Genomic DNA, 54,774 nt, shown 5'->3' on the forward strand with positions numbered 1-54,774 from the left:
GGTGCACGAGGGTCGAGACGGTCGTCACGACCACCAGCATCACCCGGGTCAGGGTGTCGACCTTGAAGGCCCAGTCGACCTGGAGGTCGCCGGCCGCGAACCAGGACGCCACCTGCACGCGCTCGGCCGGCCCGCCGTCGATGAACACGCCCCAGGCGATCAGCGCCGTGAAGGCGAGGAAGGACGTGGTGATGTACTCACAGGCGCGCGCCCCGATGTACCGGCCGAACAGGCCGGCGATCAGGAAGCCGATGAGCGGGAAGAAGACGATCGCGTGATACATCGCTCTCTTGCAGTCCGTCCTCCGGGCCGGCCGCGAAGCGGCGGCGTCCGGATGTCACTCGGGGCGCGCGAAGGGGAAGGCCCTAGCCCTTCATCATGCTGACGTCTTCCACCGCGATCGAGCCGCGGTTCCGGAAGAACACCACCAGGATGGCGAGGCCGATCGCCGATTCGGCGGCCGCGACGGTCAGCACGAACAGGGCGAAGACCTGTCCGGTGATGTCGTTCAGCTGCGTCGAGAAGGCGACGAGGTTGATGTTGACCGAGAGCAGGATCAGCTCGACCGACATCAGGATGACGATGATGTTCTTGCGGTTGATGAAGATGCCGAGCACGCCGAGCGTGAACAGGATCGCCGCGACGGTGAGGTAGTGGCTCAGGCCGATCATCGTTCGATTCCTCCGGCTCTCATCAGCGCGCGCATCAGACCTCGACACCCTGGCGCGACGGGACCTTGCGCGTCTCGACCGCCATGGCCTGGGTGCGGGCGTTCTGGACCGCGATGTTCTGGCGCTTGACGCCCGGCCGGTCGCGCAGCGTCAGCACGATGGCGCCGATCATGGCGACCAGCAGGATCAGGCCGGCGAGCTGGAAGAAGTAGGCGTAGTCCGTGTAGATCACGCGGCCGAGCGCCTGGGCGTTGGTCAGGTTCTCGGCCGAGGCGACGTTGCCGAGCGGGGCCTGGACGAGGCCCGGATCGATGCTCCACGAGCCGACGACCAGCAGGATCTCGACCAGGAAGACCGCGCCGATCAGGGCGCCGATCGGGAGATACTGCTGGAAGCCCTGGCGCAGCTCGGCGAAGTCGACGTCGAGCATCATCACCACGAACAGGAACAGCACCGCGACTGCGCCCACGTAGACGACCACGAGGATCATCGCGAGGAACTCGGCGCCCATCAGGACGAACAGCCCGGCGGCGTTCACGAAGGCGAGGATCAGGAACAGCACCGAGGCGACGGGATTGCGCGAGGCGATCACCATGAAGCCCGACGCGACCGTGATGCTCGCGAACAGATAGAAGAAGGCGGCTGCTGCGGTCATGCGCTGATCGGGATCGGCCGCCGGAGCGGCCCCTTCTGCCGTGCGTGGAGACGGTCCGCGGCGGGCGGCCCGTCTATAGAACCCGGTCGACGGGGGCACAACAGCGCCCCCGGCATGGCTCTAGAGCATCGCACCGGAACCGGGAACCGGTGCGGTGCTCGAGAGCCGTGTCTTCGCGGCATCTTCTTCCGGGCGCCGTCGACCGGCGCCCGGGACGATGCCTCAGCGGTACGGCGCGTCCATCGCGATGTTGCGGGCGATCTCGCGCTCCCAGCGGTCACCGTTCAGCAGGAGCTTCTGCTTGTCGTAGAGAAGCTCCTCTCGGGTCTCCACCGAGAACTCGAAGTTCGGCCCCTCCACGATGGCGTCCACCGGGCAGGCCTCCTGGCACATGCCGCAGTAGATGCACTTCACCATGTCGATGTCGTAGCGCGTCGTGCGGCGGGTGCCGTCGTTCCGGCGGGGGCCCGCCTCGATGGTGATCGCCTGCGCCGGGCAGATCGCCTCGCAGAGCTTGCAGGCGATGCACCGCTCCTCGCCGTTCGGGTAGCGGCGCAGCGCGTGCTCGCCCCGGAAGCGCGGACCGCGATGGCCCATCTCGAACGGGTAGTTGATCGTGGCTTTCGGCTTGAAGAAGTAGCGCATGCCGAGGATCATCCCGGACACGAACTCCTTCAGGAGAAGGCTCTTGGCGACCTGATCGAGCTTCATGCCCGGATCTCCGATGCGAAGGGGGGCTCAGGCGCCCGGCGCGAGGCCGGTCAGCTTGAGCACGAAGGCGACGACGACGACCGAGATCAGGGAGATCGGCAGGAAGACCTTCCAGCCGAGGCGCATGAGCTGATCGTAGCGGTAGCGGGGCACGATGGACTTCACCATCGCGAACAGGAAGAACAGGAAGCTCGCCTTCAGGGTGAACCAGATCACGCCCGGCACCCAGGTGAAGGGCGCGAACGGGATCGGGGACAGCCAGCCGCCCAGGAACAGGATGGTCCCCAGCGCGCACATGCTCATGATGGCGACGTACTCGCCGAGCATGAACAGCAGGTACGGCGTCGAGGAGTACTCGACCATGTAGCCGGCCACGAGCTCCGACTCGGCCTCCGGCAGGTCGAAGGGCGGGCGGTTGGTCTCGGCGAGCGCCGAGACGAAGAACACCACGAACATCGGGAACAGCCACAGCCAGTACCAGCCGAACAGGCCGAGGCTGGTGTCCTGCGCCATCACGATCCGCGAGAGGTTGAGCGAGCCGGCGCAGAGCAGCACGCAGATGATCACGAAGCCGAGTGAGACCTCGTAGGAGATCATCTGGGCCGCCGAGCGGAGCGCGCCGAGGAAGGCGTATTTCGAGTTCGACGCCCAGCCGCCCATGATGACGCCGTACACGCCCAGCGACGAGATCGCGAAGATGTAGGTGATGCCGACGTTGATGTCGGCGATCGCCCAGCCGTCCGCGAGCGGGATCACCGCCCAGCTCGACAGGGCGAGCATCGCGAAGACGAGCGGGGCCAGCAGGTAGATCGCCTTGTTGGCGCCCGCCGGGATCACCGGCTCCTTGATCACGAACTTGATCAGGTCGGCGAAGGACTGGAACAGGCCGAACGGCCCGACCACGTTGGGGCCGCGGCGGAGCTGCACCGCCGCCCAGATCTTGCGGTCGGCGAGCAGCGCGTAGGCGATGAAGACGAGCAGTGCCGAGAGCAGCACGAAGCTCTTCAGCACGATCAGGAGCACGGTCCCGAGGATTTCGAGCGGCGTCATCGGTCTTGAGCTCCTACTCGGCCGCCGCGAGGGGCCGCGCCTCGGCGGCGCGCTCCCGGGCGAGGCGCGAGCACTCCGCGAGGATGCGCGAGGCGCGGGCGATCGGGTTGGTGAGGTAGAAGTCGGTCACGGGCGACGCGAAGGCCGGCCCGGTCGCGGTGCCGCCGAGACCGGCGAGCCGGTCGACCGCCTCGGTCACGTTGCCCGGCTCGACCGCGCCGATCGCCGCCAGATGCGGGTGGGCGGCGTAGAGCGCCCGCCGGAGCGCGGTCAGCGAATCGAAGGGCAGGCGCTGGCCCAGCACGTCCGACAGGGCGCGCAGGATCGCCCAGTCCTCGCGGGCGTCGCCAGGCGGGAAGGCGGCGCGGTTGCCCATCTGGACGCGCCCCTCGGTGTTCACCCAGGTCGCCGACTTCTCGCTGTAGGCGGCGCCCGGCAGGATCACGTCGGCGCGGGAGGCGCCGCGGTCGCCGTGGCTGCCCTGGTAGACCACGAAGGCGCCCGGGGCGACGTCGCGCTCGTCGGCGCCGAGGTTGAACAGGACATCGAGCGCGCCCGGCTCTAGCATCTGCGCGAAGGTCAGGCCGCCCTCCCCCGGCACGAAGCCGAGATCGAGCGCGCCGACCCGGGCCGCCGCGGTGTGCAGCACGCCGAAGCCGTTGCCCTCGGCCGAGACCGCGCCGACCTCCTTCGCGAGGGAGGCGGCAGCGGCCAGGATGCCCGGTGCCGCATTGGCGCCGACGATGACGAGCGGCGCCTTCGCCTCCTTGAGGATCTCGAGGAAGCTGTGCTCGCCGCGGGCGAGCGCCGCCAGCGAGTCGGGGCCGGCGCCGATGTAATGGCTCGGATAGGTCAGATCGACCGGCTCGCCGATCACGCCCACCGCCAGCGGCGCCATGCGCCAGCGCTTGCGGATGCGCACGTTCAGCAGCGAGGCCTCGGTGCGCGGGTTGGCGCCGACGATCAGGATCGCGTCCGCCGCCTCGATTCCCGGAATGGTCGGGTTGAAGATGTAGGACGCGCGGCCGAGCGCCGGGTCGAGGCCGGCATCGGTCTGGCGGCAATCGAGGTTCGGCGAGCCGAGGCTCTTGATCAGCTCGCGGAGCGCGAAGATCTCCTCGACACCCGCGAGATCGCCGACGATCGCGCCGACGCGCTTCGGATCCGCGCTCTTCACCTTGGCGGCGATGGCCTGGAACGCCTCACCCCAGGAGGCGGGCCGCAGCCGGCCGTTCTCGCGCAGGTACGGCCGGTCGAGGCGCTGCATCCGCAGCCCATCGATGTGGTAGCGGGTCTTGTCGGAGATCCACTCCTCGTTGATCTCCTCGCTGATCCGCGGCTCGATCTGCATGACCTCGCGGCCGCGTGTGTCGATGCGGATCGACGAGCCGACCGCGTCCATCACGTCGACGGACTCGGTCTTGTTCAGCTCCCACGGCCGGACGTTGTAGCTCTGCGGCCGGTGCACGAGGGCGCCCACCGGGCAGAGGTCGGCGACGTTGCCCTGGAGCTCCGAGGCCATCGACTGCTCGAGGTAGCTGGTGATCTCCATGTCCTCGCCGCGCCCGATCGCGCCGAGGTCGGGCACGCCCGCGACCTCGGCGAGGAAGCGCACGCAGCGGGTGCAATGGATGCAGCGGTTCATCGCGGTCCGCACCAGCGGGCCGATATGCTTCTCCTCGACCGCCCGCTTATTCTCCGTGTACCGGGTCGAATCGACCCCGTAGGCCATCGCTTGGTCCTGCAGGTCACAGTGGCCGCCCTGGTCGCAGATCGGGCAGTCGAGGGGGTGGTTGATGAGGAGGAACTCCATCACCCCCTCGCGGGCCTTCTTGGTGCCCTGTGAGCGGGTCAGCACCTCCGGCGGCTCGCCGTTCGGGCCGGGCCGGCAATCCTTCACCGCGTAGGCGCAGGAAGCCACCGGCTTCGGCGCGCCCTTCAGCTCGACGAGGCACATGCGGCAATTGCCGGCGATCGACAGGCGCTCGTGGAAGCAGAAGCGCGGGATCTCGGCCCCCGCGGCCTCGCAGGCCTGGAGCAGCGTGTAGTCGGCCGGGACATCGACCTCGGTGCCGTCGACGAGGATTTTGGTCATCGGTGCAATCTCAGTGCGGGGCGTCGGCGAGATCGAGGCGTCGCTCGATCCGCTCGACGCGAAGCTCGACCCTGTCGATCCGCCGGTGGACGCCAGCCAGATTCGCTTCGACCGCTGCCATGCGGCCTCTCAGTTCAAGGACATCGTCGCTGGGGCGATCGACCTTCCCGTCGATTCCCCGCAGGGACACGAGCATCAGGTTGTCAGGCTGGCCCGTCATCGGATCACTCCGCGGCCATCGGCACAGGCTCGCTGTGCGGGTTCGCGGTGTAGCGGTCGATGCGCTTCTCGATCTCGGGGCGGAAGTGCCGGATCAGGCCCTGGATCGGCCAGGCCGCCGCGTCGCCGAGCGCGCAGATCGTGTGGCCCTCGATCTGCTTGGTCACCTCGAACAGCATGTCGATCTCGCGCTTCTGGGCGCGGCCCTCGGTCATGCGCTGCATGACCCGCCACATCCAGCCGGTGCCCTCGCGGCAGGGCGTGCACTGGCCGCAGGATTCGTGCTTGTAGAAGTACGAGATCCGGGTGATCGCCGCGACGATGTCGGTGGACTTGTCGAGCACGATCACCGCCGCGGTGCCGAGACCGGAGCCCAGGTTGCGCAGGGTGTCGAAGTCCATCTTGGCGTCGACGATCTGCTCGGCCGGCACCAGCGGCACCGACGAGCCGCCCGGGATCGAGCACAGCAGGTTGTCCCAGCCGCCGCGCATGCCGCCGCAATGGCGGTCGATGAGCTCGCGGAAGGTGATGCCCAGCTCCTCCTCGACGTTGCACGGCTTGTTGACGTGACCCGAGACGCAGAACAGCTTGGTGCCGGTGTTGTTCTTGCCGCCGAGCCCCGCGAACCACGCGCCGCCGCGGCGCAGGATCGTGCCGGCGACCGCGATCGACTCGACGTTGTTCACGGTCGTGGGGCAGCCGTAGAGGCCCATATTGGCCGGGAACGGCGGCTTCAGCCGCGGCATCCCCTTCTTGCCCTCGAGGCTCTCGATGAGGGCCGTCTCCTCGCCGCAGATGTAGGCGCCCGCGCCGTGGTGGACGTAGATGTCGAACGGGTAGTCGTGCACGTTCGACTGGCCGACGAGGCGGGCCGCGTAGGCCTCGTCCACGGCCTTCTGGAGGGCGTGCTTCTCGGCGACGTACTCGCCGCGGATGTAGATGTAGCAGGCATGCGCCGCCATGGCGAAGCAGGCGAGCATGCAGCCCTCGATCAGGAGATGCGGGTCGTGCCGCATGATCTCCCGGTCCTTGCAGGTGCCCGGCTCCGACTCGTCGGCGTTGACGACGAGGTAGTGCGGGCGCCCGTCGGACTTCTTGGGCATGAACGACCACTTGAGGCCGGTGGGGAAGCCCGCGCCGCCGCGGCCGCGCAGGCCCGAGGCCTTCATCTCCTCGATGATCCAGTCGCGGCCCTGCTCCAGCAGGAACTTGGTCCCGTCCCAGGCGCCGCGCTTCCTGGCGGCTTCCAGGCCCGGCGAGTGCAGGCCGTAGAGATTGGTGAAGATGCGATCCTGATCCGACAGCATGTCAGGTCCTCACTGAGCCGGCGCCGACAGGGCCTTGGCCTGCCCCACCCAGTTCTCCCGGTCGATGCGACCCGGGAACGCGAGGTAGGTGCCGACCCAGGCGATCTCGTCGCGGGACCAGGCGGCGATCTGGTCGAAATGGTAGATGCCGAGCCCGTTCAGGCGCTGGCTGTTGCCCGGGCCGATGCCCTTGATGCGCGTCAGCTCGTCCGGCTTCCCGGCGCGGGCGCCCTCCAGAGCCGGCGGGCGCTTGCCCACCGCGTCGGCCTTCTGCTCGGGGCTCGCGTCCTTCGGCAGGGCCGCGAGAGCGCCGGCGATGCGGGCTTCCTCGGTCTCGGCCGCCACCTCGCCCTCGCTGGCGCCGGAGGCTTCCGGCTGCTGCGGGACGGCGTCGCGGTTCGGCACCTCCTGATGGCCCTGCTCGCCGGCGGCGGGCTCGCCCTCGGCGACGCGCTTGGCCGGCGAATCGAGCACGTCCGCGTCGCCCGGACGGGCGGCGCCGTGCTTGGCGGTGGAGCGGCCGCGCTCGGCCGCGTCGGCGCGATCCTCGGGCTTCACCGNGCGTCGCTCACGGGGCGCTCGACCGGGCGGCCGGCGTCGGGCCGGGCCGGCTTCGGGTTCTCGGCGGCCTGCTGCGTGCTGGACGCGGCTTCGCCGGTCTTGGCGGCCGGTTCCTCGCTCTTGCCGGCCTCCTCGAAGCGCTTGCGCCACGCGCCGACCCGCGAGCCGTCGAACAGCGTCGGATCGGTGAGGGTGTTCACGGCGCCCTGGGGCTCGGACGAGACGCGACCGGTCTGCGAGCCGACCTTCACGGGACGGCCGGCGGCGAGGTCGTCCATCAGCTGGCCGAGGGAATCGGGAGTCAGGTCCTCGTAGTAGTCCTGGTTGATCTGCACCATCGGCGCGTTGCAGCAGGCGCCCAGGCACTCGACCTCGAGCCACGAGAAATTGCCGTCGGCCGAGACGTGGCCGGCCGGTCCCAGGCGGGACTGGAGCATCTCCTTGAGCCCCCGCGCGCCGCAGGAATCGCACGGGACCGTGCCGCAGACCTGGATCCAGAAGCGGCCCACGGGCTCGAGGGCGAACATCGTGTAGAAGGTCGCGACCTCCAGCACGCGGATGTTCGGCATGCCGAGCTCGGCCGCCACGGCCTCGATGGCCGCCCGCGGCAGCCAGCCGCCGTTCTGCTCCTGGGCCCGCCACAGGAGCGAGATCACCGCCGAGGCCTGGCGGCCTTCCGGGTACTTGGCGATCTGGGTCTTGGCCCACTCGGCGTTCTCCGGCGAGAACGCGAAGCTCTCGGGCTGCTCCGAGGCGGGGGCGAGTCTGCGGTTTGCCATCGCTTCTGTCTTACCGATCCACTTCGCCGAACACGATGTCGAGCGTGCCGAGCACGCAGGACACGTCGGCTAAGAGGTGCCCGCGGCACATCCAGTCCATCGCCTGCAGGTGCGCGAAGCCCGGCGCGCGGATCTTGCAGCGATACGGCTTGTTGGTCCCGTCGGACACCAGGTACACGCCGAACTCGCCCTTCGGCGCCTCGACCGCGGCGTAGACCTCGCCCTCGGGCACGTGGAAGCCCTCGGTATAGAGCTTGAAGTGGTGGATGAGCGCCTCCATCGAGCGCTTCATCTCCCGGCGCGGCGGCGGCGCGAACTTCCCGTCGACGGAGGCGATCGGCCCCTGGCCGGCGGGCTCGCGCAGCTTGGCGACGCACTGCTTCATGATGCGCACCGACTGGCGCATCTCCTCCATGCGGATCACCTGGCGATCGTACGTGTCGCCGTTCTTCCCCACGGGGATGTCGAACTCCATCTCCTCGTAGCACTCGTAGGGCTGCGCCTTGCGCAGGTCCCACGGGATGCCCGAGCCGCGCACCATCACGCCCGAGAAGCCCCACTCCATCGCCTCGTCGACCGACACGATGCCGATATCGACGTTGCGCTGCTTGAAGATGCGGTTGGCCATGACGAGGTCGTCGAGGTCCTGCACGACCTGCAGGAACGGGTCGCAGAACGCGTCGATGTCGTCGATCAGCTTGAGCGGCAGGTCCTGGTGGACGCCGCCCGGCCGGAAGTAGTTGGCGTGGAGCCGGGCGCCGGAGGCCCGCTCGTAGAAGATCATCAGCTTCTCGCGCTCCTCGAAACCCCAGAGCGGGGGCGTGAGGGCGCCGACGTCCATCGCCTGCGTCGTGACGTTGAGCAGGTGCGACAGCAGCCGGCCGATCTCGCAGAACAGCACGCGGATCAGCTGCGCGCGGCGCGGCACCTCGATCCCGGCGAGCTTCTCGATCGCCAGGCAGAAGGCGTGCTCCTGGTTCATCGGCGACACGTAGTCGAGCCGGTCGAAATAGGGCGTCGCCTGCAGGTAGGTCTTGTACTCGATCAGCTTCTCGGTGCCGCGGTGGAGCAGGCCGATATGCGGGTCGACCCGCTCGACCACCTCGCCGTCGAGTTCCAGCACGAGGCGCAGCACGCCGTGCGCCGCCGGGTGCTGCGGGCCGAAGTTGATCGCGAAGTTGCGGATGTTGTGTTCGGTCACGGACGGTCTCCGCGGCTCATGCCGACGTCTTCTCGTCGCCGGGGAGCACGTAGTCGGTGCCTTCCCACGGGGACAAGAAGTCGAAGTTCCGGAATTCCTGCGTCAGCTGCACCGGCTCGTAGACGACCCGCGCCTGGTCCTGATCGTAGCGGACCTCGACGAAGCCGGTGAGCGGGAAGTCCTTGCGCAGGGGGTGCCCCTCGAAGCCGTAATCGGTGAGCAGGCGGCGCAGGTCGGGATGGCCCGAGAACAGGATCCCGTAGAGGTCGTAGGTCTCACGCTCGTACCAGTTGGCCGCCGGGAAGACCTCGATCACCGAGGGGACCGGCGTCACCTCGTCGGTCTGCACCTTCACCCGGATGCGCAGGTTATGGCGCAGCGAGAGGAGGTGGTAGACCACGTCGAAGCGCTTCTCGCGCTGCGGGTAGTCCACGCCGCAAATGTCGATGAAGTTGCGGAACGCGCAGGCCGGATCGTCGCGCAGGTAGGTGAGCGCGTAGACGATGTCGGAGGCCTGGACCACCAGCGTCAGCTCGCCGAACGCGATGGCGTGGGATACCACCGCCGGGCCGAGGGCGCCGACGACGCGCTCGGCCATGGCCGTGACGGCGTCGTCGCCGTAGACCGGCTGGGTGTGGGGCAGGATCGAGATGCCGTTCGTCATGGCCGCTCCTCAGCGCTCGATCGTGCCGGTCCGGCGGATCTTCTTCTGCAGCAGCAGCACGCCGTAGAGCAGCGCCTCGGCGGTGGGCGGGCAGCCGGGCACGTAGATGTCCACCGGCACCACCCGGTCGCAGCCGCGCACCACCGAGTAGGAGTAGTGGTAGTAGCCGCCGCCGTTGGCGCAGGAGCCCATCGAGATGACGTAGCGGGGCTCCGGCATCTGGTCGTAGACCTTGCGCAGAGCCGGAGCCATCTTGTTGGTCAGCGTGCCGGCGACGATCATCACGTCGGACTGGCGCGGCGAGCCGCGGGGGGCGAAGCCGAATCGCTCGCAATCGTAGCGCGGCATCGACATCTGCATCATCTCGACCGCGCAGCAGGCGAGACCGAAGGTCATCCACATCAGCGAGCCCGTGCGGGCCCAGTTGATCAGCTCGTCCGTGGTGGTGAGCAGGAAGCCCCGGTCGGCCAGCTCGTCGCTGATCGACAGGAAGGTCGGGTCGTCCGCGCCGATCGGGCGGCCGGTGTTGGGATCGATGATCCCCTTCGGCTGGGGCGCGATCGCGGGGGCGCGGTTGGTGTCGGTGATCAGGGCCATCGGCGACTCAGGAATTCAGTGCGGGCGGCGAGCGGCGGGACATCAATCCCATTCGAGGGCGCCCTTGCGCCACTCGTAGACGAAACCGACGGTCAGCACGCCCAGGAAGACGATCATCGACCAGAAGCCGAACCAGCCCAGATCCCCGAAGGTGATCGCCCAGGGGAAGAGGAACGCGACCTCGAGGTCGAAGATGATGAACAGGATGGCGACGAGGTAGAAGCGCACATCGAACTTCATGCGGGCGTCGTCGAACGCGTTGAAACCGCACTCGTAGGCCGAGAGCTTCTCGGGATCGGGGCTCTTGAAGGCCACCAGGAAGGGGACGACCAGCAGCGCCGTGGCGATGAACAGCGCCACGCCGATGAACACGATGAGCGGCAGGTAATCCGCCAACAGTCCGGTCATGCCAGGGCCTCGCGAGACGAGTGAAACCGCGGTGCGACGCCGACCCGGATCCGCCCGTGGAATTGTTCTTATGCCAGGATGCGCGCGGCCGGAGGCTTAGTCGAGCCGCCGTCCCGTGACAATGGCTTGTCGCGTCGCACAAAGCGCGCTGTCAGCCTTCCTGTCCGCCATGTCCGAGATGGGCTTGCGCAGCGCCGGCACAACACGACGGAAGCGCGCAGGCGCCGAGTCGGGGGCTGGTATGCCTGCGCGGGAGGCCCCGGACGGCGCGGATACGAATCCCTGCCGGACACGCTTGACAGGGCCCCGGGCGCCCCATAAACCCCGCCCCGTCGCCGGGCGAAACGCCCCCACCGAAGGCGACCACGCCGTGCGGGCGTAGCTCAGTTGGTTAGAGTGCCGGCCTGTCACGCCGGAGGTCGCGGGTTCGAGCCCCGTCGCCCGCGCCACGTCCCTTTCCGAACAATCGACACTATCGGCCTCGCGAAAGCGTCGACGCTCGTCCTGCGCCTCGGGTGCGCGCGGGTCACGTCACCTTCGGCGGTGCACCCGTCGCGGGTCTGATCGGGCCGCGCCCCGCGGGCCGGACGGCGGCCCGCCCACCCCTGAGGCTGAGGGCGATCCCGAACAGGATGAGGCTGCCGCCGGCCAGGATGTCGGCGCTCAGCGGCTCGCCCAGCACGAGGTGCGTGCTCAGGATGCCGGCCACCGGGACCAGCAGCGCGAACGGCGTCACCGCGGCGGCCGGGTAGCGGGTCAGCAGCCGGCTCCAGAGGCCGAAGGCCAGGAGCTGCGTCGGGTAGGCCTGGAAGGCGATCGAGGCGCTCGTCACCCAGTCGGGATGGGTCAGGGCCCGGACCGCGTCGGAGCCCTCGACGATCAGCGAGAGGGCGAGCAGCGGCGGCGCCGTGGCGAGGCTGCCCCAGACCATCAGCGCGAGCATATCGACCCGGCCGATCCGCTTCGCCACGATGTTGGCGCTGGCCCAGGACAGCGCCGCGCCGACGACCAGCAGCACCGGTCCCGCCGGGGCGCCCCCGGCCCGCCCGAGCGCCACCGCGGCGACGCCGAGGAGCGCGACCGCGCCGCCGATCACCTGGAGCACCCGCGGGCGCTCCTTCAGGACGATCCAGGCGAGCGCCACGGTGAACGGCACCTGCATCTGGATGAGCAGCGACGACAGGCCGGCCGGCATGCCGAGGCGGATCGCCGTGAACAGCAGCCCGAACTGGCCGATCCCGAGCGCCAGCCCGAAGGCCGCCACCAGGGCGGCGGGCGCCCGGGGCGGGCGGATCACCAGGGCGGCCGGCAGGGCCGCGAAGCCGAATCTGAGGGCGCACAGCATCAGCGGCGGCACCGTCACCAGCCCCACCTTGATAGCCACGAAGTTCACACCGAGGAGCGTGACCACGAGGAGCGCGGCCAGCCCGTCACGCAGCGTCATCGGCGCGATCCTAGGCCCCTTGGACCCCGATCACCAAGGGCGCAGGGCGCGCCGGGCCCGGCGGCGCTCGTCGCGCCGGCCGACCAGCAGGTGGATCGCGTCGCCCGTGCCCGTCACGCAGGCATCCGCCACGTCCTGGGGCGTCAGGCCGATATCCTTCAGTTCCCGGTCCGACAGGGTCGACAGGCGCTGGAGCACGCGCCGGTTCATCGCCGCCCGCGACAGGCCCGCGCGCACCTCCGCGCCGACGGCCAGCACGGGCCCCACCGTCCGGGCGAGCCATCCGCTCCGCGGTCTGATCCGCGATTCGATCGGGACTTCGCGGGCGACGGTCTCGGTCAGGCACTGGGTCATGGATCCCCTCCTCCATCGTTCCGGGGTGTCGCGATCCTGGCGATCCGGGGCTGGCGGCGACAGGAACACTTCGGTACGGTTCGGAAGAATTGTCCGGACGAAAGAGCAGTACGGATGGCGGTCGCAGTCAGGAGCCCCGGGACGCGCGTCGAGGCCGTGGTCAGCGAGATCCGGGAACGGATCGCGGCGCGGCGGCTGGTCCCCGGCGTGCGTATCCCCTCGGTGCGGGCCTTCGCGGAGACCATGGGCGTCTCGAAATCCACCGTCGTCGAGGCCTACGAGCGCCTCGCCGCCGAGGGCGCCGTCGTGCCGCGGCCGGGCTCGGGCTTCTACGTCGCCGGCAAGACCCGGCCGCTCTCGCTCCAGGCGATGGGGCCGCGGCTCGACCGGATCGTCGACCCGCTCTGGATCACCCGGCAGGCGCAGCAGGCCGGCGCCGACCAGCTGAAGCCCGGGGCCGGCTGGCTGCCCGATTCCTGGATGCCCCACGAGGCGATCCGCCGGGGCCTGCGCCGGGTGGCCCGCGCCGACCTCGCCGAGATGACCAACTACGACCGGCCGCTCGGCTACGAGCCCCTGCGCCACCAGATCGCCCGCAAGGTCGGCGAGAAGGGCGTCGGCGCCGAGCCCGACCAGATCGTGCTGGTCGAATCGGCCACGCAGGCGCTGGACCTCGTCTGCCGATTCCTGCTCCAGACCGGCGACACCGTGCTGGTCGACGATCCCTGCTACTTCAACTTCCTGGCGCTTCTGCGCGCGCAGCGCGTCGCGGTGGTCGGCGTGCCGATCACGCCGGAGGGGCCGGACCTGCAGGCGCTCGCGACCCTGCTGGAGCAGCACCGGCCGCGCTTCTACCTGACCAACGCCGCCCTCCAGAACCCGACCGGGGCGAGCCTCGCGCCGACCGTGGCGCACCGCCTTCTCAAGCTGTGCGAGGCGCACGACACGCTCATCGTCGAGGACGAGATCTTCGGCGACCTCGAGCCGGAGGCCGCCCCGCGGCTCGCCGGCTTCGACGGGCTGGAGCGGGTGATCCAGATCGGCAGCTTCTCCAAGACCCTGTCGGCGGCCGCGCGCTGCGGCTGGATCGCCCTCCGGGCCGACTGGGTCGAGCCGCTGGTCGACCTCAAGCTCGCCCTCAGCCTCGGCAACGGCCACATCACGGCCGCGCTGGTGCACGCGCTGATCACCGAGGGCGCCTACCGGCGGCACCTCGCCGAGACTCGCCGCCGGCTCGCCGGCGCGATGGTGCAGGCCTCCGCGGAGCTGCGTGCCTGCGGCCTGGAAACCTGGGCGCAGCCCCGGGGCGGCTTCTTCCTGTGGATGCGGCTGCCCGACGGGCGCGACGGGGCCGACGTCGCCCGCCGGGCGCTGGCCCGCGGCATGGTGCTGGCGCCCGGGACCTCGTTCAGCCTCTCGGATGCGTGGAACGGCTACATGCGCTTCAACGTGGCCCACTGCGCCGACCCGCGGATCCGACCGCTCCTGCGGGAGGCGCTGGGCTGAGGGGGCCCGGTCAGGCCGGGAGAACCAGGTCCGCCCGAAGCCCGCCGAGATCCGACCGCCCGAGGCTCAGGCCGCCGCCGTACAGCTCGGCGAGCTCCAGGGTGATCGGCAGCCCGAAGCCGTGGCCCGGCACGCCCTCGTCGAGTCGCCTGCCGCGCGCCATGACGGCGGAGGCCGCCGCCGGGTCGAGGCCGGGCCCGTCATCCTCCACGACCACGGCCACCGCGCCGTCGCGCGCCGTCGCGCAGACGCGCACGCGGCCGCGGCACCAGCGGCAGGCATTGTCCACGAGATTGCCGAGCATCTCGTCGAGATCCTGGCCCTCGCAGGAGACCGACAGGGCCTCGGGGACGTCGAGGTCGATCGCCGCGCCCTTCTCGGCGTGGATCCGGGTCAGCGCCGCGCGCAGGTCCGACAGCCGGGGCGCCAGGGCGAGGCCGGGCGCGGCCGGCCCGGATCGTCGTCCGGTCCCGGATCGGACAGCCGGATGTCCCCGCCGCGGAGGGAGCCGGAGCGGATCGTCTCGCCGCCGCGGCGCACCTCCCAGGCCCAGCCGGGGCCGGGCCGGTCGAAGGGCGGCGCGTCGAGACCCTGCGGGAGGATCCCGGCCTCGAGCCCGGCCCGCAGGGCGACGATCTGCGCGTCGAGCCGGCCGTCGAGCTGCCCGCGCACGAAGCGGTGCAGGATCACCCCGATGGCGAGGCCCGCCACCACCAGGGCCGCCAGCACCATCACCAGGGCCGCCGCGAGCAGCCGCGTGCGGAGCGAGCGCCGCGGCGCCGTCGCCGCCATCAGGCGGGCTCCGCGTGCAGGCGGTAGCCGTGGCCGCGCACGCTCTCGATCCGCGCCGGGGCGATCTTCCGGCGCAGGCGCGTGATGATCACCTCGACGGAGTTCGAATCGACGTCGGCATCCCCCTCGTAGACCCGCTCGATCAGGTGCGGGCGCGGCACCACGGTCTCGCGGTTCAGCATCAGGCAGGACAGGACCCGCCATTCCAGGCCGGTGAGCTTGAGCGGCAGGCCCTCGTGCTCGAAGGCGCCGAGACCCGGATCGAAGCTCAGGGGGCCGCAGGTGATCCGGCTCGCCCCGCCGCCCTGGGACCGGCGCACGAGGGCGCGCAGGCGGATCACCAGCTCCTCCACCCGGACCGGCTTCACGAGATAGTCGTCCGCCCCCGCCTTGAAGGCCGCCACCTTGTCGCTCCAGCCGTCCCGGGCGGTCAGCACCAGCACCGGCAGGGTCCGGCCGGCCCCGCGCCAAGCCCGCAGGACCGAGACCCCGTCGCCCTTCGGCAGGCCGAGATCGAGCACGACGGCGTCGTAGCCCTCGGTCTCGCCGAGATGCTGGGCATCCTCGCCGGTGGCGGCGTGGTCGAGCACGAAATTCTCGGCGCGCAGGACCCTGGCGACCTCCGCCGCGAGGGCCGCGTCGTCCTCCACCAGCAGGATCTTCACCGGTCTCACCTCCCCGTCTGGCCCCGAGGGCCGGCTTCGAACGCCGCCGGATCGATGCTCCTGGCGGCAGGCCGGTTTCACCCGCTGCCGCCAGGACTTAGGGCCGTGGTCTCACCCGGTCCGCCGGGACGGCCGCGGGCCGCCGCGACCTGTCGGCCCGCATCAGCGCCCGCTGCCAAGCCTCTGAGCCCGCACGGGTTCCCCAGCGAGCGCTCTAGGGCGGCGCGTTTAACCGGGCCTGAACCGCGCGGTTCAGACCGGATTGCCGGCGGCTCCCTAGGAAGGGGCATCGGATCGAGCGGATCCGGACCCTTCAGAGGATGCGATCATGAGCGACGACAAGACCATCGACGGGACGGCGCGGGAGGTCCGCGAGCCCGAGGCCGCCGGGCCGGCTTCGAGGGCGGTCCCGCGGCGGACCTGGGTGGTGGGCGCGGTGGCGCTGCCGCTGGCCCTGGGCGCCGTCGGCCTGTCCCTGGCGCAGGGAACGCCGTTCCAGCCGACGCCGGTCGCGCCGGTGGCGATCCAGGCCCTGGCTCCCTCGGGCGCGACCGCCATCAAGGGCGAGGTCGCGGAGATCTTCGGCAACAAGTTCGTGGTGCAGGACAACACCGGGCGGGCCCTCGTGGAGACGGGCCGCGAGGGCGAGGGCGGCGGCCTCGTCGCCAAGGGCGAGACCGTGACGGTGCAGGGCCGCTTCGAGACCGGCTTCCTGCACGCCCGGGTCCTGACCCACGGGGACGGGCGGACGCTGCTGCTCGGGCCGGCCGGCGGCCCCCCGACCGGCAGTCTGGACTGGGCCAAGGACCGGCTCGGTCTCGGGCCGAAGCCCGACATGGCCGCCCTGACCGCCTCGGTCCAGGCGGCGGGCTACGGCGACGTGCGGGTGACGGGCCGCGGGCCGCGCCATCTCGAGGTGGCCGCGAAGGACCGGGACGGTCGCGAGCACCAGCTCCACGTCGGCTTCGACGGCCAGGTGCGGGAGCGCCCGGCGCCGGGGCTGCCGCCGCTCTGAGCCGGGCCCGGGCGGCAGGGCCCGCGTGCAACCCTTCCGCGCCTGCCGCGTCCTCCTGTCTCTCGCCGGACAGGAGGTGCGCGCCGTGGAGCCGATGAAGCCGATGAAACCCATGAAGCCGATGGAGCCCATGGAGCCGATGAAACCGATGAAGGGCGCGGAGCCCTGGTGGCCGAAGGATCTCGGCGAGCCCGCGACCAGCGGCGCGCAGAACGGGATGAAGTACGCGTTCTTCCCGGACAAGCGCCGCCTCCTCGTCGACCGCGACGGGCAGGTCTCGACCTACGACAGCGGCGACCACCGGATCGGCGGCGTCGCGCAGGCGGACGGGGCCGCCAAGACCCTGACCTTCACCGGGCAGGACGGCGAGGTCGACCTGGGCTCCCTCAAGAAGCTCGACTGAGCCCGGCGTGGACAGGCCGGGACGGCGCGCTTAAGCCCGGCCCGACCATGCGAGCCGTCCCGCCAGACCCCGCGATGCCATGCGCGCGCTGATCGACCTCGTCCGCGCCATGCGGCCGGCCGACCGGCGCCGGCTCACCCTGATCGCCCTCGGCCTCGCGGGCGCGGCGCTGCTCGAGGTGGTGGGCGTCGCCTCGGTGATCCCGTTCCTGACGCTGGTCGGGGACCCGTCTGCGGCGACCCGGGTCCCCTACCTGGCCCAGGCCCGGGGCGCCCTCGGCCTGACCGACGAGCGCGGCTTCCTGCTGGTGACCGGCGGCGCGGCGCTCGCGGCGATCCTCGTCACCGCGCTGGTGAATGCCGGTCTGACCTACGCGCAGCTCCGGTTCACCCACTTGGCCGGCTACAGCCTCAGCCGGCGGCTGCTGTTCCGCTACCTCGACCGGGAGCGGCTGTTCTTCGCGAAGGCCAACAGCGCCGAGCTCGCCAAGAACGTGCTGTCCGAGACCGACCGGCTGGTCATCGGCGCGCTGACGCCCGCCACGGTGCTCGCCTCGCGGGCGAGCTCGGCGCTCGCGGTGATCGCCTTCCTGCTGGCCTACGCGCCGCAGCTCGCGCTGATCCTGGGGGGCGGCTTCGGCGGCCTCTATGTCGGGATCTACCTCGTGATGCGCGCCCGGCTGGCGCGGCTGGGCGGCCGCACCGTCGCCGACAACGAGGCCCGCTTCCGGATCGTGCAGGAGACCTTCGGGGCGCTCACCGAGCTGAAGCTCTACGGGCGCGCGGAGGCGTTCGCGGCGCGGTTCGACGCCCCGGCCCGGGCCTATGCCCTCGCCACCGCGGCGAGCCAGCTCACCGGCCAGATGCCGCGCTTCGTGATCGAGGCCCTGGCCTTCGGCGGGGTGATCGTGGTGGTGCTGTTCGCGCTCGCCCGGGGGCTCGACGTCGCCGGCATCCTGCCGCTGCTCGGCCTGTTCGCCTTCGCGGGCTACCGCATGCTGCCAGCCTTCCAGAACATCTTCACCTCGGTGGCGCTGATGCGCTTCACCCTGCCGGCGGTGCGGGCGATCGTCGACGCGCTCGCCGACGAGCGCGAGCCCCGGCCCCGCACCGCGGAACGGCTGCCCTTCGCGCGGGCGATCCGGCTCGAGGGCCTCGGTTTCGACTACGGCACCGGACGCCCGGCCCTCGCGGGGATCGATCTGACGATCCCGGTCAACGCCACGGTCGGGCTCGCCGGGCGCACCGGCTCGGGCAAGTCGACCCTGGCCGGCCTGATCCTCGGCGTCCTGAGCCCGACCGCCGGCCGGATCACCGTGGACGGCCGACCCCTCGACGCCGGCACCCTCCCCGCTTGGCAGAACCGGATCGGCTACGTCCCGCAGGAGGTGTTCCTGGTGGACGGCACCGTGGCGGAGAACATCGCGCTCGGCCTCGACGCGCCGGACCTCGCCGCCGTCGAGCGGGCGGCGCGGCTCGCCGGCGCCCACGACTTCGTCGCCGCCCTGCCGCACGGCTACGCCGAGCGGGTCGGCGAGCGCGGGGCGCGGCTGTCCGGCGGGCAGCGCCAGCGCGTCGGCATCGCCCGGGCGCTCTACCACGACCCGGACGTCATCGTGTTCGACGAGGCGACCTCGGCCCTCGACGACGAGACGCAGGCGGCCGTGATGCGGGCGCTGCGCGCTCTCTCGGGCCGGCGGACGCTGATCCTGATCGCCCACCGCCTCTCGACCCTGGAGGGCGCCGACGCGGTCCACGTCCTGGAGGCAGGCCGGATCGTCGCCTCCGGGCCGCCCGAGGCGGTCCTGCCGGGGCTCGGCACGGCCGCGTGAACAACCCCGCGCGGGGCCTTGCGTCCGGCCCCGCCTCCGTTACCTCGGCTCTCCGAGGCAGACCGGGAGAGCACCGTGACCACGCGCATCGAGCTGACCGCGCCGGACGGCACCACCGCGACGCTCGACACCCACGGGGCCGAGCCGGTCTCCTGGCGGGTCGGCGGGACCGAGTATCTCTGGAGCGGCGACCCCGAGCACTGGAACCGCCACGCGCCCTGGCTCTTCCCGGTGGTCGGCGCCTCGGCGGGCGGGCACGTGACGGTCGGGTCCGAGCGCTACCCGATGGCCCAGCACGGCTTCGCCCGGGACCTGCCCTTCGCGGTGGTCGAGCGGAGCGCCGAAGCGGTGACCCTGCGCCTGACCGACGGGCCCGAGACGCGGGCGCACTACCCGTTCGCGTTCCGGCTCGACGTCGCCGCGCGGGTCCGCCCGGCGGGGCTCGACCTGGACGTGACCGTCGCCAATCCCGGCGCCGTCCCCCTGCCCTACGCCCTCGGCTTCCACCCGGCCTTCCCGTGGCCCTTCGCGGGCGGCGCCCGCGCCCGGGACGGCGGCTACGCGGTGGCCTTCGAGGAGGCGGAGCGGCCCTTCGCGCCCCGGGTCGGCCCGGGCGGCCTGCTGCTGCGCGACGAGCAGCCGATCCCCCTCGCCGGGGACACGCTGCCCCTCGATCCGGCGCTGTTCACCGAAGCCTTCGTGTTCCGGAACGCCCGCAGCCGCTGGATGCGCTTCACCGGCCCCGGCCGGGCGATCTGCATGGAGATGGCGGATTTCCCCCACCTGGCGGTCTGGACCAAGCCGACCGCGCCGTTCCTGTCGCTCGAGTGCTGGACCGGCTACGCCGACTGGGCGGACTTCGCGGGCGACCTCGCGGACCGCGACTCGCAGCGCCGGCTCGCCCCCGGCGCGGCGGCGCGCCACGGCGTCCGCCTGACCCTGGACGCCTAGCCCTTGCGGATCTGGGTGGCGCGGCCCGAGCCGGGGGCGACGCGGACGGGCGCGGCCCTGGCCGACCTCGGCCACGCGCCGCTGGTCGCCCCCGTCCTGGCGGTGCGCCCGACCGCGGCGGCGGCGCCCGTGGGACCCTTCGCCGCGCTGCTGCTGACCAGCGCCAACGCGGTNGGTCGCCGGACCGGCCGCCAAGCCGGTCCCCACCTCGATTCCCACCTCGGCCACGACATCGCCCCCGGCCGTGTCCCCCGCCGCGGCACCGGCTTCGGCCCCCGTCTCGGCCCCCGTCTCGGCCCCCGTCTCGGCCTCGGTCGCGTCCACGGCGTCCGCCCCCACCGCGCCGGTCCCGACCGTCCTTCCGGCGAAGGCGGGCGCCCCGAAGCCGTCCGGCCCGGACCCGGTCTCGGCCGGGATGGCGGCCGCGGCGCTGCCGCCGTCCGGCTCGGGTGAGCGATCGGTCCGCCGGATCGGCTGACCGATCGCGGCGCGCCGGCCATCCGGACGCGGGATGACAGGAGCGCCGCGGGGTCACGGGCACGCCGCGGCGCTCGACTATTTCAAGTTGAATGGGCCGACTCACCGTGTAGCTTGTCGTGAGCTGCCGACCGAGGATCCGATCATCCCCCAGCCCGCTCACAGCCCGCGCGCGCCGTCGATCCGGTCGGACCGGCGCCGCGCCCCGTGCCGCGCGGTGCGCCCGTGACCGCCCTCGACGCGGACGGCAAGCCGCGCCGGCAGGTCGGGGCCCTGCCGTTCCGGCACGGGCGGGACGGCGAGACCAAGATCCTGCTTGTGACTTCGCGGGAGAGCCGCCGCTGGGTCATCCCGAAGGGGTGGCCGATGAAGGGCCGCAAGCCGTTCGAGGCGGCCGCGCGGGAGGCCTACGAGGAGGCCGGCCTGCGCGGTGCGGTCGGCAAGCGCCCGATCGGACTGTACCTGTACCAGAAGCGTCTGCGGAACCTCGACACCGTCCTGTGCCAGGTGAAGGTGTTCCCGCTGGAGGTGCGCAAGCAGCTCAAGCACTTCCCGGAGGTTCGCCAGCGGGAACTCCGCTGGTTCACCCCGTCGGACGCCGCCGAGGCCGTCTCCGAGCCCGGGCTCGCCGCCCTGATCCGGGCCGCATCGCGCACCTAAAACGGCGCGGAAGCGCAACACGGCGTTGCCAACGCGGCGGCGATCCGTTATGGCCCCACTCGGCCGGACGGAGACGCCCCCCGCGGGGGCGCCCCCGGTCACCTGCTGCGGTAGCTCAGTGGTAGAGCACTTCATTGGTAATGAAGAGGTCGAGAGTTCAATCCTCTCTCGCAGCACCAGAAATCTTCCCGATCTCGCAATCAGCCCGGACAATGCTAAGGGTTCCCTAGCGGAGCCTCGCGTGGACTGAGGATCGCGGCGGCTGCCCGGCCGACACCATCCGCTGAAGGGGACGCTCGGACGTGAACTCGACAGCCCTGTTCACCATGCTGGGCCTCGTCATCGGCTGGGCTGTCCTGGCCGGCGCGGCCCTGGTCACCGGACGGCTCGCCACCCTCGCGTTCCTGGTCCTGACGCTGATCGCCCTCTACCTCTACGTGCCGTGGGTGCGGCTGCGGGCGAGCGGGATCGACGGGTCCAGCCGGCCGGTCCGGTTCTGGACCAACGTGGCCATGCTGGCGGTCAGCCTCGCCGCCTGCCTCGCCTTCGGGATGATGCTCGCCCGGCGCACCGGGCTCCTGTAGGCGCCCCGAGCCGCGCGTCCCGCGATCACCGTCACGGCGAGCCGTTTCTCCGGACAGGGCGGACCCCGCGCGGCCGCGCCGTCAGCCCGTTCGCGGAGCGCCCGCTGCCGGGATCCGAGGCGGCGTCCCGGCGATCCGGTCACGCGGCGCCCGCTATGGCCGCGGCGCCCTAACATAAGTCATGTAATTCTGATCGATTAGACCCGATCTAGGGCGGATTTTTCCTGCCAATATCCTGATATGGCGGCATAAAATGAGATCGATCAAATATTGATCGTTATAAAACGCGGAGCAGATCGAACCGTGGTCCCGATGCGGGGTTGGACAGGGTGCGAGGCTCGATGCTCCCGGGGAGTACCGGGCCGACGGCCGATCGTGCGGTGGGCTTGAGCACGCCGTGCCTCTCGCGAGGGACAGACATCATGTACTATCACGACAAGCGGCTTCAGTACCCGGTCAAGGTCGACAGCCCCGACCCGATCTACGCCCGCATGCTCCAGCAGGCGATCGGCGGCATCGAGGGCGAGATCCGGGTCGCCTTCCAGTACTTCTTCCAGGCCTGGGGGAACCGCGCCCCGACCACCAAGTACCGCGACATGCTGCTCAACACGGCCACCGAGGAGATCGGCCACATCGAGATGCTCGCGACCGCGGTGGCGCTGAATCTCGAGAACGCCCCCACCAAGGTCCAGGAAGCCGGCGCGGCCGACGCGATCGTCGGGGCCGTGATGGGCGGCGAGAACCCGCGCCACATCGCCGAGGGCATGCTGCACAAGACGCTGCTCTCCGCCGGCATGGCCGCCTTCCCGGGCAATTCCGACGGCCAGTCCTTCGACATGAGCCACATCTACGCCAGCGGCAACATCGCGGCCGACATGTACTGCAACGTCGCCGCGGAGAGCACCGGGCGGGTGCTGGCGGTGCGGCTCTACAACGCCACCAACGATGCCGGCATGCGCGACATGTGGAGCTTCCTCATCGCCCGCGACACGATGCACCAGCAGCAGTGGCTGGCGGTGATCGAGGAACTCGGCGGCCACGCCGGCACGCTGCCGATCCCGAACTCCTTCCCGCAGGAGAAGGAGAACCAGAAGTTCAACTACAACTTCTTCTCGACGTCGGCGGACGGCTCGCCGCCGCCGGCCGGGCGCTGGACGCAGGGCCCGTCGCTCGACGGCAAGGGCGAGTTCAGCGTCGTCCAGAACCAGCCGATGGGCGAGGAGCCGGTCCTCGGCCCGGCGCGGCCCGACAGCGGCGCCGAGGCCCAGCAGATCGGCTGATCCGCCGGGCGCCCGGCCGGTCCGCCGGCCGGGACGGCTCGATCCGATGGCGCGGCGCTCCGGCGCGCCGCGATCCGCGCGCGGACGGGAACAGGTGGCTCGCAGAACGGTGACACGCGGCACGCTCGTCGACGGTCGTGTCTGCCTCGCCCGGACCGACGCGGAGCGCGCACCGCTGGTCCGGCGTCTGGGGCGGATCGAGGGTCAGGTCCGGGGCCTGCGGGCGATGGTCGAGGCCGACCGGCACTGCCTCGACGAGATCCAGCAGATCCGGGCCGCCACCGCGGCCCTGCGCGAGGTCGGTCTCCTGATCATCGACCAGCACGTCGCCGCGGGGCTCCGCCTCGCGGCGCGCCACCCGGACCGGGATGCGGTCATGGCGGACCTCCTCCGGGTTCTGCGTGCGGCCATGGCGGAGGCCGGATGAGCGCGCGGGTCGCCGGCCCGCGCGCCCGGGCCCGCGCTCAGTGCTTGGTCAGCGTCTCGACGACGGTGCCGGGCCCGATCCGCGCCGAGAAGCGGGCCAGCCGGCTGCGGCTCGGCTCCTCGAGACCGCCGGCATGCGCGAAGGTCGTCAGGGCGATGCCGACGAGGAACCGGGCCTCCTCCAGGGTCACGGCCCGGCCGCTCAGGGTGCTGGCCGCGCCGCGCACGGCGCGGACGGCCTCCTGGAAGGCCGGATCGTCCTCGAGATCCGAGAGCCGGGTCATGGGCGCGATCCGGCGGTCCGGGGCGTCCCGTGCCCGCCCATCCCGGGGTGAGCATTCGCGGGAGCGAGATCTCCCCGTGCGCTGCCGCAGATACCGCCGCGCGGCGAACAGTTTTCCGGTGCGTGTGACCTCATCGAACTCCCTCTATTCCGTCGAAATCTCTGCCGCGATTGTCGCGGATGCCAGCATATATTGATCCGAAGATGTGCCCATCCGCTGATCTATGTTGCGGCGGATGCGGCGTGATCAGGGGTTAATGGCGCCACGCGATCTTTCATACCCTTCAGGTGATCGGCTATCATGCTCGAACTCTCGCTCGACGCTGATACAATCGACGCGCAGGGCCCCCGGCTCCCCGACAGCGTGCAGTATCATCTCGGCCATCTGCTCGCGGCGACCTACGCGCAGGACAATGTCGAGCCGACCATCGCGGATCGCTTCGCCGAACTGCTGAGGCTGCTCGACGGCGCCTTCGGCCGGGCGCAGGACGGCCGCGAGAAGGCGTTCCAGGCCTCGCTCCTCGCCATGGTGCCGAACCTGCAGCGCTTCGCCCGCTCGCTCCTGCGCAACCATGTCGGGGCCGACGACCTCCTGCAGAACACGCTCCTCCGGGCCTGGCGCTCGCGCGCCAGTTTCGCGCCGGGCACGAACCTGGAAGCGTGGCTGTTCACCATCATGCGCAACCAGTTCTACAACGAGCACCGCAAGCGCGGGCGCGAGGTGCAGGACGAGGACGGCGCGCAGGCGGAGCGGATGGTCTCGCTGCCCGAGCAGGGCGGCCATCTCGACCTGAGCGACGTCCAGGCCGCCCTCGACCGCCTGGCGCCGCCGATGCGGCAGGCTCTCGTGCTCGTGGCGATCGAGAACCTCACCTACGAGGAGACCGCCGCCGTCATGCAGTGCCGGATCGGCACGGTGAAGAGCCGGGTCTGGCGAGCCCGGACGCAGCTCGCCGAGATGCTGGGCTACAGCGGTCTCGAGGTCGGCAGCGACGATGTCATGCTGGCCGCCGCGGGACCGAAGGGCCGGAAATCCACCGCCGTCGCGTGACGGCGGCTGGCGGACGGGCTCGCTAGGGACCCGCCTCTGCGCGTAGGGTCGGTCCCCGATCCCGGGCTCGAGGAGCCGCCGTTCCCCATGTCGCCGCGCGCCGTCATCTCCGCTGCCGTCCTGTTCGGTCTGACCCTGTCGCCCGGTGCGGCCGGGGCGCGGACCGCCCCCGGACCCGCCGCGCGGGCCTGGCTCTCGGATCTGGTCACGCGGATCGACGCCGCGGACCGCGCCGGGACGCGGCCGGGTCCCGACCGGGGCCGCGGGACCGTCGTGGTCCACGTACAGATCGCCGCGGACGGCGCGGTTCAGGGCGCGGAGATCGAGGAGAGTTCGGGCTCGCCGAGACTCGATCAGCGCGCGCTCCGCGCCGTGCAGGGGATCGGCCCGACGCCCGCTCCGCCCGCCGCTCTCCTGGGTCTGGACGGGATCGTCGATCTCAGCATCCCGGTCGCGCTCGGCCGCTGACATCGGCCGGCCCGGTCCCCGGTGTGGCGCCGGCGCCCCCCCGGCATCGCCGCCGGTCCGGTCAGCGGCTCGTGCCGGTATCGGCGCTGAGATAGGCCCCGACGAGATAGCCGGCCTGAAGGGCGGAGAGATAGGCGAAGAGCAGCAGCACCGTCTCGGCGTCGAGCTGCGCCCACACGAAGATCCACAGGGCCAGCCACGCGAGGGTGACCAGCATCGAACTGGCCATCAGAACTGATGCCCGATACCGCCAGCCCTCCCATATGCCCACCGCGAAAAGCAGGGCCGCAACCAGCAACGGGCCGTCTCCTTCCGCGCGAAAGATAAACTTTTACGCGTTAAACCTCTGGCAGTTCATGGATTTTCGACTGCGTCCCCGACATTCGGGAGGGAGTTTTAATTTTACATTAACTCGACCGGTCCGCCCGGGGCGTTCGTCGGCGCTCGGTCCGACGGTGGCCTGTATCGGGCCCGCGACCGGCTCCGCGCCGGTCGGCGGGGAGGCGGGCACGCAGGATGCGGGCCGGTCGGACGCGAACCGAGCCGTGCACGCGGCAGCCCACCGTCATTGACGAGATCGATAATGCAAATCGATCGTATCTGTTTGGATCATGTTGCTGTGCAACGTAAATGACCTCTCGAAGCCGGGCACGACCCGGACCACGAGAGGACTTCAGATCATGACCGTTCGTACCATCGTTCTCGCCGCCCTCGCCGCCGTTCCGATGATCGGCACCGCCCGGGCCGACGAGACCATCGCGCTGACCCCGCCGCTCTACCGCGAGCAGGCTCGCCCCACGGCCGCCGTGCGGCCGGCCTCCGAGCTGGCCACGACGCCGCGCCTCGTCCCGGCGAGCCCGGCGTCGCGGCGGGTCGTCGCCACCGCGGTCTCGGCCCGCTGAGGCGGGACGTGGCCGCGATCCGGCGCCACCGGGCGAACCGGTGGCGCCGGCCGCGGCGCCACCGGCGAACCGGTGGCGCCGGCCGCGGCGCCGGTCCGGCACGCAGCGCCCGCCGGCCCGTCAGGCCGGGCAGGGTTTACCCCCGGGCAGAACCACCTCGCTCTGCCCGTTGTAGATCTCGCCGCCGCGCACCGGCCAGATCTTCTTGTAGCGGAAGGTCCACCGGGCCAGGTTCGAGAGGACCGGGAAGATCGGGTGGTAGATCATCGTGACTTCCGACACGACGAAGCGGTCGCCGTTCCGGGTCATCCCGGCGGGCGGTTCGCCGAGCGAGGAGCCCGCCGTGCGGGCCTGTCCGTTGGACTCGGCACTCGAGCAGACCTTGGTGGTCGCCGCGCTGCCGTCGCTGTAGGTGCCCGCCGCCGTCAGCACGATGCTCGCCCGGCTCACGTCGTAGGGGTTGGAGATCGCGCTCGTCGCGGCGAAGACCGGCTTGAGGTCGGCGTAGCTGCCGCGTGAGATCAGGTCGGCCATCGTGGCCGCCGCGTTGTCGAGCCGCTTCCCGATCATGTAGGCGCGGGGCAGCTCGATCGACCCCATCAGGATCAGCAGCAGGATCGGTGCGATCACGCTGAATTCGATCGCGCTCGCGCCCTCCCGGTTCCGGAACAGGCGGATCAGGCAGGCGCGCAGGCGGCCGCTCAGCACGGCTTGGGCTCGTAATCCTCGGCCCTGAAAATCTCGGTCGTGACCAGCAACTGCGTCTTGTCGGACATGATCCGACCGGTGAAATCCAGCATCTGGAACAGCCGCATCACCGGCACGGCGACCCGGACCGTGACGGTGTCGCCGCCCTGCGGGCACTCGAACCGCTGGCCGAAGCCCTGCGTCCAGGTCTTCGTGGTCTTGTCGAACGGCTCCGCCGGCTGCGAGGTCGAGAACGAGGGTGTCCGGGAGACGTCGAGGCGCAGATCCGCGCAGGGGAACAGCGCCGAGGGGCCGGTGCAGACGATCTTGCGGAGGCGCGCGCCCGGATCGCTGCCGTCTGAGCCGTCCTGGAAGGCGCCGGTGCGCAGCTGCCGGACGCTCCGATCGACCGCGATGTCCAGGGTCTGCTGCTCGATGGCGATGACGCCGGACTCCGCCACGACGCCCAGGAGCGCCAGGAACGGTGCCGCCAGGAGCGCGAACTCCACCGCGGAGGCTCCGGCCCGGTGGCCGGCGAACCGTCGGACGCGTCCGGCCGTGCCGGCGCGGTCCTCGGTTCCACCCGGGCGGCGGACGGTCGCGACGCGCCGAAAGATGCCCATCATGCCGAACGAACTCTGCAGGTCCGTGCCTGCCACTGTCCGGCCGTAGAGGCGCGGACGAAAATAACCCTCTGATGAGGCCGTTTAAAAACGGTTCAAAGCTGAGTGGAAATTGCGTCTTCAGCAAGATTTTGCGGCCGCCGCGCGTGATCCGGGTGTGAATTCACCCTCAGGTTGTGTATTGTTGCGTTCATTCGTCGCGTGGCCGACCTGGCGATCAGTCGTGCGGGCGGTGGCGGCCATTGGGCGGCGGCGTGTCGATGTTGTTCACAGCTAAACGTGGCTCTCACGCGCGGCGATAGCTTCGCGCAGCTCCGGGGCGACGGATTTTTAGGAGCTGGGCCTTACGCCGAAGGATCGGTGGTCGGTGCCGCCGCAGCCGCCGATCCGGTCCCGCCCTGGGAGACGCGCCCATTTCCCCCTTCTGGAGAGTGCTCCGCGCCGGCTCGCGGGCCCTGACGGACCGGTCCGGCTCGGTCGCGCTGACCTTCGGGCTGAGCGCCGTGGTGCTGCTCGGCCTGACCGGCGGGGGCATCGATTACGCCCGGCTCGCTGCCCGGCGCAGCCAGCTCCAGAACGCGGCCGATGCCGGCGTCCTCGCGGCCGGCAACTACCTCAAGCTCGCCGTCTCGACCTCGGCGGCGGCCAAGAGCATCGTGGTCGACACGGTTCAGGCCCAGGCGGCCCCGCGCCCCGAGAGCCCCTACGCCCTCCGGGTCGACGTGGCGGACGACAAGACCAGCGTCGCCGCGACGGTCGACGAGACCGTCAAGCTCGCCTTCGGCGGCTTCGTCGGCGTGCCGACGGTCAAGGTTTCGGTCCGCTCGACGGTCCGCGTGGTCGGCAAGATGCGCCTGTGCCTGCTGACGCTGGACCCGCTCGCCGCCGGCGCGTTCGAACTGGAGAAGAGCGCCGAGGTGACCGCCCAGGACTGCTCGCTCTACAGCAACTCGCAGAGTCCGCGCGGCATGGTCGGCAAGGACAGTGCCTATGCCCGGGCGCAGACGATCTGCACCGCGGGCGGCTTCGACGGCGCCCGCGCGAATTTCGCGCCGCCGCCGCAGACGAGCTGCCCGCCGATCCAGGACCCCCTGAAAGACCGGGCGCCGCCACCGGTCGGCGCGTGCACCGCGATCCCGTCCTCGGCCAACAGCAAGCGCGTCACCTCCGGCAACATCGTCGACCAGAGCGCCACCCTCGATCCGGGCACCTATTGCGGCGGCCTCTACATCACCAAGAACGCCTCGGTGACGCTGCGCGCCGGCATCTACGTGATGAAGGACGGCCCGCTCATCGTCGACAAGAATGCCGCCATGACCGGGACCGACGTCGCCTTCTACTTCACCGGCAACAAGGGCGGTCTCCTCTTCGACAAGAAGACCACAATCAGCCTGTCGGCGCCGACCACCGGCCCCATGGCCGGCCTGCTGATGATGGAGGAGCGCACGGTCAGCGATCCCGTCGACCCCGCGGCGATCCTCGCCGGCCTGGAACAGACCGTCACGTCGCTGCTGCCGGCGCCGGCGCCACCGTCGCCGACCCCGCCGCCGCTGGCCGCGACCAAGCCGATGCGGACCTACCGCATCATCAGCGACAACGCGCGGACCATGCTGGGGACGCTCTACCTGCCGGCCGGCCGCGTGGTGATCGATGCCGACAAGCCCGTCGCCGACCAGTCGGCCTACACGGTGATCGTGGCCCAGCAGGTCAACCTGTACCAGGGTCCGAATCTCTATCTGAACGCGAATTACGACGGGACCAGCGTGCCGGTGCCGAAGGGGGTCGGACCCCTCTCGGGCAAGCTGCTGCTGTCGCAATAGGGAGGACGCGATGCGCATCCTGCATCGACGGCTCGTCGCCTGGGAGTGACACGGTGCTCGCGCTGATCCTCGACGATTCCGAGATGAACAACCTGCTGATCATGCAGGCGCTCAAGCCCGTGGCCGACTGCGAGCCGGTCGCCTTCACGTGCCCCGTGACGGCGCTCGACTTCCTGCGGGCGCATGTCGACCGGATCGGGGTCGTCGTCACCGACTACGACATGCCCGGCCTCACGGGCCTCGAGGTCATCGCGGCGGCGCGGGCGGTCCCGGGCTTCGCGCACGTGCCGATCGTGATGGTGACGAGCCTCGACCAGCGCAGCCTGCGCCACGAGGCCCTGCGCGCCGGCGCCACCGACTTCCTCGGCAAGCCCTGCGATCCCGTGGAGATCCAGGCGCGCATCACCAACCTGATGAAGATCAGCGCGGCCCACCGGCAGGAGCAGGACCGGGCCGCGTGGCTCGCCCGCGAGGTCGCGGCGGCGGTCGCCGTCATCGAGGCGCGGGAGCGCGAGATCATCGCCCTCCTGATGCGCGCCGCCGAGCACCGCGACACCGATACCGGCGACCACATCGCCCGGGTCGCCGGCTACGTGGGCGTCATCGCCCGGAACCTCGGCTTCGGTCCGGAGGAGATCCGGATCCTGAAGCTCGCCTCCACGATGCACGACGTCGGCAAGATCGGCGTACCCGACGCGATCCTGCTCAAGCCGGGACCGCTCTCCGCCGAGGAGCGCGCCGAGATGGAGAAGCACGCCGAGCGCGGCCGGCGGATCCTGGAGGGCAGCACCTCCGACGTCGTGCGGCTGGCCGCCGAGATCGCCGAGAGTCACCACGAGCGCTGGGACGGCACCGGCTACCCGAAGGGCCTGCGCGGCGAGGCGATCCCGCTCTCGGGCCGCATCGTGGCGGTGGCGGACGTGTTCGACGCCCTGGTGACCGAGCGGCCCTACAAGGCGGCCTGGCCCCTCGAGCGGGCGCGCGCCTTCGTGGCGGACCAGGCCGGGCGCCATTTCGACCCGCGCTGCGTCGAGGCGTTCCTCGCGGGCTGGGACGCGGTGACGCGGACCTGCCTGCGCGCCGCCGCCTGAACCCGTCCCGATTCCCGTTCCCGTCCGTCCCCGCGATCGGGCCCGACCGGGCCAGCCGAAGGAGCAGAGCGTGCATCTCGCGTGGCTGAGGCCGAGGCGCTCCCTGGCGGGCCGGCTGGCTCTGGCGGTGACCGGCGCCGTCACGGCGGCGCTCGTCCTGGCGGCGGCCCTGTCGGTCTGGCGCGAGGTCGCCCGCTACGCCGCCGACAAGCAGGCGGCGCTGGAGGCCGTCGCCCAGGTCTTCGCGCATGGCGGCGCCCGGGCCACCGCGGCGGGCGACGCCGACGGGGCGGACGCGTCGCTGCGGGCGATCGGCAAGGTGCCGTCCATCGTCTACGGGGCGATCGAGCGGCCGGACGGGTCCGTCCTCGCCGAGCAGGGGATCGGCCTGCGCCTGACCCGGGACGCCGCCCAGGACGGCGCGGACCTGTCGCTCCTGCACCTGCTCGCCACCCGCAGCCTCCAGGCGACCGCGCCGATCGTGGAGAACGGGGTCCCGGTCGGTCGGGTCGTACTGATCGGCGAGACCGACGACATCCTCGGCCATCTCTGGGCCGCCGCGCAGAACGCCGCGCTGGCGGCGCTGCTCGCCGTCGCGATCGGCGTCGGCGTGTCGCTCTACCTGCAGCGCAGCGTCACGCGCCCGCTCGCCGCCCTCGCCCGCACCATGGAGGCGGCCCGCCTGCGCCACGACTACGCCCAGCGCGCGCCCGTGAGCGGCGACGACGAGGTCGGCGCGCTGGCGCGGACCTTCAACGACCTGCTCTCCGCGGTGAACGAGCGCGATCACCGCCTCGCCGCCCACAGCGCCCACCTCGAGGCGGAGGTCGGCGCCCGGACGGCCGATCTGAGCGCGGCCAAGCAGGCCGCCGACGCTGCCAACGCCGCCAAGTCGGCCTTCCTCGCCACGATGAGCCACGAGATCCGGACGCCGATGAACGGCGTCCTGGTCATGGCCGAGCTGCTGGCCGGGTCCGAGCTGCCGGCGCGCCAGCGCCGCTACGCGGAGGTCATCGCCCGGTCCGGCCGGTCGCTGCTGGCGATCATCAACGACATCCTCGACTTCGCAAAGGTCGAGGCCGGCAAGCTCGAGCTCGAGCGCGTGCCCGTGAGCCCCGCCGAACTCGCCGACACCGCGGTGACGCTCTTCGCCGAGCAGGCCCGGACCGCCGGGCTCGACCTCGCGGCCGAGGTCGGGCCGGAGGTGCCGCAGGCGATCCTCGGCGACCCGGTCCGCCTCGGGCAGGTGGTGAGCAACTTCGTGTCGAACGCGCTGAAGTTCACCGAGGCCGGCCACGTCGCCGTCCGGATGGCGGTCGAGGCCGCCGACGGGTGCCTCGTCATCGCCGTATCCGACACCGGGATCGGCATCCCGCAGGACAAGCTGGCCACGATCTTCTCGGCCTTCTCGCAGGCGGACCAGTCGACGACCCGGCGCTTCGGCGGCACCGGCCTCGGGCTCTCGATCGCCCAGCAGATCGTCGCCGCGATGGGCGGCACCGTGGCGGTGACGAGCCGCCTCGGCGCGGGCTCGACCTTCACGGCGCGCATCCCCGTCACGGTCGCCGAGCCGGCCCGACCGGTGCGCCGCCGCGACGCGGTGCCGGCCGCGATCGTGCTGGACACGGCCTCTNCCCGCCCCCGACGACCTCCTCGACGCCGAGGTCCTGGACGGGCTGCTCGGCCTCGGGGACGGCGCCTTCCTCGACCGCGTCCTCGAGCTGTACCGGGCCCAGGGACCGGTGGCGCTCGCCCAGCTCAGGGCGGCCCTCGCCGCCTCCGATCAGCCGGCCATCGCCCGGGCCGCCCACGGCCTCAAGTCGATGAGCGCGAATGTCGGCGCGCGCGCCCTCGTGGCGCGGCTGCGCGTCATCGAGGAGGCCGCCCGGACCGCCGCCTGCACCGAGCGGGCGGAGGCGTGCGACGCCCTGGACAGCCTGCTCGCCGCGACGATCCGAGGCCTCGCGGAGCGGACGGGCTCCCGGGCCGCCGCCGCCTAGGTGCGAGGCGTCCGGCGGCTCCGGCCCGTCGACGCGTCCAGGACAAGTTATTCCCTCGGACGACCGCGCGATTTCGCAGACCTGCCCTGCGCTTCGGTATCTGGCATGCCAGAGGGTCGGGCCGTACGGTTCCGCTTCCTCCCAAGCACTCCCTCAGCCCGCCCGGTTCGCCGCGGCGGGCTTTTTCGTGGGCTCGTCCGCACCCCTGCGCCGACCCCGCCCGGGATCAGGTGATGAGCATGCGGCGGGTGAACATCGCGGCCGCGAACAGCACGGCGGCGCCGGCGGTGATGATGCTCGTCATCAGGATGCGCCGCGGCTCGGTCGAGGACCCGGCCTTGATGGGCTCGACGATCGGCACCAGGGCCACGACCTGCTGCTGGGCGACGATGCGGGCGCGGTCATAGGCCAGCTGCACGTCGCGGTGATACTTCTCGGCATTCTCGCGCTCGTGCTCGAGATCCTCGAACCGCGTGAGCGCGTCCGAGAGGCGCCGCTTCTCCGTCGGCGCGGTGCCGGCCAGCTGCTGCTGGACCCGCGCGATGTTCGCGTCGAGATCGCCGATCTGCTGCTTCAGGTCGACGATGCTGCGCGATTGCGGGCCGAGGTCCCGCTGGAGCACCGCCAGCTGGACGGCGAGCTTGGTGCGCGACTCCCGCAACTCCGACACCGACTTGATGGTGGCGGTGTTCGACTTGATCACGTCGAGCACGCCCTCGCGGTTGCGCAGCTCGTTCAGCGCGGCGTTGGCCTTGGCCTCCCGCTCCTCGGCGAGCTTCAGGACGCGCGTGCTCACGTCGAGGGCGTCCTTCCGCGACGGCATGCTGAGCTCGTTCAGCATCCGCTCGGTGTCGGCCATGACCGCCTTGGTGATGGCGAGCGACTCGTCGGGATCGAAGGCCTCGACCGTCAGCGACATGATGCCGGAGGCGGACTCGACGTCGACATCGACCCGGCGCCGCCAGTACCGCAGGAATTTCTCGACCGGCTTGTCCGGGTTGAAGCGGGAGAACATGTCGATGTTGTCCCGACCGAACCACGCGCGGATCGGGAGCTCCGCCGAGACCGCTTCGACCATCGGCCGGCTGTGGATGTATTCCTGCGCGATGAGCGTTTCCTGCGCGACGGTCGCCTTGATCACGCCGGCGTTCGTGCCGACCGTGTCGGGCGTCGCCTTGTCGGCGGTGCCGAGTGTGGGCCGGATCGCGAACCGCGCCTCGGTGACGTAGCGGTCGGAGACGATCAGCCCGTAATAGATCCCGGCGGCCAGGGTCGGCAGGACGAAGCAGACGACGAACAGGAGCGGCAGCCAGGGATCGCTTTTGACGTGGCTCTGATAGGAGCGCACGCCCTTCCTGGTGTCGGGCAGGCCCGGAAGGCGCGCGAACTGCCGCAGCGACTGCGCGATCACCTTGTTCCGGTCGATGCCTTTCAGAGGCCGGCCCTGGGCTTTCTCGACCTGCATGTTCATCGTTGCTTCTCGAAGCTCGGGCTTGCGCGGACGTCCTCGGCCCGCGCGGCTTTCACGCCGCTCGCGCAGCCCATCACACGGACAGGCGGCGAAAGCATGTCAGCCGCGATGCTCCAGGTTCGGCCGCATCCGGCGATCGCGCCGGGCCAGCGGTCCCGCGACCCGCCGCAGGGGCAGAGCCGTGTGTGCGAGGGCCGCGCCCGACCGGTGCCGTCCCGCTGCGACCGGCGGCAGTGCCTTTCCCGACCGTGTCGCAACGGTCGGGAGGGACGTCGACCCCGGTCGGGACAGCCGCCCGAACCCCCGCTCCCGCACGGGAGAGGGGATCCGCGCCGCGGACGGCACGGGCTCGGCGATCGCCTCCGTCCCGACCCGTTCGGGCCGGCGCTAGGGGCTCTCCGCCACCGTGACCTGATCGGCGACGCCCTCGGTCTTGCCGCTCAGGCCCGGCACCTCGTCGAGTTGCCGCAGGCTCGTGAATCGACCGCGCTCCTCGCGGTAGCGCACGATCTCGAAGCCGTGGCCCCTGAGTGCCGGCACGCTGTCCAGCTCCTCGGCCGTCGCCGTGTTGAGGTCGATCATGGTGGTTCCTCCCCGCGCCGCTCGGCGCCGTGCCGGTTCGCTCCGGGCCTGCCCCGCGCCTCCGGGGCCGCTCAGCGGAGCGGATCGGCGCGGAACTGCCCGCGGGCGGGCTCGGACGCCCGACAGCGGCAGGACGGCGGCAGTTCGGCCAGGCCGCCCGCGCCGCACGGATCACCGCCGCTCAGGAGCCGGAGCAGCAGATGCTCGAGCGGCGCCGCCTGATAGGGCTTCTGGAGTACCGGAACGGCCTCATAGGCGGAATCGAGGCCGTGCTGCCCGTACCCGGTGGCGAACAGGAACGGCGTGCCGCGTGCCAGCAGCAGGTCGGCGACCGGGTAGCTGCGCGCGTCGCCGAGATTCACGTCGAGGACCGCCAGATCGAAGTCCTCGCTCCGGGCATAGGCCAGGGCCTTGTCGAGGCGCATCGCCACGACGACCTCGCAGCCCAGGTCGAGCAGCATGTCCTCGGCCAGCATGGCGACGAGGCTCTCGTCCTCGATCAGCAGCACCCGGCGTCCCGCGAGCGGTGTCATGGTGCGCGCGGTCCCTCGACCGCCTCCTGACCGATCCACCCGAGCCGGGTCAGCGGGATCCGCATCTGGCAGGTGGCGCCCGTGGGCGCGTAGGAGATGACCGCGCTGCCGTCGAACTCCAGGGGCAACTGCCGCTCGATGAGCCGTGAACCGAACCCCTTGCGGGTCGGCGGCGTGACCGGCGGGCCATCCCGCTCCTCCCAGAGCAGGTCGAGTTGCTGGCGGCCGTCATCCAGGTCGTGCAGCGACCACGTCACCGCCACGCGGCCTTCGGACGTCGACAGGGCGCCGTACTTCGCCGCGTTGGTCATCAACTCGTGCAGGGCCATCGCCAGCGTGACTGCCACCTTAGGATGCAATCGCGCGTCCGGTCCCTGTAACCGGAAGCGGCCGGCATCGACCTCTGCCAAGAGGTGGGGGGCGAGCGCGCGCTCGACCACGCTGCGCAGGCTGGCGCTCTCCCAACGGTCCTCGACCAGCACGTTGTGGGCATTGGACAGGGCTGCCATCCGGGCGTCGAAGACGGCGCGCACGGCCTGGTCGGTCTGCCCGCGGAAGGTCTGTGCGGCGATCGACTGCACCGTGGCGAGGGAATTCTTCACCCGGTGGTTGAGCTCGTTGATCAGCAGGTGCTGGCGTTCGGCCGCCGCCTTCTCCTCGCTGATGTCGCGGACCTCGATGATCGTGCCGATGATGTTGGTCGCGTCGTCCCGGATCGGGCTGGCGGTGAACGCCACGGGGAAGAAGTGCCCGTCCCGGTGCACGAACACCTCCTCGCCCCGCTCCTGGTTGTTCTCCGGGAAGGCACGGTCGATCGCGCACTCCGCCAGCGGGAACGGCCGTCCGTCCGGGTAGGTGTGGTGGACGATGTCGTGCAGCGGGCAGTCGCGGGCGAGAACCTCCCGCAGAGTCCAGCCCGTCAGCTGCTCGGCGGCGCGGTTCATGTAGATGCAGTGCTGGCGGTCATCCATCAGGAAGATCGACACGGAGGCGTTGTCGAGGACCGCGTTGAGGCGACGCTCGCTCTCGAAGAGCTGGCCCGATCCGCGCCGAAGGCTCGCCAGCGGCGCGCTCGCGGCGGACGAGGATTGAAACGGCTGCCGCGAGTTCGGCACGGTCACGACCCTTCACGCGGGTTGATCTGAGATACCCCGCGCGCGATCCTGGAGGACCTTCGGGACCGGGCACGATGGGCGGATGGCCGCGCCGGACGGCGCAGAGGTGGGAGCGTGCAACGCACCATGCGCGGCGGTTGTTCCGCCGCGCGGCCGGACGGGCCTCGCTGTCCCCCGGGTCCGGATCAAGCGGGTCCGGGCACTGGGCCGCGCGCGAACGTCGCGACCCAGTCCGGGCGACGCTCCTGGGGCACGAGGAAGAAGTCCCAGGTCACGCAGTCGCTGACCGCGAGCCACGTGCTCGCGTCGTCGATCAGGTTCCCGGTGATGTCCGCGCAGATGTAGCCGTGGCTCTCGGCGAACCGGTAGAGCGAATCCTGCGCGTGCCCGTAGGCGGAGTAGCCGGCCCAGCCGTACTCCACGCTGACGATCGGGCGGCATCGCCGGAGGAGCTCGACCGCGCCGCTCAGGGCGTTCAGCTCCCCACCCTCGATGTCCATCTTGACGTAGGCCACCGCGGGGACGTGACCGAGCGCGGTGTCGAGCCGCTCCGTCCTGACCTTGATCGTCTTGGAGGTGATGGCCGAATTGCTGAAGTAGCGGGCGAGGAGCCCGCTCTCGCCGGGCACGCTCGCGACCGTGAAATCGGTCCGGCCCGCCGTGTCGGAGAGGGCGACGTCGTGAAGCTCCACCTCGGGACGCCGGCCGAAACGCCGCGCCAGGTCCTTCATCAGGAACGGGATCGGCTCGAAGGCGTGGACCTTGCCGGTCGGGCCGACGATCTCGACGAACGCGACGAGGTGGAGCCCGGTATGGGCGCCGACATCGACGACGACGTCCCCCGGGGCGAGGAAGCGGCTGTAGCCCTGCCGCAGGATGCGCTCGTAGTCCGGGATCTGACCGGCGTCGTGAACGGCCCTGAAGGCGTTGGCGGCGGCCACGGCAGGATGCATGCGCAAGGTCCGTTCTGCGGAGACGAGTCCTGAGGGATGGCGAAGTCGCGCCCATGGTAACCCTCGCCGCGCCGGCTCCGCCAGCGCGCTCGCGGCGGGGCGCCGACGACCGCCGGCCCGGATCGGTCTACGCGGACCGGCCCTTCTCGAACCGCTTCAGCAGGCGCTCGCGCTTCAGCCGCGACAGGCGGGCGATCCAGAACACGCCGTCGAGCTGATCGATCTCGTGCTGCAGGACCGCGGCCGGGAAACCCTCCGTCTCCTCCTCGCGGGCGGACCCGTCGAGGTCGCGGTAGCTCAGGCGGATGCGGGCCGGGCGGGTGACCCGCTCACGCACCCCCGGCATGCTGACGCTGCCCTCGTCGTGGACCGCCGTGTCGGGGGATGCCCAGGACACGACGGGGTTCACGTAGACGCGGGCGCTCTCGTCCGGCGACATCCGGACCACCACGAGGCGCGCGGGGACGCCGATATGCGGGGCGGCCAGGCCGATGGCGCTCTCGGCCATCAGCGTGTCCCGGACGTCGTCGGCGAGGGCCTGAAGGGACGGGCCGAACGCGTCGACCGGCTCGGCCGGGCGCGTCAGGCGCGGATCGGGGAACAGGACGAGCGGGCGCGCCGGCATGGTTGATCAGTCCGCGTGGGTCGGTCCACCTGCGGGGACCCGAGAGCCCGCCGCGCGCCATGCAAGCCGCGCCGCGGGGCGGATCGTCAAGACGGTTCCGCGCCGGTCCCGCTTGCGTCGCCGAGCCCCGACCCGGCCGCGACGGCGCGCGCGACGTGGCGGAGCTTGTCGGGATTGCGCGTGATGTAGATGGCGTCGATCCGGCCGTTCTCGATCGCGAGGGCCGTCGTCTGCAGGACGCCGCCGCGCTCGCGGCTGACATAGCCCGGAAGACCGTCGATCCACGCGAACCCGACCAGCGCCGCCCGGCCGTCACCCCACTTGCGCCGCACGCCCGCGTAGAGCCGGAGCAGGCGCTCCAGCCCCCGGATCGGGTTGACGAAGGCGAGCACCTTGCCGCCGCCGTCCGAGGAGAGCGTCACGCGGTCGGCGAGCAGCACCCGCAGCCGCGCGACATCGCCGCTCGCGGAGGCCTCGAAGAACGCCCGGGCGACGCGCTCGCCCTCGTCGCGGGTCACGGGATAGCGCGGGCGCGCGGCCCGGACGTTCCGGCGCGCGCGCAACCGCGCGCCCCCGCCCCTCCTGATCCTCGACGAGCCCACCAACCACCTCGACCTGGACGCGGTCGAGGCCCTCGAGGCCGGGTTGGCGGCCTATGACGGCGCGCTCCTCGTCGTCAGCCACGACGCGGCCTTCCTGGACGCGCTGGGGATCACCCGGCGCGTCGACCTCGACGATCTCGCCGGCCGGCCGCGCGCCTGAGGGCGGCGTCCGGGCCGGCGTCCGGGTCGGCGGCGGGACGGGACGTGGCCGCGAGCGCCAGGAGCAGCGGCAGCGGCGCCGCCCCGAGGAGCCGGCCGCGCCGTGCCGCCGCGACGGCGAGGCCGCGGCGGATGGGGGCGGCCGCCGCCCGTCGCCCGGCACCGCCCGCGAGCCCGGGGCAGGCCTCCGCCCTGTCCGCGCCGGGCTCCCGAAGCGCCATCGCGGGCATCAGCATCCCGTGCAGACGCGGGCGATGATCCGCTGCGCCCGGGCGTGCTCCCGCTCCACGGCGGGGGACCGGAGGTCCAGACCCGTCCGGAACGGGCGTGCGGGGATGATCGCCGCGAGGCCCGGAACGTCGGATTGCGCGAAGCGCGGGACCGGCTGGGCCCGCGCCTCGGTCGGGGCCGCCAGGACCATCAGCAGCGTCCCGATCGCGGGCGCCGCGGCGGCGCGTGTGCGGTGAAGGATCATGATCTCGTGCTCCTCGTGATGGAGCAGGCAAAGTAAAAATCCGATCTTTCACCGCGATTTCAGCGGATCGGAAAACAATGACAGCAGACATGGGGCGCGATCGACGGACGTGCGCGGGATCGTTGCCGGGACGGTCGCGGCCCGCATCGATGACGAGCGTGCGCGACGCGGCCTCCCGGGCGACCGGGAGCGACGAGGAGACGAACAGGATCGCCGTCTGGAAGCGCTCCGTGAGCTCGCGCATCAGGCGGATGACCTGCGCGGCCACGGTCAGTGATGGAGCAGGCAAAGTAAAAATCCGATCTTTCACCGCGATTTCAGCGGATCGGAAAACAATGACAGCAGACATGGGGCGCGATCGACGGACGTGCGCGGGATCGTTGCCGGGACGGTCGCGGCCGGGAGCCGGGCGCGTCGCCCGGACACGCGAACGGCACCCGGTCCGCCGGACCGGGTGCCGTGAAGGGCGCGAGCGGAGCGCCGTCCCCGCCGGGACGGCCACGGGGTCGCGGGCGGTGGGCGGTTCAGGCGGCGCTGCGCGCGCGGCCGCCGTGGCCGGACAGGATCCGCAGGATCTCGGCCTTCGCGTCGTACGTGGCGAACTCGGCGGCGAGGCGCCGCGCCTCCCGGCGATGGCCGGGGGCGTCGAGCACGGTCCGCACCGCCTGCCGGATCGCCTCCGGCGTCGGGTCGTTCGCCGCGAGGTCGATCCCGGCGCCCGACCACGCGATGCGGGCGTTCACGTCGGCCTTGTCCTCGGTGAGGCCGGCGGCGACGAGGGGGATCCCGTGGCTCAGGGCCTGGTTCACGCTCCCGTAGCCGCCATTGGTCACCATGGCGTCGACCCGGGGCAGCAGCCACTCGAAGGGCAGGTAGGGCGAGAGCCGCGCGTTGGCCGGGATCGGGCCCGGGACGGCGTCGAGCCCCCGGCCGCCGCCCGTCACCACGGTCAGGATGTCGGGCTCGTCGGCCAGCGCCCGGAGGGCGGGGCCGACGAGCAGGCCGAAATCGTGGTTCGCGACCGTGCCCTGCGTGACCAGGACGACCTTGCGGGCGCCGTCGAGGTCGGCCGCCCAGGGCGGGAGCGCCGCCTGCCCCGGGACGATCGGCAGGGCGCCGATGAAGCGCACCGTCGGCGGCCGCGGGAACGGGTACTCGAAACTCGGCACGGTGAGCTGGAGGTAGGTGTCGGCGAGCCGCACCACCGCGTCGAACAGCGGCCAGGGCGGGGCGGCCCGGCCGAGTTCCGCCAGCTTGGCGGCGAGGCTCAGCCCGACCGGCCGGTCGACCGCGGCGTCGTAGGCCTCGGCGATGCGGCCGTAGGCGGCCTCCTGCTCGGGCGTCTCGGCCGGCGGGAGGCCCAGGAAGGCCGGAGCCCGGTCGGGCCGCGCGCAGTGCAGGATCGAGGTGCCGCACAGGACGATGGCGGGGCGCTCCGCGCGCGGCCCCAGCAGCAGCGGCAGGGTGCCGAAGAACATGTCGTCGCCGATCACCACCGAGGCCGGGAAGGCCCGCAGCGCCGCGCGCAGGCCGCGCGCCTGGTCGGGGATCCGGTCGACGAAGATGCGCTCCATGGCGACGCGCAGCCAGTCCGGTCCCGGTGCGATCCGGGCCAGCTCGGGCACGACCGCGCGGAGGTCGCGGCCGTCGAAATCCGCCGCGCCCGGCAGGGCCATGAAGCGGGCGCCGGCCGCCACGACGCGGTCGCGGAAGGCCGAGCCCGAGAGGACCATGACCTCGTGTCCGTCCGCGGTCAGCATGTGGGCGATGGCGAGGAGGGGATTGAGATGGCCCGTGGCGGGCGTCGAGCAGAGGAGGACCTTCATCGTCTGTCCTTTCCGTGAGGGGCATGAGGGCGCCGGGCGATCGCGGCTTGATCGCCGGGGCGTCCGGGAGCGAGGCTGGGGGCGGCCCGTTACGGCACGGCTGCGGCGCGGGCCCGAAGCGGCTACGGCTGCAACGGGCCCGCGGGGCGCGCGGGCGCTAGGCGGCGACCCGCAGCGCGTCGATGCGGCGGATGCCGCTGTGGCCCCGGAGGACCGGCATCGCGCCGGTCAGGCGCAGGCGCGGGGCGAGGCGCAGCACGGCGCCCAGTCCCTCCTCCAGCTCGACCCGCGCCAGGGCCTCGCCGATGCACCGGTGCGCGCCGCCGCCGAAGACCGGATGGAGGCGCGGGAGGTCGGTGCGCCGGATGTCGAACGCGTCGGGACGCGCGTAGACCGTCTCGTCCCGCATCGCCGACAGCGTCGAGAGCAGCATCAGGCTTCCGGCCGGCACGACGCGCCCGTCGAGGGGGATGTCCTCCCGGGCGACCCGGCCGGCGGACCCGGCGCTCGGCTCGTAGCGGAGCGACTCCGCCACCGCGGCCGGGATCAGGTCGGGGTCGCGGCTGACCGCCGCCCACTGCTCGGGATGCTGCAGCAGCAGCGCCACCTGCATGGCGCCCGCGACCCGGGTCGTGTCGGTGCCGCCGATGATCATCTGCACGAGCTGGATCACCACCTCCTGCGGCGTGAGTTCGCCGGCCGCCTCGGTCTCCGCCAGGAAGCGCGACAGGAAGTCGGCGCGGGGCGCCGACCGGCGCGCGGCGAGGATCGCCGCCACGTAGTCCCGCAGCGCGACCGCCGCCGCCTCCAGATCCGGGATGTCCTCCGGTCCGAAGGTGAAGCTCAGCACCCGGGAGACCTCGTAGGCGAGCTGCGTGAACCGGGGGATGTCGTCGCGCGGCAGGCCGAGGATGTCGGCGATGACCTGGGCCGGGATCCGCGCGGTGTAGCGCGCGACGAGGTCGACCTCCCCCTCCCCCAGCCAGTCGCGGACGAGGCCCTCCGCGGCGACCCGGATCCGGGGCCGAAGGCCCTCGATCAGGCGCGCCGCGAAGGTGCGGGTGAAGGGCGAGCGGCGCCGGCGGTGGACCGCGCCGTTGGCCGTGAGCATGCCGTGCGCGAAGATGTCGAACAGCGCGCCCGCGGGGATCGCGCGCGATTCCGGATAGAGCGTCTCCGTCGCCTGGGCGCGGGGATCGCGCATCAGCAGATCGACGTCGCGGGCGCGGAGGATGAGGACGCCCGCGACCTCGTGGCCGACGAAGGGCAGCCGGGGCCGCCAGGCGCGGAACACGCCGTGCGGGTCGGCCTCCAGCTCCGCCACCGTCAGCGTCGGGACGGCCGTTCGTGTCAGATCTCCGGTCGCATTCATCCTTGAGGTCTCGCTGCTGTGTTGCGCGAGAACCTTCGGAAGTCCGGGCTACAGGACGATTGCAGGAGCTTGGCCGATGATTACAGCCCTAACACGCGGTGCGGCCGGTCAGGCCGGCGCGCCGGCCGCCCCCGGCCCGGCACGTGCGCCGGCTCCGAGGTCGACCGGGGCGCCGACCTGTGCGGAAGAGCACGTCCGGCGCCGCGCGTTTGGTGTGTGAAGTGTTCCGAAATCATGCCGTAACTTGACCCTTCGAGAAAGGGACCGCTTCGCAGAAGGAGAAGTCCTCATGGTTGCAGGGCGGGCGAATACGGACGACGTCTTCGAGACGCTGCTCCGACGGACGATCACGGACTTCGTGATCGGCGGTATGGACCACGGGAATTCGGACGAGGACGCGCTCATCGTCCGCCTGAGGCACTACGAGCTGCGGGCGCGCGAGGAGCAGCTGAGCTCCCAGACGCTCCAGGTCATCTCGTCGGCGCGGCGCCTGCTGGGCGACCGGACGGAGGCGGGCCGGGCGTCCTGACGCGCCCCGCCCGTCCGGCGGCGGTCCCGTGGCGTCCCGCTACCGCCCGCGGGGCCTCAGGCCCACCGCCAGGAAGCGCTCGAGCATCGCGTTGACCTGCTCGGCCACCTCGATCGTGTTGAAGTGGCCCGCCAGCAGCGTCTGGGCGGTCACGAGCTGCGGGCAGAGCTCCCGCAGCCGGTCGAGGTCGCGGGCCGCCGCCACCAGCGGCACGTCCGCCGAGATGTAGGCCATCGGGATCCGGCAGGCGCGCGCGGCCGGGACGGGATCGTGGCCCAGCACCATGTCGCGCAGCGCCCCGTAGGCGACGTGCTGCGGCGTCCGCTGGCAGCCGCCGAGGATGAACGTCTCGAAGATCGCCTTCCGCCGGGCCGGGTGATCGTGGTCGCCGCCGATCGCCCAGGCCATCTCCCGGATGACGGACCGGTAGTCCGGGCCGCCGACGCCCGCCAGCAGCCGCTCGATCTCGGCGCCGCCCGCCCTGTCCGCCGAGGGCAGGACGATCGAGTCGATCATGACGAGGCCGGCGGCGAGGTCGGGATGGCGGCCGCACAGCTCCAGCGCAACCGCGCCGCCGAAGCTGTGGCCGACGACGACCGGCTTCGCGAGGCCCAGCGTCCGGCACTGCCACGCGACGTCCTCGGCGAAGCTCTCGACCGTGTAGTCGCGCTCCGGCGCGTCGCTGGCGCCGTGGCCGCGCAGGTCGACCGCCACGACGCGGCGCGTCCTCGCGAAGTGCCGGATCTGCGGCGTGAAGATGCCGTGATCGCCGGTCCAGCCGTTGATCAGCAGCAGCGGCTGGCCCTCGGGGTTGAGCGGCCCGGCCTCGATATGGGCGAGGCGGCCGCCGTCGCGCGTCAGGTGGAGGGGCGGCCAGGGGGGTGGGTCGAAGATCATGCGGGTTCTCCGTGGGGCTGGGCGGGGGCGCGGGTCGCGGTTCGGGCGAGACCCGCGTGGGCGGCGGCGGCCGCGAGGCAGCAGCCGAGCATCACGGCGGCCATCGACAGGGCGGACCGGCCGTCGAAGAACCGGGCGACGAGGTCGCTGGCGACGGCCGCCCCGAGCATCTGCAGGGAGACCGCGACGGCGCTGGCCGCGCCCGCGTCGTCCGGGTTGCGCTCCGTCGCGCCGTGCATGGCGTTGGGCGAGACGAGGCCGAAGGCCAGGGCCACGCCGACCATCGCGGCNCGTCCCGCTCCGCCTCGGTCCGCGGCGGCGCCAGGCCGCTCGCGGCCGGCGGAATGCCGGGGATCGGGCGGATGCTGATATGCGGCGACAGGACCGCGTGCGGCAGGTCGGCCGCCTCGGCCGCCAGGGCGCAGCCGGGCAGGAGGTCCAGGCTCAGGACGGCGTCGGTCGGGAGGCGGCGGATCTCGTCGAGCGTGTCGGCCGCGTAGGCGCCCGCCGGGGCGAACATCGTCCGGCGCAGCCAGTCGGCGAGATCCGAGAAATCGGCCGGATCGGCGTCGAGGCCGGTCGGGGCCCGGCGCCACCCGACGAACGGGAAGCCCGCCGTCGCGACCTCGCCGCACATCGCCGGGTCGGCCATGACGCGCGGGCGGTGCCCCGCCCGGCGCAGCTGCCGGGCCGCCGTGAGCACGGGACTGAGATTGCCCGTGGTGCCCCACGAGATGCAGAGGACATGGAGCGGCATGATCTGGTGTCCCAAGCTGATCGCGCGCGGGCGCGAGGCTCGCCCTGGTCGAGGGCAGGTCCCGCGGCGCGGGCGCGCGAGAGGGCCGCGATCGGGCGGGCCCGGCTGGATGAATTCAGGTCAGGATGCGCTATCGACGGCTGGAAAATCGGATCTACAGTCGAGTTTTGCTGCCGATCTCGCGCAGGAAGTCGACGTAATCGGGATGGATGCTGTGGATGCACCCGCCGAACGCGAAGCTGATCACCAGCGCGTCGAGCAGCCGCCGTCCGAGGCCGCCGCCCGCCGGTCGCGCGGCCGCGACCGGAGACGAACCCGGGCCGTCGCGCTCCCGCGCGGGGCGTCCCGGCCGCCCGCCAAGGTCAGCCGGCGGCGTCCGGCAGTCGCGGCGGGACTTGCCGAAGTGTCGTCGCCGGCGCGGACGGATCTCCGGGGTCGCGGCGTCGGGCATGATCACCTCTCTATTGCGAGAGCAGGATCGTGATTTTTGCGGGTTACATCCCCGTGTCTGACCGAGATGTTTCAAGTTACGACGGTAACAGAGCGGAAGTCCGATTGTCCGATACGGTACAGGCCGGCGCGAATGCTCGCGCTGTGCTGTCACGCACAATGTGAAGCGCGCAATCTTTTAGCGGCCGTGATATCAACTCGGCCGTGTAAGGCCCGATGACCGGACGCGCCCAGATGGGCCGCCGGGGCGGGCCGGCGACGGTCGCGGAGGTCTTCCGGGTGGCGCTATCCGCCCGGCCGGATGCCTCTCCCGCCCCCGAGCCGGCACGTCGGGATCGTGCCGTCGCGGCAGGCCGCCGCGAACCGGAGGTGGCCATGATCGAATCCAGTCTGGACAGAGGGCAGGGTCGGAGCGCGCGCTCCGGCACGACCCGCATCCTCCTCGTGGAGGACGATGCGGGCATGCAGCGCATCGTCTCGGACCACTTCGCCGACCACGACGTCGCCGTGACCCCGGCGACCGACCGGGCCGAGGCGGAGAAGCGGCTCGCGGAGGCCGCGTTCGACCTCGTCGTGCTGGACCTGCGGCTCGGCTCCGAGAACGGGCTCGACCTGCTGCGCGACCTGCGGACCCGGAGCGACCTGCCGGTCATCATCACCACCGGCCATCGCCGGGACGAGATCGACCGGGTGATCGGCCTCGAACTCGGCGCCGACGATTACCTCGTGAAGCCCTACGGCCTGCGCGAGCTGCTCGCACGGGTGCGGGTCATCCTGCGGCGGTCCGAGGTGGCGCCCGCCCCGGCGCGCGTCCAGGAATCCCATCGCAGCCGCTTCGACGGCTGGGTGCTCGACCGGCGCCGCCGGCGCCTCACCAACCCCGACGGCGCCGATGTCGCGCTCAGCAAGGGCGAGTACGCCCTGCTGGTGGCCTTCCTCGACGCGCCCCAGCGCCCGCTCAGCCGCGAGCACCTCCTGCAGGCCACGCGCGTCCACGAGGACGTGTTCGACCGCAGCATCGACGTCCAGATCCTGCGGCTGCGCCGCAAGCTGGAGGTGGATCCGAGCGCGCCGCGCCTGATCGTCACCGAGCGCGGCGTCGGCTACGTCCTCAACACGACCGTCGAGAAGCTGTAGCCGTGCCCAGGTTCCGGCCCGGCCGCTGGCGCGTCGCGATCGCGACGCTCCTCGGCAGCGCCGCGGCGATCCTCGCCGCCGCCGCCCACGAGAAGCCGGCCGAGGCCGCGCTCTCCGCCGAGGCCGCGGATGCGCTGGGGGTGATCACGCCGGTGCCGAGCACCCTGGGCGCGGACCCGGATCGCGCCGCCATCGGCCGGCTGCTCTTCGGTGACACGCGGCTGTCGCGCGGGGGCGACCGGGCCTGCATCACCTGCCACGACATCCGCGCCAGCGGCGCGAGCGCGGTCCCGCGGAACCTGACCGCCGACGGCACGCCGGTCCCGCGCAACACGCCCACGGCCTTCAACGCGGCGCTCAGCTTCCGGCTGGGCTGGGCCGGCGACATCCCGAGCCTGCCCGAGCAGGCCGAGCTCGCCCTGACGCGGCCCGAGTTCCTGGGCGGGGCCTGGCCCCGGATCCTCGACACGGTCCGCGGCGACCCGGTGCTCGCCCCGATGTTCCTGGCCGCCTACGGGCGCGCGGCCGATCGGGAGGCGGTGATCGACGCGATCAACAGCTTCGAGCGCACGCTCCTCACCCCGGACAGCCGCTTCGACCTGTGGCTCCGCGGCGACGCCCGCGCCATCACCGACGCGGAGCACGCGGGCTACGACCTGTTCCGGCGGATCGGCTGCGCGTCCTGCCACCAGGGCGTCAATGTCGGCGGCAACCTGTTCGAGAAGGTCGGGATCTTCGTCACGATCCCCAACAAGGTCGCCGAGGTGCTGCGGGTGCCCAGCCTGCGCAACGTCGCGGTGACGGCGCCGTACTTCGACGACGGCGGGATCGCCACGCTCCCCGAGGCGGTGCGGCTCATGGCGCGGGCGCAGCTCGGCCGGGAGCTCACCCCGGCGCAGGTCGACGCGATCGTCGCCTTCCTCGGGACCCTGACCGGCACCTTCGAGGGCCGGCCGCTGACCGCGCCGGCGGCCCCCCTCTCGGCGCCCCTCTCGGCCCCCGCCGCGGCCGCAGACACGACCCCAGACACGACCCCAGACACGACCCCAGACACGACCCCAGACACGACCCCCGACGCGGGGCCCCGGGACGGCGCGCCGCGGCCATGAGGTTGATCCTGCAGGCCCTCGTGTCCGGCGCGCTGCTCGCGGCGCTGCTGACGTGGCTCCTGATCAACGGCAACGGCGGGATGGAGGCCGCCTACGTGGCGACCCAGCGGACCGTCGACGCCCTGGCGCTGGCCGAGTCGCGCATGCAGCACGACGTGCTGCGGGCCCGGACCGGGCTCCTGCGCAACTACGATCCGATCGTCGCCCACCTGCGCGAGATGCAGAAGGCCGTGGCCGACCTGACGGCGAGCAACGCCGGCGATGCCGACGTCCGGGCGCTGGGCGAGGCGGTGGACCGGGAGGCCGAGATGGTCGAGCGGTTCAAGACCGGCAACGCCCTCGTGCAGAACTCGATCGCCTACTTCGATTCGCTCAGCGACCGGCTGTCCGAGTCCGACATCGCCCCCGGACTGGCGCGCGCGGTGGCCGCGCTCCAGATCCGCGTCTCCGAACTCGTGCGCGACTCGACGCCCAAGCGCCTCGCCGACATCCGCACCCGTCTGGAGACGCTGCACGACACCGAGGGGGCGGCCGCCCGGGCGGGCGACGTGGACGCGATCGTCCTGCACGGGCGCCAGCTCCTGGAACTGCTGCCGCACGTCGACGCGGTCACGCGCTCGCTGCCGGCCTCGTCGAGCGAGCAGGCCCGCCAGGCGCTGCTGGACGCCCGGCGCAGCCTCCGCGACCGGCAGCAGGCCCGGGCGGACGGGTTCCGCCTCGCGCTCTACGCCGTCGCCCTCGCGCTCCTCGCGCTGGTGGTCCGCGCGGGCGTGCTGATGCGGGCCGGCACCCGGATCCTGCGCCGGACCGTGGCCTTCCAGACCGTCGTGGCGCAGGCGGCCAACCGGTTCCTGGCGAGCCAGCCCGACGAGACCGCCACGCGCATCGTGGACGTCCTCGCCATGGTGGGCGCGGGTCTCGACACGGACCACGGCTACGTCCTCATGCTCGACGGCACCGGCGCCGTGCACCTCTGGAACCGGTCCGGCCTCGCGCCGCCGAGCGGCTGGCCGGCGGCGCAGCAGGCCCTCGTCCACGACGTCGCGGCCGCCGCCAGCGACCTCATCTTCGTCGAGGTGGCGGACGAGACCGGGCCGCCGGCGCTGCGCCGGTCCCTGGCCGAGCGCGGCGTCGTGTCGTGGGCCTGCGCGCGGCTGCGCCGGGGCGAGCGCATCGTCGGCCTGCTGTGCTTCGAGCGCACGACCTCCGGCCTGCCGCCGTGGCTGCGGCACTCGCGCGGCCTGCTGCAGGTCGTCGCCGACAGCTTCGCCGCCGCCCTGGAGCGGCAGCATGTCTGGGCCGAGCGCCGGGAGATCGAGGCGGCCCTGCGCCGGGCGCAGCGGCTCGAGGCGATCGGCACCTTCGCGAGCGGGGTCGCCCACAACATCAACAACGTGCTCAACGTCATGCTGGGCCACGCCGAGATCGCCGGGGACGCCCTGCCGGCCCATCCCGGGCGGGCGGCCGAGCATCTCGGGCTGCTGGTCCAGGCCGGCGGCCGCGCCCGCGAGATCGCCGGTCAGATCCTCGATTTCGGCCGTCGCGGGCGGTCCGCGCAGTGCACCAGCGCGGCGGACGCGGTGGTGCACGAGACCGTGGCGCAGATCCGCGCCTCCACGGCCGGCCCGGCGTCCATCCGGCTCGCGGGCACCGCGGAGGGCGCCCGCGTCGGCGGCGAGCCGGCGCAGCTCCAGCAGGTGGTCCACAACCTGATCCGCAACGCCGTCCAGGCCTCCGCGCCCGGCGAGGCCGTCGACGTGCGGCTCGACCGCGTCGCCCTGCCGCGTCCCGCCGCCCTGAGCCACGGCAGCCTGCGGCCCGGCGCCTACGTCCGGATCCGCGTGTCCGACGCCGGCCGCGGCATGGACGAGGCCACGCTCGCGCGGATCTTCGAGCCGTTCTTCACCACCCGCCCGGCCGGGACCGGGCTGGGGCTCGCCACGGCCTACGAGTTCGTCCAGGAGCACGACGGCGCCTTCGACGTGCGCAGCGCGCCGGATCAGGGCAGCACCTTCGCGGTGTGGCTGCCCGTGATCCCGCGGGCCGAGGGCGGCGCGGCGGCCGGTGGGACCGTCATGCTGGTCGGGCGCACGCGCCGGTCGGTCCAGGACGACGAGGAGACGCTGGCGGCCCTGGGCTACGAGCCGGTCGGCTACGCGGATCCCGAGGCGGCCCTGACCGTCCTGCGGCGGGAGCCGGGACGGTTCGATCTGCTGATCGTCGAGAATCGCCTCGCCGACCTCTCGGGCATCGCCTTCGCGCACCGGGCCGCGCGGATCTCCGGGCGGCCGATCGTGCTCTCGCTGTCGGCGACCGACGCGGTGCAGCCGGAACTCCTCGCGGCGGTCCCCGTCGCCGACATCCTCCGGCGGCCGTGGCGCTCGAACGCCCTGGCGCTGACGCTGCGGCGCCATCTCGCCCCCGCCGACCCGGCGCGCCGCCCGGCCGCCGTCTCCTGAGGGGCCGGCGGCATCAGGATCCTGCGAGCCGGCCGCGCGGGCGCCATCCTGGCTTTGACAAGCTCGGCGTCTCGTGGGACCGGTCTGGCATGCCGGGCGACCAGATGCGCGATGCCGCCCCGACGATCGAACGGGCCGGGTGGATGTTCGCCGAGACCCCGTCGTTCGATGCCTCGCTGGCGCGCGCCGCAACGCGGCCGGCCCCCCGGCCGATCGGGCGGGGCCGGCATCCGACCCCGTCGCCCGAGGATCCCCCGATGCCCTTCGAAGCCGCGTCCGGACGCCATGCACGGGAGATCTGACGCCCCGATCCGCGCCCCGGCCTTCCTCGCCGATGGCGGCGCGATGGGCGTGCTCCTGCACGCGCACGACTGGGACAGCACGCCCCTCGGAGCGCCGTTCGCCTGGCCCGAATCCCTGACGACCCTCGTCGGGGTCATGGTCGGCGCGAACCAGCCGATGTTCATCCTCTGGGGCCCGGAGCGGCGGCTCCTGTACAACGATCGCTACGCGCGGATCCTCGGCGACCGGCATCCCGCCGCCCTCGGCCGTGACTACCTCGCGGTCTGGGACGCGATCGGAGCCGGCCTCTCGCCTCTGGTGGACAGGGCCTATGCCGGGCGGCCGGTCCACACGGCGGAGGGCGAGCACGTCCTCCACGGAGGCGACGGCGCCGACGCGGCGCGCCTGTCCCTCTCGCTGGTGCCCGTCCGGGACACGGCCGGGACCGTCGCCGGCCTCGTCGGGACCTGCACGGCGCTCCCCGGCCCGGGGCCCGCCGCGTGCCGCCCGGGCGAGACGGAGGCGTCGCGCCGGGACGACGAGGAGCGGCAATCCTTCCTGCTCGATCTCAGCGACAGGCTGCGCCCGCTGACCGCGCCGGCGGAGATCGTCGAGGTGGCTTCCCGGCGCCTCGGCGAGCGCGTCGGCGCGAGCCGCGTCTTCTACGCCGAGATCTGCGGCAGCCTGATGAAGGTCGAGCGGGAATACGTCCGGGGCGTCGGCTCGATCGTGGGGGAGCATTCCCTGGCGGCGTTCGGCCCGGACCTGCTGGCCGCCTACCGCGACGGGACCGTGGTCGCGGTCGAGGACGTGGCGGCGGATCCCCGGTTCAGCGACGCGGCGCGCGCCGGCCTCGGGTCCCGCGAGGTGGCGGCCTTCGTCGACGTCGTGCTGTTCCGCGGCGCGGAATGGGTGAGCCTGCTGGCGGTGCAGAGCGCGGTGCCGCGCGCCTGGAGCACCGCCGAGGGCAACCTGATCCGCGAGGTCGGCGAGCGCGTGAAGGCGGCGATCGAGCGCGCCCGCGCCGAGGCGGCCCTGCGCAAGAGCGAGGAGCACCTGGCGGCGATCTTCGCCGGCGCCTCGGTCGGCCTGTCCGAGGTGGATGCCGCGGGGCGCTTCCTGCGGGTGAACACCGAACTGTGCCGCATCCTCGGACGCCCGGCCGAGGCGCTGCTGCGGCTCGGCATCGCCGACGTCACCGATCCCGCGGACCGGTCGCCGAGCGCGGCCGCCCTGGCGCAGGCCCTCGGGACCGACCGCAGCGTCGCCCTCGACAAGCGGTATCTCCGTCCGGACGGCAGCGCGATCTGGGCCAGCAGCAGCATCCGGCGCCTCGACGACGCCGACGGCAGGCTCAAGAGCCTCCTGATCGTCACGGTCGACCTGAGCCGGCGCAAGGAGGCCGAGCAGCGCCTGGCCGAGAGCGAGCGCCGCCTCCAGGACCTGAACGAGACCCTGGAGCTGCAGGTCTCCGAGCGCACCGCGGAGCGCAATCTCTTCGCCACGATCGTCGAGAGAACCGACATCATGGTGATGGCGGCCGATCTCGACTACAACATCCTGGCGATCAACAAGGCCAATGCGGACGAGTTCGCGCGCATCTACGGCGTGACGCCGCGGGTGGGCGACAACATGATCGACCTGCTGGCCGACCAGCCGGAGCACCAGGCGCAGGTGCGGGCGGCATGGGGGCGCGGGCTCGCCGGCGAGGAGTTCACCCTGGTCGAGGCGTTCGGCGACGCGGAGCGGGCGCGCCCCTCCTACGAGATCAGCTTCCGCACCCTGCGCGACGCGCGGGGCGAGCGCACGGGCTGCTACCAGTTCGTCGTGGACGTCACCGAGCGGCTGCGCGACCAGGCCGAGCTGGCCCAGGCGCAGGAGGCGCTGCGCCAGTCCCAGAAGCTGGAGGCGGTCGGCCAGCTCACCGGCGGCGTCGCCCACGACTTCAACAACCTGCTGACCATCATCCGCTCGTCCGTCGACTTCCTGCGGCGGCCCGACCTGCCGGAGATCCGCAAGCGCCGCTACCTCGACGCGGTCTCCGAGACCGTGGAGCGGGCCGCGAAGCTGACGGGCCAGCTGCTGGCCTTCGCCCGCCGGCAGGCCCTCAAGCCCGAGGTGTTCGACGTCGGCCAGAGGGTGCGGGCGATCGCCGACATGCTCGACACGCTGACCGGCGCGCGGGTGCAGGTCGTGACCGAGGTGCCGGAGGCGACCTGCCTGGTCCGGGCGGATGTGAGCCAGTTCGAGACCGCGCTCGTCAACATGGCGGTCAACGCCCGCGACGCCATGGACGGGGAAGGCACGCTGATCCTGCGCGTGACCTGCGGCGCGGCCCTGCCGGCCATCCGCGGCCATGCCGGCTCGCGGAGGCCCTTCGCGGCCGTGTCGCTGATCGACACCGGCACGGGCATCCCGCTCGAGCAGATCGGGCGGATCTTCGAGCCGTTCTTCACCACCAAGGCGGTGGGCAAGGGCACCGGCCTCGGCCTGTCCCAGGTCTTCGGCTTCGCCAAGCAGTCGGGCGGCGACGTCGACGTGCGCAGCACCCTCGGTGCGGGCACCGCGTTCACGCTCTACCTGCCGGAGGTGCGGTCCGAGGAGCGGCCCGCCGGTGACCGCCTGCAGGATGCGGACCTCGCACCGCTCGGGAGCGGGCAGCGCGTCCTGGTCGTGGAGGACAATGTCGGCGTCGGCCAGTTCGCGACGCAGATCCTGGAGGATCTGGGCTACCGGCCGACCTTGGCGTCCACCGCCGAGGACGCGCTGGAGGAGCTCGGCCGGGCGGGGAACCGGTTCGACCTGGTCTTCTCGGACGTGGTGATGCCCGGCATGGGCGGCGTCGCGCTCGCGCAGGAGCTCCGGAGGCGCGCGCCGCAGGTGCCCGTGGTGCTGACCTCCGGCTACAGCCACGTGCTCGCGCAGTCGGACACCCACGACTTCACGTTGCTGCACAAGCCGTACTCGGCCGAGCAGCTCAGCCGCATCCTGCATCAGGCCCTGGGCCTGCGCCGGAAGGCCGGCGCGCTCGCCGATCCGTCCTGAAGCCGGGCTCCCGCCTCGGGATCCCGGACCCCGGCCCGGGACCGGGGCGGTTCGCCGCCGCCCCCAGCCCGCCTCCCCTCATCCCGCCCTGGCCCACGCCACCGCGTCGGCGCCGGCGGCCAGGCGCATTGGGCACGACGGGTCCGTCGCCGCGCGCCACACCGCCTCCGCCACGTCCGAGGGCCGGGTCAGGGCCTCGCCCGGCTGCTGGAAGCCGGCGAAGACCTGCGCGGCCACCGCCGCGTAGGCCTCGGGGATGTCCAGGCCCATGCGCGCGCGCGCGTTGGCGCCGAACGCGGTCTCCGGGGCGCGGCCGGGAATGACCAGCCGGGCGCGGATGCCGAACGGTTCGAGCTCCAGCGCCAGGGACTCGGTGAAGGCGTTCACCGCCGCCTTGCTCGCCGTGTAGACCGACAGCAGATGCAGCGGGCGCTGCGTCACGCTCGACGTGACGTTGACGACGACGCCCGAACGGCGCGCCCGGAAGTGCGGCAGCACGGCCCGGGTCATCGCGATGGTGCCGAGGGTGTTCGTCTCGAACACCTCGCGCGCGGCCTCGATCGGGACGCCCTCCAGCGCGTTCAGGAGCCCGACGCCGGCGTTGTTGACCAGGACGTCGACCGCTCCGGCCGCCGCGACCGCGCGGGCGATGCTGTCGCGATCGGTCACGTCCAGCGGCAGCAGGTCGAGACGGTCGGACGGCGGCAGCAGGTCGCTCCGCGGCCTGCGCATCGTGGCGACCACGCGCCAGCCCCGCGCGAGGAACGTGCGGGCCGTCTCCAGGCCGAAGCCGGACGAGCAGCCGGTGATCAGGATCGTGTTCATGGGAACTCCCGTGCGGAAGGGGCAGCGGGGTGATAGGGAGCTCGGGCCGGACCCGATACGTGCGCAAGTCCGGTTCGCATTGGCGAGCGTCCGAGAATGCCCGATCCGCTCACCCAGGTGGTCGGCCTGCTCCGGCCGAGTGCCCCGCTGTCCAAGCTCGTCACCGGATCCGGTCCCTGGACGGTGCGGCGCTCAGATTCCGGGCGCCCGTTCTACGCCGCCGTGCTCGAGGGCGGGTGCCGTCTCGCGGTCGACGGCGAGGCCGGGATCGTGCTCCGGGAGGGCGACTTCGTCCTCATCCCTGCGGCACGCGCGTTCACCACCACCAGCCTCGAGCCGCCGCGGGGTGCCGCGCTGTCTCCCGTCGAGGTGAGCCCCGGCGTGGTCCGACTCGGCGACGCCGAGGGACCGTCGAATGTCCGGATGCTCGTGGGTCACTGCCTCTTCGCGTCGAGCGACGCGGACCTGCTCGTGTCGCTGCTGCCCCGGTACGTGCACGTTCGCGGGGCGGCGCGGCTGACCACCCTGCTCGACCTCGTGAACGAGGAGACGCGCGCCGACAGGCCGGGCCGCGACGTGGTCCTGGCCCGCCTGGTGGAGGTCGTGCTGATCGAGGCGCTGCGCGCCACGGCCGGGCCGGCGGCGCCGTCGGGATTGCTGCGCGGCCTCGCGGACGACCGGCTCGCCGCCGCGCTGCGGCTCATGCACGATCGACCCGCGGAGAGCTGGACGGTGGCCGCGCTCGCGCGGGAGGCGGGTCTCTCCCGGTCCACGTTCTTCGAGCGCTTCCGCCGCGCGGTCGGGGTCGCGCCGATGGCGTACCTGCTGGCGTGGCGGATGGCGCTGGCGAAGGATCTGCTGAGCCGCGAGGCGGTCGGGATGGCCGAGGTGGCCGAGCGGGTCGGCTACAGCTCGGCGAGCACGTTCAGCGTCGCCTTCGCCCGGCACGTCGGTCGGCCGCCGATCCGGTACGCCCGCGAGCGGCCGGTGCCGTGATCCGGGCGGCCCTGAGTTGCGTCTGACAGCCCCGCCCCGCCGATCGCGGGCCAGCGCACGCCGGGGAGAGGCGCCGGCCGCCCCTGCTGCGCGAGCCTGACCGAACGCGTGTCCCGGTCGCCCGGCACGGAAGCGGGCGCGCGGCCGGATTGGCCGGCTCGTCTCAACGTCCCGCGGGCGCTGGCGGGACGCGCGGATTGACGCGGCCGGGACGCGATGGCGGTTGCGGCGGTGGCGTGTCGCGTCCGGACCGTCCGGTGGTCCGCCTCCGCGACGATCCCGCCCGGCCCGCGTTCGCCGACCACCGCCTGCGGGCGGGAACACCGCGTCGTTGACGGATCGAT

At 72.2% G+C, this 54,774-nt stretch carries 56 protein-coding genes, 2 tRNA genes and 4 pseudogenes (1 of these 62 only partly in view); 26 read left to right on the forward strand and 36 right to left on the reverse strand.

Translation table 11 applies throughout. The features are described from left to right. The 13 genes and pseudogenes from nuoL to MMR14E_RS12280 all read right to left on the reverse strand — a co-directional run. Positions 1-283, reverse strand: partial view of an NADH-quinone oxidoreductase subunit L gene (gene nuoL / locus MMR14E_RS12215; protein ID WP_331314582.1) — the 5' end (the start) only. 1,841 nt of this gene lie to the left of the window's left edge; 283 of the gene's 2,124 nt are visible here — the first part of the coding sequence; it begins with the start codon at positions 281-283; the stop codon falls past the left edge of the window. 82 nt (positions 284-365) lie between these two features. Then, entirely contained in the window at positions 366-671 is a 306-nt protein-coding gene (gene nuoK, locus MMR14E_RS12220) for an NADH-quinone oxidoreductase subunit NuoK (RefSeq protein WP_010686008.1), read from the reverse strand. Between the two features lie 34 nt (positions 672-705). Next, positions 706-1,326: an NADH-quinone oxidoreductase subunit J gene (locus tag MMR14E_RS12225; RefSeq protein WP_091977239.1), complete on the reverse strand. Its 621-nt coding sequence runs from the start codon at positions 1,324-1,326 to the stop codon at positions 706-708. A 222-nt stretch (positions 1,327-1,548) separates the two neighbouring features. Further along, complete coding sequence (gene nuoI / locus MMR14E_RS12230) at positions 1,549-2,037, reverse strand: NADH-quinone oxidoreductase subunit NuoI (RefSeq protein ID WP_007560744.1); 489 nt, start codon at positions 2,035-2,037, stop codon at positions 1,549-1,551. A 27-nt stretch (positions 2,038-2,064) separates the two neighbouring features. Then, positions 2,065-3,087, reverse strand: a complete 1,023-nt coding sequence (gene nuoH / locus MMR14E_RS12235) for an NADH-quinone oxidoreductase subunit NuoH (protein ID WP_020092240.1) — start codon at positions 3,085-3,087, stop codon at positions 2,065-2,067. Positions 3,088-3,100: 13 nt separating this feature from the next. Continuing rightward, on the reverse strand, positions 3,101-5,182 hold the full coding sequence (nuoG, locus tag MMR14E_RS12240) for an NADH-quinone oxidoreductase subunit NuoG (RefSeq protein WP_331314584.1): 2,082 nt from the start codon (positions 5,180-5,182) through the stop codon (positions 3,101-3,103). A gap of 10 nt (positions 5,183-5,192) precedes the next feature. Then, positions 5,193-5,378, reverse strand: a complete 186-nt coding sequence (locus MMR14E_RS12245; RefSeq protein WP_331314586.1) for a hypothetical protein — start codon at positions 5,376-5,378, stop codon at positions 5,193-5,195. Positions 5,379-5,406: 28 nt separating this feature from the next. After that, complete coding sequence (gene nuoF / locus MMR14E_RS12250) at positions 5,407-6,708, reverse strand: NADH-quinone oxidoreductase subunit NuoF (protein WP_331314588.1); 1,302 nt, start codon at positions 6,706-6,708, stop codon at positions 5,407-5,409. A gap of 9 nt (positions 6,709-6,717) precedes the next feature. Further along, positions 6,718-8,048, reverse strand: a pseudogene (gene nuoE / locus MMR14E_RS29240) (NADH-quinone oxidoreductase subunit NuoE). A 10-nt stretch (positions 8,049-8,058) separates the two neighbouring features. Then, a complete protein-coding gene (locus MMR14E_RS12265) occupies positions 8,059-9,249 on the reverse strand; it encodes an NADH-quinone oxidoreductase subunit D (protein WP_331314592.1) in 1,191 nt (396 codons plus the stop codon). A gap of 16 nt (positions 9,250-9,265) precedes the next feature. After that, positions 9,266-9,913 (reverse strand): NADH-quinone oxidoreductase subunit C, encoded by a 648-nt coding sequence (locus tag MMR14E_RS12270; RefSeq protein WP_331314594.1) that lies wholly within the window; start codon positions 9,911-9,913, stop codon positions 9,266-9,268. Between the two features lie 9 nt (positions 9,914-9,922). Further along, a complete protein-coding gene (locus MMR14E_RS12275; RefSeq protein ID WP_010686017.1) occupies positions 9,923-10,510 on the reverse strand; it encodes a NuoB/complex I 20 kDa subunit family protein in 588 nt (195 codons plus the stop codon). Positions 10,511-10,552: 42 nt separating this feature from the next. After that, a complete protein-coding gene (locus MMR14E_RS12280; RefSeq protein ID WP_007560754.1) occupies positions 10,553-10,918 on the reverse strand; it encodes an NADH-quinone oxidoreductase subunit A in 366 nt (121 codons plus the stop codon). Positions 10,919-11,290: 372 nt separating this feature from the next. On the opposite strand from MMR14E_RS12280, the gene MMR14E_RS12285 reads away from it, so the two are divergent. After that, positions 11,291-11,367, forward strand: a tRNA-Asp gene (locus tag MMR14E_RS12285). A 77-nt stretch (positions 11,368-11,444) separates the two neighbouring features. Here the strand turns inward: MMR14E_RS12285 and MMR14E_RS12290 are convergent. Together MMR14E_RS12290 and MMR14E_RS12295 are read right to left on the reverse strand one after the other, a co-directional pair. Further along, a complete protein-coding gene (locus tag MMR14E_RS12290; RefSeq protein WP_331314596.1) occupies positions 11,445-12,362 on the reverse strand; it encodes an EamA family transporter in 918 nt (305 codons plus the stop codon). 30 nt (positions 12,363-12,392) lie between these two features. Continuing rightward, on the reverse strand, positions 12,393-12,716 hold the full coding sequence (locus MMR14E_RS12295) for a DUF1127 domain-containing protein (RefSeq protein ID WP_331314598.1): 324 nt from the start codon (positions 12,714-12,716) through the stop codon (positions 12,393-12,395). Positions 12,717-12,830: 114 nt separating this feature from the next. Here MMR14E_RS12295 and MMR14E_RS12300 point away from each other — a divergent pair, with 114 nt between their 5' ends. Then, entirely contained in the window at positions 12,831-14,222 is a 1,392-nt protein-coding gene (locus tag MMR14E_RS12300; RefSeq protein ID WP_331314600.1) for a PLP-dependent aminotransferase family protein, read from the forward strand. A 10-nt stretch (positions 14,223-14,232) separates the two neighbouring features. On the opposite strand, the gene MMR14E_RS12305 is transcribed toward MMR14E_RS12300, so the two are convergent. From MMR14E_RS12305 to MMR14E_RS12315, 3 genes are all read right to left on the reverse strand, one after another. Continuing rightward, a complete protein-coding gene (locus MMR14E_RS12305) occupies positions 14,233-14,526 on the reverse strand; it encodes an ATP-binding protein (protein ID WP_331314601.1) in 294 nt (97 codons plus the stop codon). Positions 14,527-14,615: 89 nt separating this feature from the next. Beyond that, positions 14,616-15,014, reverse strand: coding sequence for a hypothetical protein (locus MMR14E_RS12310; RefSeq protein ID WP_331314603.1), 399 nt, complete (start codon positions 15,012-15,014; stop codon positions 14,616-14,618). After that, complete coding sequence (locus tag MMR14E_RS12315; RefSeq protein ID WP_331314605.1) at positions 15,014-15,679, reverse strand: response regulator transcription factor; 666 nt, start codon at positions 15,677-15,679, stop codon at positions 15,014-15,016. The genes MMR14E_RS12310 and MMR14E_RS12315 overlap by 1 nt, the downstream gene beginning before the upstream one ends. A gap of 328 nt (positions 15,680-16,007) precedes the next feature. Here MMR14E_RS12315 and MMR14E_RS12320 point away from each other — a divergent pair, with 328 nt between their 5' ends. From MMR14E_RS12320 to MMR14E_RS12365, 9 genes are all read left to right on the forward strand, one after another. Beyond that, the gene (locus MMR14E_RS12320) at positions 16,008-16,694 is read left to right on the forward strand and encodes a DNA-binding protein (protein WP_331314607.1); all 687 of its coding nucleotides are present in this window, start codon (positions 16,008-16,010) and stop codon (positions 16,692-16,694) included. Between the two features lie 25 nt (positions 16,695-16,719). Beyond that, on the forward strand, positions 16,720-17,097 hold the full coding sequence (locus tag MMR14E_RS12325; protein ID WP_331314608.1) for a hypothetical protein: 378 nt from the start codon (positions 16,720-16,722) through the stop codon (positions 17,095-17,097). A gap of 79 nt (positions 17,098-17,176) precedes the next feature. Next, a complete protein-coding gene (locus tag MMR14E_RS12330) occupies positions 17,177-18,928 on the forward strand; it encodes an ABC transporter ATP-binding protein (RefSeq protein ID WP_331314609.1) in 1,752 nt (583 codons plus the stop codon). A gap of 75 nt (positions 18,929-19,003) precedes the next feature. Then, a complete protein-coding gene (locus tag MMR14E_RS12335) occupies positions 19,004-19,879 on the forward strand; it encodes an aldose 1-epimerase family protein (protein WP_331314610.1) in 876 nt (291 codons plus the stop codon). A gap of 702 nt (positions 19,880-20,581) precedes the next feature. Then, on the forward strand, positions 20,582-21,016 hold the full coding sequence (locus tag MMR14E_RS12345; RefSeq protein ID WP_331314612.1) for an NUDIX hydrolase: 435 nt from the start codon (positions 20,582-20,584) through the stop codon (positions 21,014-21,016). A 104-nt stretch (positions 21,017-21,120) separates the two neighbouring features. Continuing rightward, positions 21,121-21,195: transfer RNA gene (locus MMR14E_RS12350), tRNA-Thr, on the forward strand. A 123-nt stretch (positions 21,196-21,318) separates the two neighbouring features. Further along, the gene (locus MMR14E_RS12355) at positions 21,319-21,600 is read left to right on the forward strand and encodes a hypothetical protein (RefSeq protein ID WP_331314614.1); all 282 of its coding nucleotides are present in this window, start codon (positions 21,319-21,321) and stop codon (positions 21,598-21,600) included. A gap of 422 nt (positions 21,601-22,022) precedes the next feature. After that, positions 22,023-22,880, forward strand: a complete 858-nt coding sequence (locus tag MMR14E_RS12360) for a manganese catalase family protein (protein WP_331314616.1) — start codon at positions 22,023-22,025, stop codon at positions 22,878-22,880. A gap of 94 nt (positions 22,881-22,974) precedes the next feature. Next, positions 22,975-23,307: a metal-sensitive transcriptional regulator gene (locus tag MMR14E_RS12365; RefSeq protein ID WP_331314617.1), complete on the forward strand. Its 333-nt coding sequence runs from the start codon at positions 22,975-22,977 to the stop codon at positions 23,305-23,307. A gap of 37 nt (positions 23,308-23,344) precedes the next feature. Here MMR14E_RS12365 and MMR14E_RS12370 read toward each other — a convergent pair whose 3' ends face one another. Continuing rightward, a complete protein-coding gene (locus tag MMR14E_RS12370) occupies positions 23,345-23,590 on the reverse strand; it encodes a hypothetical protein (protein WP_331314620.1) in 246 nt (81 codons plus the stop codon). Between the two features lie 300 nt (positions 23,591-23,890). On the opposite strand from MMR14E_RS12370, the gene MMR14E_RS12375 reads away from it, so the two are divergent. Together MMR14E_RS12375 and MMR14E_RS12380 are read left to right on the forward strand one after the other, a co-directional pair. After that, positions 23,891-24,640 (forward strand): sigma-70 family RNA polymerase sigma factor, encoded by a 750-nt coding sequence (locus tag MMR14E_RS12375; protein WP_331314622.1) that lies wholly within the window; start codon positions 23,891-23,893, stop codon positions 24,638-24,640. Between the two features lie 87 nt (positions 24,641-24,727). Further along, positions 24,728-25,108 (forward strand): TonB family protein, encoded by a 381-nt coding sequence (locus MMR14E_RS12380; protein WP_331314624.1) that lies wholly within the window; start codon positions 24,728-24,730, stop codon positions 25,106-25,108. Between the two features lie 61 nt (positions 25,109-25,169). Here MMR14E_RS12380 and MMR14E_RS12385 read toward each other — a convergent pair whose 3' ends face one another. Continuing rightward, positions 25,170-25,337 (reverse strand): hypothetical protein, encoded by a 168-nt coding sequence (locus MMR14E_RS12385; protein ID WP_331314625.1) that lies wholly within the window; start codon positions 25,335-25,337, stop codon positions 25,170-25,172. 451 nt (positions 25,338-25,788) lie between these two features. On the opposite strand from MMR14E_RS12385, the gene MMR14E_RS12390 reads away from it, so the two are divergent. After that, the gene (locus MMR14E_RS12390) at positions 25,789-26,010 is read left to right on the forward strand and encodes a hypothetical protein (protein WP_331314626.1); all 222 of its coding nucleotides are present in this window, start codon (positions 25,789-25,791) and stop codon (positions 26,008-26,010) included. A 120-nt stretch (positions 26,011-26,130) separates the two neighbouring features. Here the strand turns inward: MMR14E_RS12390 and MMR14E_RS12395 are convergent, their stop codons facing one another. Together MMR14E_RS12395 and MMR14E_RS12400 are read right to left on the reverse strand one after the other, a co-directional pair. Beyond that, positions 26,131-26,718: a TadE/TadG family type IV pilus assembly protein gene (locus MMR14E_RS12395; RefSeq protein WP_331314628.1), complete on the reverse strand. Its 588-nt coding sequence runs from the start codon at positions 26,716-26,718 to the stop codon at positions 26,131-26,133. Next, positions 26,712-27,206 (reverse strand): TadE family protein, encoded by a 495-nt coding sequence (locus MMR14E_RS12400; RefSeq protein ID WP_331314630.1) that lies wholly within the window; start codon positions 27,204-27,206, stop codon positions 26,712-26,714. The genes MMR14E_RS12395 and MMR14E_RS12400 overlap by 7 nt, the downstream gene beginning before the upstream one ends. A gap of 545 nt (positions 27,207-27,751) precedes the next feature. On the opposite strand from MMR14E_RS12400, the gene MMR14E_RS12405 reads away from it, so the two are divergent. The 4 genes and pseudogenes from MMR14E_RS12405 to MMR14E_RS12420 all read left to right on the forward strand — a co-directional run bounded on the left by MMR14E_RS12405 (position 27,752) and on the right by MMR14E_RS12420 (position 32,231). Beyond that, the gene (locus MMR14E_RS12405) at positions 27,752-29,140 is read left to right on the forward strand and encodes a Tad domain-containing protein (protein ID WP_331314632.1); all 1,389 of its coding nucleotides are present in this window, start codon (positions 27,752-27,754) and stop codon (positions 29,138-29,140) included. A gap of 53 nt (positions 29,141-29,193) precedes the next feature. Continuing rightward, a complete protein-coding gene (locus tag MMR14E_RS12410; protein WP_331314634.1) occupies positions 29,194-30,231 on the forward strand; it encodes an HD-GYP domain-containing protein in 1,038 nt (345 codons plus the stop codon). Between the two features lie 667 nt (positions 30,232-30,898). Beyond that, positions 30,899-31,732, forward strand: a pseudogene (locus tag MMR14E_RS12415) (ATP-binding protein); the annotation flags it as partial. A gap of 241 nt (positions 31,733-31,973) precedes the next feature. Next, positions 31,974-32,231 carry an Hpt domain-containing protein gene (locus MMR14E_RS12420; protein WP_331314741.1) on the forward strand — a complete coding sequence of 86 codons (258 nt, stop codon included), beginning with the start codon at positions 31,974-31,976 and terminating at the stop codon, positions 32,229-32,231. Between the two features lie 226 nt (positions 32,232-32,457). On the opposite strand, the gene MMR14E_RS12425 is transcribed toward MMR14E_RS12420, so the two are convergent. The 7 genes and pseudogenes from MMR14E_RS12425 to MMR14E_RS12455 form a co-directional block, all read right to left on the reverse strand. Further along, entirely contained in the window at positions 32,458-33,702 is a 1,245-nt protein-coding gene (locus MMR14E_RS12425) for a capsule biosynthesis protein (RefSeq protein ID WP_331314635.1), read from the reverse strand. A gap of 387 nt (positions 33,703-34,089) precedes the next feature. After that, on the reverse strand, positions 34,090-34,284 hold the full coding sequence (locus tag MMR14E_RS12430; RefSeq protein WP_331314637.1) for a helix-hairpin-helix domain-containing protein: 195 nt from the start codon (positions 34,282-34,284) through the stop codon (positions 34,090-34,092). Between the two features lie 71 nt (positions 34,285-34,355). Next, the gene (locus tag MMR14E_RS12435; RefSeq protein WP_331314639.1) at positions 34,356-34,817 is read right to left on the reverse strand and encodes a response regulator; all 462 of its coding nucleotides are present in this window, start codon (positions 34,815-34,817) and stop codon (positions 34,356-34,358) included. Beyond that, entirely contained in the window at positions 34,814-35,932 is a 1,119-nt protein-coding gene (locus MMR14E_RS12440) for a sensor histidine kinase (protein WP_331314742.1), read from the reverse strand. Before MMR14E_RS12440 ends, MMR14E_RS12435 begins: the two co-directional genes overlap by 4 nt. 185 nt (positions 35,933-36,117) lie before the next feature. Then, entirely contained in the window at positions 36,118-36,885 is a 768-nt protein-coding gene (locus MMR14E_RS12445; protein ID WP_331314641.1) for an FkbM family methyltransferase, read from the reverse strand. Between the two features lie 127 nt (positions 36,886-37,012). Beyond that, a complete protein-coding gene (locus tag MMR14E_RS12450) occupies positions 37,013-37,510 on the reverse strand; it encodes a peptide deformylase (protein WP_331314643.1) in 498 nt (165 codons plus the stop codon). An 86-nt stretch (positions 37,511-37,596) separates the two neighbouring features. Continuing rightward, positions 37,597-38,070, reverse strand: a pseudogene (locus tag MMR14E_RS12455) (RNA polymerase sigma factor SigJ); the annotation flags it as partial. A gap of 7 nt (positions 38,071-38,077) precedes the next feature. On the opposite strand from MMR14E_RS12455, the pseudogene MMR14E_RS12460 reads away from it, so the two are divergent. Then, positions 38,078-38,272 (forward strand): annotated as a pseudogene (locus MMR14E_RS12460) (ABC transporter ATP-binding protein); the annotation flags it as partial. Positions 38,273-38,500: 228 nt separating this feature from the next. Here the strand turns inward: MMR14E_RS12460 and MMR14E_RS12465 are convergent. The 3 genes from MMR14E_RS12465 to MMR14E_RS12475 all read right to left on the reverse strand — a co-directional run bounded on the left by MMR14E_RS12465 (position 38,501) and on the right by MMR14E_RS12475 (position 41,944). After that, the gene (locus MMR14E_RS12465; protein ID WP_331314644.1) at positions 38,501-38,746 is read right to left on the reverse strand and encodes a hypothetical protein; all 246 of its coding nucleotides are present in this window, start codon (positions 38,744-38,746) and stop codon (positions 38,501-38,503) included. A 524-nt stretch (positions 38,747-39,270) separates the two neighbouring features. Further along, on the reverse strand, positions 39,271-40,572 hold the full coding sequence (locus MMR14E_RS12470) for a glycosyltransferase (RefSeq protein ID WP_331314646.1): 1,302 nt from the start codon (positions 40,570-40,572) through the stop codon (positions 39,271-39,273). 157 nt (positions 40,573-40,729) lie between these two features. Beyond that, positions 40,730-41,944: a cytochrome P450 gene (locus MMR14E_RS12475; protein ID WP_331314648.1), complete on the reverse strand. Its 1,215-nt coding sequence runs from the start codon at positions 41,942-41,944 to the stop codon at positions 40,730-40,732. 289 nt (positions 41,945-42,233) lie between these two features. On the opposite strand from MMR14E_RS12475, the gene MMR14E_RS12480 reads away from it, so the two are divergent. Beyond that, a complete protein-coding gene (locus MMR14E_RS12480; protein ID WP_331314650.1) occupies positions 42,234-42,473 on the forward strand; it encodes a hypothetical protein in 240 nt (79 codons plus the stop codon). A gap of 39 nt (positions 42,474-42,512) precedes the next feature. Here the strand turns inward: MMR14E_RS12480 and MMR14E_RS12485 are convergent, their stop codons facing one another. The 3 genes from MMR14E_RS12485 to MMR14E_RS12495 all read right to left on the reverse strand — a co-directional run bounded on the left by MMR14E_RS12485 (position 42,513) and on the right by MMR14E_RS12495 (position 44,578). After that, complete coding sequence (locus tag MMR14E_RS12485) at positions 42,513-43,370, reverse strand: alpha/beta hydrolase (RefSeq protein WP_331314652.1); 858 nt, start codon at positions 43,368-43,370, stop codon at positions 42,513-42,515. Next, positions 43,367-43,654 (reverse strand): hypothetical protein, encoded by a 288-nt coding sequence (locus tag MMR14E_RS12490; RefSeq protein ID WP_331314654.1) that lies wholly within the window; start codon positions 43,652-43,654, stop codon positions 43,367-43,369. Before MMR14E_RS12490 ends, MMR14E_RS12485 begins: the two co-directional genes overlap by 4 nt. A 627-nt stretch (positions 43,655-44,281) precedes the next feature. Further along, the gene (locus MMR14E_RS12495; RefSeq protein WP_331314656.1) at positions 44,282-44,578 is read right to left on the reverse strand and encodes a hypothetical protein; all 297 of its coding nucleotides are present in this window, start codon (positions 44,576-44,578) and stop codon (positions 44,282-44,284) included. Positions 44,579-44,952: 374 nt separating this feature from the next. On the opposite strand from MMR14E_RS12495, the gene MMR14E_RS12500 reads away from it, so the two are divergent. The 5 genes from MMR14E_RS12500 to MMR14E_RS12520 all read left to right on the forward strand — a co-directional run bounded on the left by MMR14E_RS12500 (position 44,953) and on the right by MMR14E_RS12520 (position 52,609). Further along, on the forward strand, positions 44,953-45,714 hold the full coding sequence (locus MMR14E_RS12500) for a response regulator (protein WP_331314658.1): 762 nt from the start codon (positions 44,953-44,955) through the stop codon (positions 45,712-45,714). A 2-nt stretch (positions 45,715-45,716) separates the two neighbouring features. Then, the gene (locus MMR14E_RS12505) at positions 45,717-46,823 is read left to right on the forward strand and encodes a cytochrome-c peroxidase (protein ID WP_331314660.1); all 1,107 of its coding nucleotides are present in this window, start codon (positions 45,717-45,719) and stop codon (positions 46,821-46,823) included. Beyond that, positions 46,820-49,282 (forward strand): two-component system VirA-like sensor kinase, encoded by a 2,463-nt coding sequence (locus MMR14E_RS12510; protein WP_331314662.1) that lies wholly within the window; start codon positions 46,820-46,822, stop codon positions 49,280-49,282. The genes MMR14E_RS12505 and MMR14E_RS12510 overlap by 4 nt, the downstream gene beginning before the upstream one ends. 89 nt (positions 49,283-49,371) lie before the next feature. Continuing rightward, positions 49,372-49,584 (forward strand): hypothetical protein, encoded by a 213-nt coding sequence (locus tag MMR14E_RS12515; RefSeq protein ID WP_331314664.1) that lies wholly within the window; start codon positions 49,372-49,374, stop codon positions 49,582-49,584. After that, on the forward strand, positions 49,568-52,609 hold the full coding sequence (locus MMR14E_RS12520) for a PAS domain-containing protein (RefSeq protein WP_331314665.1): 3,042 nt from the start codon (positions 49,568-49,570) through the stop codon (positions 52,607-52,609). Before MMR14E_RS12515 ends, MMR14E_RS12520 begins: the two co-directional genes overlap by 17 nt. 78 nt (positions 52,610-52,687) lie before the next feature. On the opposite strand, the gene MMR14E_RS12525 is transcribed toward MMR14E_RS12520, so the two are convergent. After that, positions 52,688-53,434, reverse strand: a complete 747-nt coding sequence (locus MMR14E_RS12525) for an SDR family NAD(P)-dependent oxidoreductase (RefSeq protein ID WP_331314667.1) — start codon at positions 53,432-53,434, stop codon at positions 52,688-52,690. 96 nt (positions 53,435-53,530) lie between these two features. Between MMR14E_RS12525 and MMR14E_RS12530 the strand changes: the two genes are divergently transcribed. Continuing rightward, positions 53,531-54,430, forward strand: a complete 900-nt coding sequence (locus MMR14E_RS12530; RefSeq protein ID WP_331314669.1) for an AraC family transcriptional regulator — start codon at positions 53,531-53,533, stop codon at positions 54,428-54,430. Positions 54,431-54,774 lie beyond the last annotated feature (344 nt).

This window comes from Methylobacterium mesophilicum (assembly GCF_036441335.1).
GTDB lineage: Bacteria > Pseudomonadota > Alphaproteobacteria > Rhizobiales > Beijerinckiaceae > Methylobacterium > Methylobacterium mesophilicum_B.

Coding starts and splice junctions, on each gene's coding strand:
- MMR14E_RS12300 (WP_331314600.1), top strand. CDS start 12,831: ATGGCGGTCGCAGTCAGGAGCCCCGGGACGCGCGTCGAGGCCGTGGTC.
- MMR14E_RS12360 (WP_331314616.1), top strand. CDS start 22,023: ATGTACTATCACGACAAGCGGCTTCAGTACCCGGTCAAGGTCGACAGC.
- MMR14E_RS12465 (WP_331314644.1), bottom strand. CDS start 38,746: ATGATCCTTCACCGCACACGCGCCGCCGCGGCGCCCGCGATCGGGACG.
- MMR14E_RS12425 (WP_331314635.1), bottom strand. CDS start 33,702: ATGAACATGCAGGTCGAGAAAGCCCAGGGCCGGCCTCTGAAAGGCATC.
- MMR14E_RS12320 (WP_331314607.1), top strand. CDS start 16,008: ATGAGCGACGACAAGACCATCGACGGGACGGCGCGGGAGGTCCGCGAG.
- MMR14E_RS12525 (WP_331314667.1), bottom strand. CDS start 53,434: ATGAACACGATCCTGATCACCGGCTGCTCGTCCGGCTTCGGCCTGGAG.
- MMR14E_RS12500 (WP_331314658.1), top strand. CDS start 44,953: ATGATCGAATCCAGTCTGGACAGAGGGCAGGGTCGGAGCGCGCGCTCC.
- MMR14E_RS12390 (WP_331314626.1), top strand. CDS start 25,789: ATGACCGTTCGTACCATCGTTCTCGCCGCCCTCGCCGCCGTTCCGATG.
- MMR14E_RS12445 (WP_331314641.1), bottom strand. CDS start 36,885: ATGCATCCTGCCGTGGCCGCCGCCAACGCCTTCAGGGCCGTTCACGAC.
- MMR14E_RS12280 (WP_007560754.1), bottom strand. CDS start 10,918: ATGACCGGACTGTTGGCGGATTACCTGCCGCTCATCGTGTTCATCGGC.
- nuoF (WP_331314588.1), bottom strand. CDS start 6,708: ATGCTGTCGGATCAGGATCGCATCTTCACCAATCTCTACGGCCTGCAC.
- MMR14E_RS12380 (WP_331314624.1), top strand. CDS start 24,728: ATGTCGCCGCGCGCCGTCATCTCCGCTGCCGTCCTGTTCGGTCTGACC.
- MMR14E_RS12330 (WP_331314609.1), top strand. CDS start 17,177: ATGCGCGCGCTGATCGACCTCGTCCGCGCCATGCGGCCGGCCGACCGG.
- MMR14E_RS12245 (WP_331314586.1), bottom strand. CDS start 5,378: ATGCTCGTGTCCCTGCGGGGAATCGACGGGAAGGTCGATCGCCCCAGC.
- MMR14E_RS12295 (WP_331314598.1), bottom strand. CDS start 12,716: ATGACCCAGTGCCTGACCGAGACCGTCGCCCGCGAAGTCCCGATCGAA.
- MMR14E_RS12495 (WP_331314656.1), bottom strand. CDS start 44,578: ATGCCCGACGCCGCGACCCCGGAGATCCGTCCGCGCCGGCGACGACAC.
- MMR14E_RS12275 (WP_010686017.1), bottom strand. CDS start 10,510: ATGGCCCTGATCACCGACACCAACCGCGCCCCCGCGATCGCGCCCCAG.
- MMR14E_RS12485 (WP_331314652.1), bottom strand. CDS start 43,370: ATGATCTTCGACCCACCCCCCTGGCCGCCCCTCCACCTGACGCGCGAC.
- MMR14E_RS12515 (WP_331314664.1), top strand. CDS start 49,372: ATGCCGGGCGACCAGATGCGCGATGCCGCCCCGACGATCGAACGGGCC.
- nuoI (WP_007560744.1), bottom strand. CDS start 2,037: ATGAAGCTCGATCAGGTCGCCAAGAGCCTTCTCCTGAAGGAGTTCGTG.
- MMR14E_RS12370 (WP_331314620.1), bottom strand. CDS start 23,590: ATGACCCGGCTCTCGGATCTCGAGGACGATCCGGCCTTCCAGGAGGCC.
- MMR14E_RS12310 (WP_331314603.1), bottom strand. CDS start 15,014: ATGGCGGCGACGGCGCCGCGGCGCTCGCTCCGCACGCGGCTGCTCGCG.
- MMR14E_RS12475 (WP_331314648.1), bottom strand. CDS start 41,944: ATGAATGCGACCGGAGATCTGACACGAACGGCCGTCCCGACGCTGACG.
- MMR14E_RS12385 (WP_331314625.1), bottom strand. CDS start 25,337: ATGGCCAGTTCGATGCTGGTCACCCTCGCGTGGCTGGCCCTGTGGATC.
- MMR14E_RS12305 (WP_331314601.1), bottom strand. CDS start 14,526: ATGCTCGGCAATCTCGTGGACAATGCCTGCCGCTGGTGCCGCGGCCGC.
- MMR14E_RS12490 (WP_331314654.1), bottom strand. CDS start 43,654: ATGGTCGGCGTGGCCCTGGCCTTCGGCCTCGTCTCGCCCAACGCCATG.
- MMR14E_RS12225 (WP_091977239.1), bottom strand. CDS start 1,326: ATGACCGCAGCAGCCGCCTTCTTCTATCTGTTCGCGAGCATCACGGTC.
- MMR14E_RS12435 (WP_331314639.1), bottom strand. CDS start 34,817: ATGACACCGCTCGCGGGACGCCGGGTGCTGCTGATCGAGGACGAGAGC.
- MMR14E_RS12530 (WP_331314669.1), top strand. CDS start 53,531: ATGCCCGATCCGCTCACCCAGGTGGTCGGCCTGCTCCGGCCGAGTGCC.
- MMR14E_RS12480 (WP_331314650.1), top strand. CDS start 42,234: ATGGTTGCAGGGCGGGCGAATACGGACGACGTCTTCGAGACGCTGCTC.
- nuoG (WP_331314584.1), bottom strand. CDS start 5,182: ATGACCAAAATCCTCGTCGACGGCACCGAGGTCGATGTCCCGGCCGAC.
- MMR14E_RS12430 (WP_331314637.1), bottom strand. CDS start 34,284: ATGATCGACCTCAACACGGCGACGGCCGAGGAGCTGGACAGCGTGCCG.
- MMR14E_RS12510 (WP_331314662.1), top strand. CDS start 46,820: ATGAGGTTGATCCTGCAGGCCCTCGTGTCCGGCGCGCTGCTCGCGGCG.
- MMR14E_RS12375 (WP_331314622.1), top strand. CDS start 23,891: ATGCTCGAACTCTCGCTCGACGCTGATACAATCGACGCGCAGGGCCCC.
- MMR14E_RS12270 (WP_331314594.1), bottom strand. CDS start 9,913: ATGACGAACGGCATCTCGATCCTGCCCCACACCCAGCCGGTCTACGGC.
- MMR14E_RS12470 (WP_331314646.1), bottom strand. CDS start 40,572: ATGAAGGTCCTCCTCTGCTCGACGCCCGCCACGGGCCATCTCAATCCC.
- MMR14E_RS12450 (WP_331314643.1), bottom strand. CDS start 37,510: ATGCCGGCGCGCCCGCTCGTCCTGTTCCCCGATCCGCGCCTGACGCGC.
- nuoH (WP_020092240.1), bottom strand. CDS start 3,087: ATGACGCCGCTCGAAATCCTCGGGACCGTGCTCCTGATCGTGCTGAAG.
- MMR14E_RS12290 (WP_331314596.1), bottom strand. CDS start 12,362: ATGACGCTGCGTGACGGGCTGGCCGCGCTCCTCGTGGTCACGCTCCTC.
- MMR14E_RS12520 (WP_331314665.1), top strand. CDS start 49,568: ATGCACGGGAGATCTGACGCCCCGATCCGCGCCCCGGCCTTCCTCGCC.
- nuoK (WP_010686008.1), bottom strand. CDS start 671: ATGATCGGCCTGAGCCACTACCTCACCGTCGCGGCGATCCTGTTCACG.